This is a genomic window from Vibrio sp. Makdt (assembly GCF_027587015.1).
GTDB classification, from domain to species: domain Bacteria; phylum Pseudomonadota; class Gammaproteobacteria; order Enterobacterales; family Vibrionaceae; genus Vibrio; species Vibrio chagasii_B.
The window spans coordinates 288,357-346,027 of record NZ_JAPPTH010000003.1 but is presented as its reverse complement, the minus strand read 5'-3'; the positions used below and the strand labels follow the sequence as shown (position 1 = coordinate 346,027).

Below are 57,671 nucleotides of genomic sequence, written 5' to 3'. Positions count from 1 at the left end.
GCATGATGTACTTCGATTCTTTCGCTTGTTGAACACCCTGCATACGAGTCAGTAGTTTTTCAATCAATGCTGTTTTGTCTGCGTCGAATTCACCAGTACGTTGAATCAAGGTCGCTTTAGATTGGAAAATCACTTCCGCTTCTTTTAGGCCGTTTGCTTCTAGCGTCGCACCAGTAGAAACCAAGTCCGCGATTGCGTCAGCAAGGCCAGCGCGAGGAGCTACTTCAACCGAGCCTGTTAGCATACAAGTGCTGAAATCAACACCCTGCTCGTCCATGTAGGCTTTAAGTAGTTGTGGGTAGGTTGTTGCAATACGCTTGCCCGCTAGATCTTGTGGGCCGTTGTACTCTTCATCTTTGTTAATTGCGATAGATAAACGGCAGCCACCGAAATCTAGACGACGTAGTGTTTCGAACTCTGCAGGCTCTTTAAGAGCAAGGCGATCTAGACGAACTTCTTCAAGCTCATTTTCACCGATAAAACCAAGGTCAACCACACCGTCCATGATAAGACCTGGGATGTCGTCATCACGAACTAATAGCAGGTCAATTGGCATATTTAGTGAATGAACGACTAGGCGCTCACCCATGATGTTAAATTTAACACCACATTTTTTTAGTAGGTCTTGGCACTCTTTACTTAAGCGACCTTTCTTTTGAATTGCGATTCTTAGGCGTTGTGTCTGCATTGCTGTATCCCTGTGCAAATATTTGAATTTATTGATTATTTAAAAGCGCTAAAACTAAAAAACCCTCGGAAGACTCTGTCATCCCGAGGGTTTAAATCTAAATTCTTTTGACTTAACCTCCGGGAGTAATCTTGCTCCCGGGTATACGTAAATCTCCCCGAAAGACTAGATAGGGTGATGATGGTGATGAATGTTCATTACTAATTTACGCATACTTATCAGCTCTTAGGTTGTTTGCTGTCTTGTCTCCACACTAACTAAGGTAAGATCCTTTTTCAACCATTTATTCGAACTTTTTTCACGAAACTTAAAATTAAATTAACAGGCATAAAAAAGGGAGGCCAACGCCTCCCTGATAGTTTACTGATTAACTTTCGTTTTTAGCTTTTACATGTCGCCATTTTGCAACGAGAGAAATAAGCCAGAGCGAAACATACAGCTACGAACGTTAGTGCTGCAGCGCTGAATGCGATACCAATAGAAGCTGTCATACCTAAGGTAATAAAGCCAATACACGATACAAACGCAACTGAAAGCGCGTACGGAAGCTGTGTCGATACGTGGTCGATGTGGTTACAACGAGCACCAGTAGAAGACAGAATCGTCGTATCAGAGATTGGAGAACAGTGGTCACCAAATACTGCACCCGCTAGAACCGCACTTAACATAGGAAGAATCAGTGCGATATCCGATGCTGCTGCCATGTCACCTGCGATAGGTAGCATGATACCGAACGTACCCCAAGATGTACCTGTAGAGAACGCCATAACGCCCGCTAGAAGGAACAAGATAACTGGTAGCCAGTGGTAATCGATGCTACCCGTTACTAGAGATGATAGGTACGAACCTGTTTTCATGTCGCCGATTACAGAACCGATGGTCCAAGCGAACACAAGAATTAGGATAGCGCCAAACATAGAGCTTGCACCGATCCACATCGTTCTTGCGATGTCTGCCATAGACAGCTTCTGCTTGAATACTGTCGCTAGTGCTACTAGTAAGCCGATAACACCACCGTAAACAAGAGATTTACCAACATCTGTATTTTCGAATGCACCAAGTAGGTTAAACGCTTGACCATCAGCAGCTAACGCTTGACCGCCTGTGTAAAGCATCGCAGCTACAGTCGCTACGATCAATGAAACGATCGGCATGATTAGGTCAGAAACAGAACCGTTCTCGCTCTCTTCGATGTCTAGCTCTTCGTTTAGATCGTGAGCTTGCTGGCTATCGTTGTCGCCTTCAAAGCCACGACCTTGAGACGCTTCGATCTCGTGATCGCGCATCTTACCAACATCTAGACCGAACCACGCCACTGCGAACACCATCAATAGTGCAAATACCGCGTAGAAGTTCATTGGAATAAGACGAACATAAGCACCTAGAGCAGAATACTCTGTCACACCATGTGTTACTAAGATGCCACCAATAATAGTAATGATGTAAGCACCCCAACTAGAAGCTGGCATGATCACACACATAGGAGCCGCAGTAGAATCAAGAATATAAGCTAACTTAGCGCGAGATACGTAGAAACGGTCTGTAACAGGACGAGAGATTGCACCCACTGCCAAGCTGTTGAAGTAATCGTCAACAAAGATGAATACACCTAAGAATGCAGCAAGCAGTTTTGAACCACGCTTGCTCTTAACTCGAGACTGAGCCCACTCAGCGAATGCACGAGTACCACCAGAAAGCGTTAATAGCGCTGTTGTCATTCCAAGAATAATTAGGAAAGCAATGATGCTCATGTTCCAAGTATTGATACCACCATCTTCGATGAAAACACCAGATGCTTTAGTAAATACGTAGCTAGCGGCATTACCTACTGAATAGTCAGCTAGTAAGATGGCACCCATAACGATACCGACACCCAAAGAAACCAATACACGGCGGGTAACAATAGCAAGGCTTAAAGCCACAAGTGGCGGAAGCAAAGATAAAGGAGATGTTGCAAAATCTATTAAATTCATGATCTTCAAAAACCAGTTTTTTATTTGGCTAGAGATCTACTGCAGACAAACTTGATACGGCTGACCAAGTTCATGTTGAACTAAGCGAAAGGGAAGTGAACACTTCACCCAACCCTACAGTAGCGCTCCATAGTTTAAAATTAAGACTATGGCAGTGTTGTACCTATTGAGCACAACCCCAGCAAATTGCTTAGATATACAATTTACTTCGGCAATTACACCTTTCATTCCCGTTCATTGGCATCACCCCAACGAAAACTACTTTTTATAATTGCACCTCTACGTGCGACAACATTATTAACTAATCAAACAACAGTTTAACAAATGATTAACCAAAGCATCGCATCAGGTAGCCGCAATTGTACCCATCAAGAGCAACAATGCAACATATCATTCCGAGAAAAGCAGCTTTTTATTTATGAACTAATCAACCTAAGAGTAGTCAACATAAGGTAATTACTCCACCAGTCACATATCAGTTTTTAAGATAATCTTAATATCTATTATAAATTCAATAGAAAGGTACATGGAAATTTTCAACTATTCATCTCACTTTTATATTTAAATATGTAATAGAAGAAATACTATTTGTTTTATTCCTAAGCTCTGTTTATTATTAGGTGGATTATTTAGTTTACCTTGATGGAAAATATCATGTCTGAATTAACAAAAACTCTATTAAATATCCGTAGCCTTCGCGCATTCTCACGTGAATTAACTCTTGAGCAATTAGAAGAAGCGCTAGACAAGCTAACTATTGTTGTACAAGAGCGTCAAGAGTCTGAAGCTGAAGAACGTGCAGCAAAAGCAGCACAAGAAGCTAAACTTTCTGCTATTGCTGAGCAAATTGCAAAAGACGGAATTGATGTTGCTGATCTTATTGCTGCACTTTCTGGCGAAGCAAAATCTAAAACAACAAAAGCAAAACGCGCTCCTCGCCCAGCTAAATACAAATACGTAGACGCAAACGGTGACGAGAAAACTTGGACAGGCCAAGGTCGTACGCCTTCAGCTATCCAAGAACAACTAGATGCTGGTAAATCTCTGGAAGATTTCGCTATCTAAGCGTTTAGTTTGCAGAGTGAGTAATCCAATTACCTACTAAGCAATAGAATTAATATTTAAGTCGACCAAAGTATTATTTACGGCTTCAATATATTCAGAAACAAAAAAGGCTCCTTTCGGAGCCTTTTTTATATTTTGTTACTCTTCAATGTTTTTTATAAACATAGATGCGCATTTGATAAACTCATGCGCACCAGATAAACAAAATCTCTTATCTTTCCCAGTACGCTTCTTCTAGGCTGTCTTCTCTTTCAGGAAGGCCGCGAGATAAACGTGGAGAGTGCTGAACTAATACTTCGTAACTTGCACGGTTTGAGTATTTACAAACTTGTGAGAAAGAAGAATATGTCAGGAATGAATGTTGGTGCTTGCTTGAGTTTGGCACGTTTTCTTTGTGGTACTTATTCGCAGCCATATCATGCAATAAAGCCGATAAAGCAGCATCACCAGCACCATTAGTATTTTTGATCTTTTCTGGACCGCCCATATAAGGAGCAATATGTGAATAAACTTTCGTTGGGTTTTCACATAGATCTTTATGAGCCGGACGACTAAATTCGTAACGGTTGAATTCGGCAATTGAACCAGGAAGCAAAGGCAGTGATGTTTCACGCTTCGCTGCATCTTCTGTGTAACCCGCCATAAATAAGCCAACAGGACCTGCTGTACATAATACTAGGTCTACCCAGTCTAGCGCTTTATCAGAGGCAGCTAGTGGATCGCTTTCGCCAGTTAAAGCTTCAGCTTCGTCTTCATTCATTGCAACAACAGTTACGTGTTGCTCTAAGAAATCTTTCCAGAATTCAGGATCGTCTTGAATAACAAATTTCGTACCCAGTGTTAAAACAACAGGCACATCGTATTTCTTCGCGTATTCGATCGCTTTCATTGTTGCTTCAGGCATAGGGTCACCTGGTTTACAACGAACTAAATAAGCAGTTAATACTAAAGCAGAAGCACTTTTGAAAATCTTTTCAGGAATACTTTCTGGATTTAGTTGGTTCATTTGACCTTCGCTAATTGCGAAAGTACGTTCACCGTCTTCAGTAATTAATGCAAAGCAGCGACCAATTGCGCCATCTACCCCTTGTAAATGGTTCAAATCCATTCTGCTTGATGTATTACATAAATAGCGGTAACCATAACTACCGATTTTAATATCTTGGCTCATTACGCCCAGCAGTGTTGAGCGGTCATCCGCCAGTACTGAATAGTTGTGTAATGTATTACCAATAGTGCCACCAGCATATTCATTGGTAATTAAGCACTGTTCTTTGAGTTCTTGATATAAAGACTCAGCCGCTTCATCACCGATAACCAGTGAGTGTCCCTTACTTAAACCGTACTTCTCAATAAGTTCAGAACTCACTTTTGCTTCAATATCCACCAAAGTTTGGTCAATACCGATAATATGAGTACGTGACATTCTTTTACTGCTTTGAGCTTGGCTCACTAATGGATCACGAGCGTGAACCGGAAAATAGTGCTTTGATTTACGTTGTCCAGGGAATTTCATAGGGCTAGTCTAAGTCAAGGGGAAATAGGTGGCGGATTCTACCGCGCTATATTTAACGCGGCAATCATTCAAACTATAGCAAACGTTTGCTGAGCTATTTTTTTATTCGCCTTCCATAAAGCTTAAATCAGGCAGCATCTCTAAATGCTCGGCATAACGCTTTTGGTTAAACTCTGCGCCATTTTTCATTACGTCAAATACTTCAACGGCAAGTGCACATGCCATTGCTGCAATTGCATCTTCACGCGGTGTGCCTGTCATCATCAGACGCATTAACGTCTCTTTTACCTTAATTGGCTGGCCGTCTTCTAGCTGATTTTCAATAATTTCAATCAACTGCTCTTCTTGCATAAATTCGTTTTGTTCAGACATTTTTTTATCTCAGGTCTTGGATTTCGAGCGACTATGCCACATATACTTCTGACATCCTAGCGACTCACCTCGCTCTCATGCGATTCCTAACAAACTCAGCGCACTATTTGTGCAAATGAAACTGTGATTCCGGTCTCGGATCTGTCACGGCGTTTCTCTTTCTGTTAGAATCTGCGACCAAGTAATAGTAACGGTGTTTAGACATGTCAGATATCAGCTCTGGAAACAGCGAAAAGAAAGTAATTGTCGGTATGTCCGGCGGTGTAGATTCGTCAGTATCGGCGTATCTTCTTCAGCAACAAGGCTATCAGGTAGAAGGCCTTTTCATGAAAAACTGGGAAGAAGACGATAACGAAGAATACTGCACAGCAGCTGAAGATCTTGCTGATGCTCAAGCGGTATGTGACAAACTAGGTATCCACCTTCACACTATCAACTTTGCTGCAGAATACTGGGACAACGTATTTGAATACTTCCTTGCGGAATACAAAGCAGGCCGTACGCCTAACCCAGATATTCTTTGTAACAAAGAAATCAAATTCAAAGCATTCTTAGAGTTTGCCGATGAAGTACTAGACGCAGACTACATTGCGATGGGTCACTATGTTCGTCGTACTTTCCCGACTCAAGAAGAACTAGAGGCTGGCGTTAAACCAGAAATGCTACGCGGTCTAGACAGCAACAAAGACCAAAGCTACTTCCTTTACACACTAAGCTCAGATCAAGTTGCGCGCAGCCTATTCCCAGTTGGTGAACTAGAGAAGCCTGAAGTTCGACGCATTGCTGAAGAGCAAGACTTAATCACCGCGAAGAAGAAAGATTCGACAGGTATCTGTTTTATCGGTGAGCGTAAGTTCACAGAGTTCCTTGGCAAATACCTACCAGCACAACCAGGTGATATCGAAACACCAGAAGGTAAAGTGATTGGTAAGCACAACGGTCTGATGTACCACACATTGGGTCAGCGTAAAGGCCTTCACATTGGTGGTACCAAAGGCGGTGGCGGTAACGAAGACCCATGGTTTGTTGGCGAAAAAGACCTTAAACGTAATGTTCTGATTGCCGTACAAGGTAAGGATCACCCACTTCTAAAATCAGAAGGTTTGATCGCTTCTCAGCTTCATTGGGTAAATCGCACACCAATTACTGAAGTTATGACATGCACGGTAAAAACACGTTACCGTCAAACCGATATTCCTTGTACAATCATCCCAATTGATGACGAGAACATTAAGGTTATTTTTGACGAGCCACAAATCGCAGTGACCCCTGGTCAGTCTGCAGTATTCTACCAAGATGACGTATGTCTTGGCGGTGGTATCATCGAAAAACGCATCTAACTGATCGAACGACAAACGATAGAAGACAACTAGGAGTTACTACGTGGCTAATACACTTTATGACCGTACTATTGCTTTCGCCGGAATTTGCCAAGCTGTGGCTTTGGTTCAACAAGTAGCGAAAGACGGCCATTGTGATAAAGATGCCTTCGAAGCTTCACTCAGTGCTATTTTGAACACTAACCCAGCGAACACTGTGGGTGTTTTTGGGCGTGAAGCTAACCTAAAACTTGGGCTTGAGTGCCTAGTAAAAGGTATCGATAGTACTCCTGCTGGTAGCGATATTACTCGTTACATCATCAGCTTAATGGCGCTTGAACGTAAGCTATCATCTCGCAACGATTCTATGTCTCAGCTTGGTGACCGCATTCAAACAGCAGAGCGCCAGAGTGAACATTTCGACTTGTTTGATGAACAAATGATCAGCAACCTAGCGAGCATCTACCTTGATGTTGTAAGCCCAATCGGCCCTCGTATTCAGGTTTCTGGTACACCAGCGGTACTTCAACAAACCTCGAGCCAACACAAGGTTCGCGCCCTACTACTCTCAGGGATTCGAAGTGCTGTTCTATGGCGTCAAGTTGGCGGCAAACGTCGTCACCTTATCTTCGGTCGCAAGAAGATGATCGAGCAGGCTCAAATCCTATTAGCTCGAATGTAACTTATTAGCTCGCGCCTCGTCGCGAGCTTGTTTTTTGTATCAATACAACTCTCACGCAAACGTTTGCGCAATAAGCGTGACAATTGAGATTGTTACTGGTATAAACCTCTCAAAATTTAGAAAACTCAATTCAGGAGAACACCATGGAACTGTCAGCATTGACTGCTGTTTCACCAGTAGACGGCCGTTACGGAAGTAAGACTATTGCATTACGCAGCATCTTTAGTGAGTTTGGCCTACTAAAGTACCGCTCTATCGTTGAAATTCGTTGGTTACAAAAGCTTGCAGCTACTGATGCAATCAAAGAAGTACCAGCGTTCAGTGCAGAAGCTAACCAGTTTCTTGATGAACTAGCCGCTAACTTCAGCGAAGAAGACGCTCTACGTATCAAAGAGATCGAGCGCACAACAAACCACGACGTGAAAGCCGTAGAATACTTCTTGAAAGAGAAAGTAGCAGGCGTTCCTGAGCTTCACGCTGTAAACGAATTCATTCACTTTGCATGTACTTCTGAAGACATCAACAACACGTCTCACGCACTTATGCTTAAAGAAGCTCGTGACGAAGTTGTTCTTCCAGAGATCCGCAACGTAATCGACGCAATCAAGGCGCTTGCGAACGAATACCGCGACATTCCTCTTCTTTCTCGTACACACGGTCAGCCTGCTTCTCCTTCTACTATGGGTAAAGAGATGGCGAACGTTGCGTACCGTATGGAACGTCAATACAAGCAAATCGAAAACGTTGAAATCCTAGCGAAAATCAACGGCGCTGTTGGTAACTACAACGCACACCTTTCTGCATACCCAGAAGTAGATTGGCACCAGTTCTCAGAAGAGTTCATCACTGAATCTCTTGGCGTAACTTGGAACCCATACACAACTCAAATCGAACCTCACGATTACATCGCAGAGCTATTCGACGCGATTGCTCGTTTCAACACGATCCTTCTAGACTTCGACCGTGACGTTTGGGGCTACATTGCTCTTGGTCACTTCAAGCAGAAGACGATTGCTGGTGAAATCGGCTCATCTACCATGCCGCACAAAGTTAACCCAATTGACTTCGAAAACTCAGAAGGCAACCTTGGTCTAGCTAACGCTGTATTTGGCCACCTAGCACAGAAACTACCAGTTTCTCGCTGGCAACGTGACCTAACTGACTCTACGGTTCTTCGTAACCTAGGTGTTGGTGTTGGCTACGCAATCATTGCATACACTTCAACTCTGAAAGGTATTAGCAAGCTAGAAGTTAACCGCGAAGCACTACTTGCTGAATTAGACAAGAACTGGGAAGTTCTTGCTGAACCAGTACAAACAGTAATGCGTCGTTACGGCATCGAGAAGCCATACGAGAAGCTAAAAGAGCTAACTCGTGGTAAACGTGTAGATGGCGAAGGCATGCGCGCATTCATCGACGGCCTAGAGATCCCTGAAGACGAGAAAGTTCGTCTGAAAGAAATGACTCCAGCGAACTACATCGGTCAAGCTGTCGAGCTAACTGACAAGCTGTAATTTTCGAATTTCGAATTTCGAATTGCAGAATATACTAAGGCTTCCCATGTGGAAGCCTTTTTATTACGTGCAATAACATGCCCAGACACAGACTTACCAAACAAGAACACAAACCCTACCTGTCACCTCACTTTGATCGACCTAAGCTCTCAGAGTAGGCAAACCACATTCCTTCCTATCGCCACTTAAACCACGATCAAAAAAGGCTCCCCGTAGGAAGCCTTTAGCACTCTCTCAATATATTAGAGATTACATGTTACGTAGAGAAGCAATACGCTTATCAAGCGGTGGGTGGCTCATTAGAAGCTCTGTTAGAGAACGTTTACCGTTGATACCAAATGCCATCATAGAACCCTCTAGTTGTGGCTCGTGGCTCACCTTTAGACGCTCTAGTGCAGCAATCATCTTCTCTTTACCTACCAAGTGCGCTGCACCTGCATCAGCATGGAATTCACGATGACGGCTGTACCACATGGTGATGAAGCTCGCTAAGAAACCAAATACCAACTCCAACACCATAGACACACCGAAGTAGACCATCATGTTGCTACCACCCTCTTCTTCGTTGTCGTTCGACGCCACAATGTTAGCAATGAAACGAGAAAGGAAGATAACGAACGTGTTCACAACACCTTGCATTAGCGTCATTGTCACCATGTCGCCGTTTGCGATGTGGCTAACTTCGTGAGCCAATACCGCTTCAGCTTCATCACGCGTCATGTTGTGTAGCAGGCCTGTTGATACTGCGACCAATGAATCGTCGCGCTTAGCGCCAGTTGCAAATGCGTTGATGTCTGGCGAATCGTAGATCGCCACTGTCGGCATACCAATACCAACTTGTTGAGCTTGACGGCTTACCGTCTCCATCAACCAGTGTTCTGTTTCGTTGCGTGGGCTTTCAATCACCATACCGCCAACAGAACGAAGTGCCATTTTCTTTGACATCATTAGTGAGATGAATGAGCCGCCGAAACCGAATACCGCAGCCATCACCAACAAGCCTGAGAGGCTACCTGGTTGCATACCTGTGACTGCGTATACAATATTAAGAACAACACTTAGTACCAATACAACCGCAAGGTTGGTTGCAAGGAACAACATTACTCGCTTCATTACTTATCTCCGCATGAAAGCTGTTTTTATAAAACTTATTGTTATAGACAAGGCAGACAGCAATAGATTCCAACCTTGATACTTATACTTACTTATACATATAGTCTTAGATTAAGAAAACAAGGTTAAGCATTAAATTGCAACATTTGATTACGAGACCATATCCGAATTAAATCCACTCTATTAGACCTAAGTCGTATGGTGTCGATATAACAATCCGTTTACAGTGACTTCAGATGATTTATTGGCGAGTCCATGTACAAAAAGGGAAGGATCATGGTTGAAGGTACTAACACTCAAATGGCTATCGATTTACTGTGCTGTCACCTAGGGATTACTGAAGAAGAAGCGAAAAAGCAGATTGGAATCCTAACACCGCAAACGGCACAGACAAAAATCACAGAAACTCAGCAAGCTTTAATGGGACTGACGAAAGAACATTAATTCTAAGCTTGTTTATTAAAAGACCTGTTGTTTATCAACTCAAGGTCTAAAGGCTTAAAATAGCAAAAGGGCTGCAATCGCAGCCCTTTTCTTATTTAGTACATAACGTGATAATTAAAGCGCAAGCAAAGGCTGCACATCAATGTACTTACCAATGTTCTTAGACTTCGCTTTTGGTACGTAAGGGATTTCACCTAACTTGGGCGCACCTAGCTTATCCTCAAGCATCGCAATAATATCTGCGTAGTGCTCAGTACCTGGATTGATACGGTTTGCGACCCAACCTACTAGGTTTAGGCCATCAGCACGAATCGCTTCTGCCGTTAATAGAGCGTGACTCAAACAACCAAGTTTAATGCCCACAGTAAGTACTACTGGCAGCTGCTCTTTCTTAACCCAGCTAGACAGATATTCGTCATCTGAAACCGGCACACGCCAACCACCAGCACCTTCAACTAATACGATGTCAGAGTTTTGCTTATGCTCTTCCAGCTTTGCAGATAATACGGCTTCATCAATCACCACACCGTCATGCTTTGCAGCGATGTGAGGCGATGACGGTAACAATAGTGCATACGGGTTTACGTCTTCGTAAGCAATATCTTGCGTCGCCGCTTCTTGAAGATGCAGAGCATCACTATTACGTAAACCTTCAGGGTATTTCTCACACCCTGCAGCAACTGGCTTATAACCAATTGTCGATAAATCTTGTGCGGCCAAAGCTTGAAGAATCGCTTTTGAAACCACAGTTTTTCCCACTTCGGTATCCGTACCTGCAATAAATAATGCATCAATCATAATTGAATAACCCCTAAACAAACTTGATATGTTGCTGGCAAGAAACCTTGATGGTTTTTAAACTCTCGATATTCCCGTTCAACAAGCTGCAACATGCTGCGACTTGTTAAACCCTGTGAGCGACCACTTACGTGATTAGCGCCGATGCCTTTAAGGTCGCGCATCAGTTCAAACGCAGTGTCGTACCAAACGGTGATGGTGGGCAAGTCTAGTTGATGAACCGTACAGCTAGATTGCGCTAACGCAATTTTTACCTGATTGATTGTAATAAAATGGTTAACGTGTTGATGTGCGTCAATTTTGGACCATGACTTTTTCAACTCAAACAGTGACCCATCAAGCAAAGTTGAGAAAATAACACGCCCACCAACCGCTGTAACACGCTTCATCTCTCTCAAAGGCGACGACAAATCGTCACACCATTGCAACGCAAGGCTAGAGAAAACGATGTCAAAACACCCATCTTCAAACGGCAATTGTTCAGCATCGGCTTGTTGATATAAAGAGACAGATGCACCACAACGCTTCTCTGCTGTTGCTAACATTCCAACAGAAAGGTCAGCGCAAACCACTTCGGCGCCTCGTTTTATAAGTTGCTCTGAGAAATAGCCAGTACCACAACCTAGATCCAGCACCTTAAAGCCTGACAGATCGCTGGGTAATTTATCCAGTAATCGGTGGCCAACATCGCGTTGAAACTCAGCGTGTTTGTCATAGGTTGTTGCTGCTTTACCAAAGGCTTCGGCAATCGCACTCTTATCTTGGCCAACGTAATTATGCACTACTGCTTCTTGTGACATTTACTGAGCCTCTTTATTTGATTCAAAGCTTGGATGGATACCCGATTTAATGCCTGAGTCGATATTTCGCTCAATGGCTTGATGCAACGACCTGGTTAACTGGAGAATCTGTTCATGGCTATGATTTGCCGTTAACGTGATTCGTAATCGAGCGGTTCCAGCAGGAACAGTGGGCGGCCTTATTGCGGTCACCCAAACTTGGTTTTTCTTTAACTCTTCAGCTATTGATAATGCAGCTTGTGCTTCACCTATCACAAATGGCTTAATCGGAGTCTGAGTATCCACAAAGCCTTTCAAGCCTCTCATCTGCTCTGCATAGAGAGCCCCTAACTCAGTTAACTTCTCTCGACGCCACTCTTGCGTCTGAATCATCTTACAGGCATGAGACAAAGCCACCGCTTGTGAAGGTGGCATTGCCGTAGAGTAAACATGATGACGAGCAAACTGAGTTAAATAGTCACCGACTTCTGACGAACATAAAACAGCAGCGCCAGACAGGCCAAATGCTTTACCAAAAGTGACGACTAGAATATCGGGCGTTATTTGCGCCGCGTTGCAGCTCCCTGCCCCTTGCTCACCTAGCACTCCGATACCATGAGCATCATCAACCGCCAAACAACTGTCGAATTGATGAGTCAGGTTAGATATCTGACTGAGAGGCGCTTGGTCGCCATCCATGCTAAACACACCTTCAGTCACGACTAACGATTGTGGAGACCGACCTAATAACGACTCTAGGTGCTGCGTATCGTTGTGCTTAAAGCGTTTCATGGTTGCAGGACAAAGCATCCCCGCTTCCATCAAAGAGGCGTGGTTAAGTTTGTCTTGCAGCAGAGAGTCGTCTTTTTCGAGCAGAGAAAACAACAAGGCTTGGTTGGCGCTGAAACCAGAACTAAAGAGAATGGCACGTTCAAAGCCCAACCATTCACAGAGTTGAGCTTCTAAATTTCGATGAGCAGGACTAAAACCCGTGACCAATGGCGATGCCGCACTGCCAGCACCATAAAGGGAAAGCCCCGCTTGCCACGCCTCCACCAATTCAGGGTCGTTCGCCAAGCCTAGGTAATCATTACTCGAAAAATTAATAAAGCGAAAACCTTCGCAAGTAAGCAAAGGACCATTACTGTTTTCGAGTACCTTGAGTTGACGAGTTAGCCCCTGCTCACGGCGTTGAACAAGGGCATCTTTGATACGGGATTTAAACAGTGGCATCGTAGAACATGTCATCTTTCGTTGGGCGAGCAGCAACGCGCTCCACCACTTGATCTAACAGTTCGTTTTCTTGAATTTCATCAGGCTTCTGAGCCACTTGTTGGCTGTTGATACCTAACTTCTTAAACAGCTGCATATCCGTGTCTTCATCTGGGTTTGGCGTAGTCAGTAACTTACAACCGTAGAAGATAGAGTTCGCGCCAGCCATGAAGCACATCGCTTGCATCTGTTCATTCATATTCTCGCGACCTGCAGATAGACGAACCGCAGACATTGGCATCATTATACGAGCAATCGCAATCAATTTAATGAAGTCAAAAGATTCAACATCATCGACGTTTTCCATCGGTGTGCCTTTCACTTTCACGAGCATGTTGATTGGCACACTCTCAGGGTGTACCGGAAGGTTCGCTAGCTCTACCAGCAGGCCTGCACGGTCATTGGTACTTTCGCCCATACCAATAATGCCACCAGAACAGATTTTCATACCGGCATCACGCACGTGAGATAGCGTATCTAAACGGTCTTGGTAAGTACGAGTGGTGATGATGCTGCCGTAGAACTCAGGAGATGTATCAAGGTTATGGTTGTAGTAATCCAAACCTGCATCCGCTAGCTCGCCGGCTTGATCTGGGGTTAACATGCCTAGTGTCATACAAGTTTCTAGACCCATGCCTTTCACACCTTTGATCATATCAGTCAGGTGAGGCATATCGCGTTCTTTCGGGTTCTTCCACGCCGCGCCCATACAGAAACGAGTCGAGCCCGCGTTCTTGGCTTTTTGCGCCGCATCCAAAACACGCTCTACTTCCATTAGGCGTTCTTTGTCGACATCCGTTCGGTAGTGAGCACTTTGAGGGCAGTACTTACAGTCTTCAGGACAAGCACCGGTCTTAATCGATAGAAGCGTACTCACCTGCACGTGGTTGTGCTCTTGGTACTGTCTATGAACCACTTGAGCTTCAAACATTAAATCCATAAACGGTTTTTCAAGCAGCGCTGTTACTTCAGCAACTGTCCAGTCATGACGAACTTCCACGTGTCGATCCTTTTTTATTATTTGATGTTTCATCTCTATCAATAGAGATTGCATTTATGCTTGGCTAGTCTACCGACAAGCTTTAGACTGTCAACACATTGATAATATCAAAAGTTTACATCTGGTTATTTTTTAATCACACCAAGAATGGAAGTTACTATGGATCTCGCCTTTGATCGCCAGCATATCTGGCATCCCTACACATCAACGTTAACACCTCTGACCTGCTATCCAGTCACCAACGCAGACGGTGTTTACCTAGAATTAGAAGGCGGAAAACGAATTATTGATGGTATGTCATCTTGGTGGTCAACCATCCACGGCTACAATCACCCTGAGCTAAATGCTGCAGCTCACAGTCAAATTGATAAGGTTTCACACGTTATGTTTGGTGGCATCACCCACCAACCCGCTATCGATCTATGTAAGAAGCTTTTGAATCTCGCGCCAAGTAATCTTGAGCATGTATTTTTGGCCGATTCAGGTTCAGTGGCCGTAGAGGTTAGCCTTAAGATGGCGCTGCAATACTGGCACGCGAAAGGACAACCTCGTTCAAAGTTCCTCACACTAAGAGATGGTTACCACGGTGATACCTTTGCGGCGATGTCAGTGACCGACCCTGACAACTCGATGCACAGCCTCTACAAAGGCTTTTTACCGGAACATATTTTCGCTGATTCGCCAAAAACAGGCTTTTGGGATGAGTGGAACTCAAGTGACATCGATAGTTTTAGAGAAAAGCTGGCAACACACCATCAAGAAGTCGCAGCGGTGATCTTAGAGCCAATCGTTCAAGGGGCTGGCGGTATGCGTATCTACCACCCTGAGTTCCTAAAACAGGTTCGCTTACTGTGTGATGAATTCAACGTATTGCTGATCTTGGATGAGATTGCGACCGGGTTTGGCCGTACAGGGAAACTGTTCGCTTGTGAGCATGCCGATGTTCAACCGGACATCTTATGCGTAGGCAAGGCTTTAACTGGTGGCTATATGACATTGTCAGCGACGCTTGCGAGTAAAGAAGTCGCCGACACGGTATGTGGCGGTGAAGCGGGCTGCTTTATGCACGGGCCAACCTTTATGGGCAACCCATTGGCTTGCGCAGTCGGTGCGGCAAGTTTATCGATCATAGAGCAAGGTCATTGGCAGAGTCAGACTGAGCAGATAGAACAGCTTTTCTCTGAATTGCTGCCACCTTTACGTGAGCATGCGTTGGTTAAAAACGTTCGCTGGTTGGGCGCGATTGGCGTCGTTGAAACCCAAACACCTGTCGATATGGAAACCATTCAAGCTCACTTTGTTGAACAAGGTGTTTGGATACGCCCATTTGGCAAGTTGATCTATATGATGCCTCCATTTATCAGCGAACCTGCGCATATCGAGAAACTTATTTCAGCCATTGATAAAGCTCTACAACAATCAGCTTGCTTCAAGTCAAATTGATATAAATAAAGCCAAATAGAAATTCTGAAAATTTATAAGCATATAAGCCGAAACGCCGCCTTTAGAGTGCTAAAGGTGGCTACTCACAAGGCAAATAATCAGACAGCCAATAAAAACATCTCAATCTGATATTTTATCTATGATTCCACCCTGAAGAATCTCACAAATAAATTTAATCCTCTCCATAAAAACAATTAGCAAAAGAGTGTTACCTATCGGGTCAATAGCCGCTTAAAATACAAGCCATTTTTGTCGTATATTATGGTGAGCTTCCTCATTCGATTTCATTCTAGAATCCAATCAGCTAATTCAATTCGACTGTACTTAGATAATAAATAGTAACGAAAGCTTGTATCAACTTGGTAGAAACCGAGCTTTTCTGTTTTGTCGATCGAGCAAGACAGCAACGCAACCCGTAATCGCTGCAGAATTCACGTTAGTAAATAATTTAAAGTAAACATGAAATTAAACCAACTCAATGCACTTATCGTTGATGACTCATCGATCGTGCTATCAACCATCCGCAATATGTTGATCCATATCGGCTTTTCAGAGCGAATGATTTCAATTGCTAAGTCCCCTCGCATCGCTATGACGATAACAAGCGAGACGACGTTTGATGTGATTATCTGTGACTATAACTTTGGTAACACCATCAATGGCAAGCAGCTGTTTGAAGAGCTTAAACAATCGAATAGATTGAAAGACGATGGAATATTTATCCTAGTTACCGGTGAGAATTCCGCTTTATCGATCCGCCCTATTTTAGAGCTTCGACCAGATAATTATTTATTAAAACCGTTCAATCGTGAAACCTTAAAGCAACGAATTACAAGCTCTCTAAAAAAGAAGCTGGTGCTACAAAAAATCTATAAGGCCGAACGAGAAAATGACTATAAAGCCGGTCTTGAGTTCTGCGAAGAGCTACTCGCCTTTAACCCAGAATACTTCGCCACAATTCAGCAATTTCGCGGAAGCTTTTTGTCAAAGCTCAAGCTTTACGAAGAAGCAAAGAACGTATATGAGAAGGCGCTTGATGAAGGCAGTTTTGATTGGGCTCAAGCGGGTCTAGCAAACAGCCTTGCGAATTTGGGTCAGATCAATGAAGCACAACGAATGATCGAAAGCTTGATTGATTCAGCACCCACCAGCACCTTGTATCGAGATCAAGCAGCTCAAGTGAACCTTATCAGTAATAAAGTTCCTGCTGCGATTGCCCATTTTAAATTGGCAAGTGAACTCACACCGGGTAACTCAGAAAGGGAACTGGCAATCGCAAACCTGTGTCTCTCAGTGAATGATACTAAGGCAGCGTTAGCTCACTATCAGAACTATGTGCAGATCAATAGAGATACCTTTCGAGATAACCTCTATATGAAGCTCAACCATATTCGATTTTTGCTCTATTGCGCATCTGGTGAGAGCAACAATAAAGCGACACTCGATCAAGTAAACTATCTGATTTCGAAGATCCCTACAGAGGCAAGAGCAGGTCTTCAAACTGATTTGGCGCTTATCGCAGCACACATTGCAATGGAATCAAAACAGTACCAAAAAGCGGTGACTATTTTGACTGCACTGCATGAGAGAAATAGCTTTAATGCATTCCCGGTTATCTATCACCACACCTGGTTGTTAGACAGAATGAGTTGTGAGAATGAGTTTAAAGTCGCAGAGAGCCGCTGTGGCATGTTGATCATCCAAACGGCGAACGAAACCGTTGTTTCTAGCCAAATGACCATGTGCAGTGAGATGAAACGCCGTAACAAGGAAAAGATGGAATGGCTCAAACAGAGCAACATCAGCGTTAAGGAGGCTTCGTCGGATTATAAGCAGGTATTGGTCGCATACTTAGAGATTCACAAGCGATGCCCGATGATCAAAAACGTATGCATGAACATCGTCAAACTGCTCTCTGTTATTTGGCCTGACGCAATGGGCGCGAAACAGGTTTTAACGATTATTCAGAAGTGTGATGGCGTGGTCACTCAACTTTATACGCTTGATGAACTGACCAAAAACAATTATCAAAATTACTATCGAAAGGCGTTGCTAGCTTGTAAGCAAGCAGACGAAGCAACCAAAGCGAGCTTCTCTTTTATGTAGCTCGCTTTATACGACTTCTACTTGGGTAAGCTCCAGACACGAAAAAGGCTTTGCCATTACAGCAAAGCCTTTTAAATATTCTGGCAAGTCAGGTTAATCTAAATTTGATTAACCTAAATTGACATTAACCGATGTGCGTTACGCCGCCCATGTATGGCTGAAGTACTGCTGGGATAGCAATACGGCCATCAGCTTCTTGGTTGTTCTCAAGAATCGCAACCATAGTACGACCAACAGCAAGACCAGAACCGTTTAGTGTGTGCACAAGTTCAGGTTTCTTCTCGCCTTTACGACGGAAACGAGCTTGCATACGACGAGCTTGGAAATCCCACATGTTTGAACAAGAAGAGATTTCACGGTAAGTCTCTTGTGCTGGAACCCATACTTCTAAGTCGTAAGTTTTCGCAGCGCCGAAGCCCATGTCACCAGTACATAGAACCACTTTACGGTAAGGAAGCTCTAGAAGTTGAAGTACTTTCTCAGCGTGACCTGTTAGCTCTTCAAGAGCAGCCATAGAGTCTTCTGGCTTAGTAATTTGTACTAGTTCAACTTTGTCGAATTGGTGCATACGGATAAGACCACGAGTGTCACGACCGTAAGAACCTGCTTCAGAACGGAAACATGGTGTGTGAGCTGTCATCTTAAGTGGCAGTTCAGCTTCGTCTGTAATGGTATCGCGAACCATGTTCGTTACCGGTACTTCCGCAGTAGGGATAAGTGATAGCGTCTTAAGAGGAACATCACTTACTTGCTCAGTTAGCGGGCTTGTGTGGAACAAGTCTTCGCCAAACTTAGGAAGTTGACCCGTGCCGTATAGGCTATCGTGGTTCACTAGGTACGGTACGTACATTTCTGTGTAGCCGTGCTCATCAGTGTGAAGGTCCAACATGAACTGAGCAATTGCACGGTGTAGACGTGCAAATTTGCCTTTCATCACGATGAAACGAGAACCTGAGATTTTTACTGCGCTAGCAAAATCTAGACCGCCAGACATTTCGCCAAGATCAACGTGATCTTTCACTTCGAAGTCGTAAGTCTTAGGTTGACCCCAACGAGAAACTTCAACGTTATCATCTTCGTCTTTACCTTCTGGCACAGACTCGTCTGGCAGGTTTGGAATAGACATAGTGATCGTTTCTAGATCAGATTGAAGCTCAGCCAATGCTGCTTTAGCTTGGTCTAGTTCCGCGCCTAAGTTGCCTACTTCAGCAAGGATACGCTCAGCTTCTTCATGGTCGCCTTTTGCTTTCGCTTGACCAATGGACTTCGATCGAGAGTTACGTAACGCTTGTAGCTCTTCAGTTTTCATCTGAAGGGACTTACGCTTTTCTTCAAGTTCACGAATTGTCTCTACATCAAGGTCAAAGCCTCGACGTGCTAATTTTGCCGCTGTTTCATCCAGCTCAGCTCGAAGTAATTTAGAATCCAGCATTGCTAATCCTATGCTTTAGTTATTTGAATATTCAGTAGCTTGGCTACCGAATCACCACTAAACCCCTAAAACTGGTGCTATTTCAACCAATTTGTAACGATTTAATCTGAATTTTATGACTAGGTAAAGATATCCAAAAAAGACTACTTTTCATAGCGTTTTTGTGGGCTTTTTGCGTCCAAATCCGCCAGATAATCTAGCTTCTCGCCAATTTTGGTCTCTAAGCCTCGTTTTGTTGGGAAATAGTATTGTTTCTCGCCCATTTCAGGAGGCAGATACTTTTCACCCGCCGCGTAGGCACCTGGTTCGTCGTGAGCATAACGGTATTCTTGTCCATAGCCCATGTCCTTCATCAAAGTTGTCGGTGCATTTCGTAAATGATGAGGCACTTCATACTCAGGAAGATTATGAGCATCGGTTAAGGCTTGCTTCCAAGCTGTATAAACCGCATTGCTCTTTGGTGCACACGCTAAATAGACAACCGCCTGTGCGATCGCGCGTTCACCTTCTGCAGGGCCAATGCGTGTAAAGCAATCCCAAGCAGACATAGCAACCTGCATAGCACGAGGGTCCGCGTTACCAATATCTTCAGAAGCTATCGCCAATAAGCGCCTAACGATATAAAGCGGATCACAGCCTGCTGCAATCATTCGAGCCGACCAGTACAAAGCGGCATCAGGTTTTGAACCACGAATCGATTTATGAACAGCTGATATTAGGTCGTACCAAATATCACCCTTGTTATCAAAGCGAGCCACTTTCTCACCCGCCACTTCAGCAAGCAGTTGTAAGGTGATCGCTTTCTCGCCTTTGTCGGTGTCTTCTGCCATGTCGTACAGCAGCTCAAGGTAGTTGAGCGACATACGTGCATCACCGTTCACTAACTCAGCTAAGCGATCCAAAACATCATCAGCAAAGTGTGCAGGTACATCACCAAGGCCACGCTGCTTATCTTCAATCGCTTGACGTATTACCGTCGCAATATCATCGGTATTGAGAGATGTCAGCTTGTACACTCGCGCACGAGATAACAGAGCGTTGTTTAACTCGAAGGAAGGGTTTTCTGTGGTTGCACCAATGAAGGTAACCGTGCCGTCCTCTATATGAGGCAGAAAAGCATCTTGCTGGCTTTTATTAAAGCGATGGACCTCATCCACAAACAAGATGGTTCTGCGCCCTGCATGCTTGTTTTCACGCGCTTTTTCAATAGCGATGCGAATGTCTTTCACACCCGATGTCACGGCGGACACACGCTCCACTTCTGCATTGGCATAATTGGCGGCCACTTCTGCGAGCGTGGTTTTACCAGTACCAGGAGGCCCCCACAAAATCATCGAGTGGATATGCCCCGCTTCCAGAGCTCTACGAAGAGGTTTACCTGGACCTAATATGTGCTGCTGACCAATATACTGCTCTACAGTTTCTGGTCTCATACGAGCAGCAAGGGGACGAAAATCTTCGTCCCCTGCAAAATCTAAGCTGTAATTACTCAATTGCAATCTCTTGATTCGTTGATGGCATTAATGCCTATCGACGTACTACCAAACGATCGACTTGATTCGATCAGTTTCTTTGGTCGTCGACCTCGACACCTTCCGGTGCCACAAAAGTAAAGCGGTCTGCCGCTGGTTTACCCAAATTCACATTACTGAAAGTAAACTCGCCTTTTTGACCGTCTTGTTCAATCACATTAAAGCCCTGAACAATGCCTTTTTCATTGATATTAATCTGGAAGTCACCCTGATTAGAGTCAACTGCCGTTGGTGTTAGTGTAAATTGGTTACCCGATTGCGCTACATTGTAGTTATCCCAATCGCTCTCTTGGTTGCGTGTCAGCAGTACAAAAGGCGTTTGCGATGTCGCTTGTTCTTGCCAGTAAATACTGACTTGCTCAATGAACGGGCTGTAATACCACAAACTCTGACCATCAGAGACTAATAGGTTCTCATCCGGGAACGTGGTTTCCCAGCGGAATAAGCTTGGGCGCGCAATTTCAACCGTGCCTTCACCTTCCATTACAACATCGCCGTCAGGGCTTGTTACCACTTGTTTAAAGTCAGCGCTAAACCCTGCGTTCAATGCCAAGCGGCTACTCAACTCTTCTTTCGGAGAAGCAAACACTGAGAAGCTCATAAATAAAAGTGCGAATACTTTTTTCATTAATAATCCTGTTCCAAGGTAAATCGGTCATAAAGCTATGACCGATTATTAAGGGTTGAGTTCCTATCTACACAATTAAGCGATTACTCTTTCGGTGGCGCTGGTGCTAAGACTTCTCGGTTACCGTTATGGCCTGGAGCACTTACAATGCCTTGCGCCTCAAGCTGTTCCACAATTCGTGCCGCTCGGTTGTAACCGATCTTGAATCGGCGCTGTACGCCAGAAACTGAACCACGGCGTGAATGAACAACATGCTCGACTACTTGATCAAACAGAGGATCAACCTCTTCATCACCTTCCATTTTCTCACCCGGAAGCAAGGTTTCTGGTGTTTGCTCGCCATTAGTGATTTCATCAATGTAATTTGGCTTGCCGCGTGCTTTCCAGTTGTTTACCACCGCGTGTACATCATCATCTGACGCAAACGCACCGTGAACACGGATCGTATGGCTAGAACCTGGCGGTAAATAAAGCATATCACCCATACCAAGCAGCGATTCTGCGCCACCTTGGTCAAGAATGGTTCGAGAGTCGGTCTTAGTTGATACCGTAAAGGCAACACGCGTCGGAATGTTGGCTTTAATCAGGCCTGTAATAACGTCAACTGATGGACGCTGAGTTGCAAGAATCAAGTGAACACCAGCTGCACGCGCTTTTTGTGCCAAGCGTGCAATCAGTTCTTCAACCTTCTTACCTACCACCATGATTAAGTCGGCAAATTCATCGACGATAACCACAATGTATGGCAGCTTCTCTAGCAATGGCGCTTCTTGGTCCATGCTATCGCCCGGTTTCCACAATGGATCGTGGATTGGGTGACCTGCATCGGCAGCCATCTTAAGCTTGTCGTTGTAGCCTTTGATATTACGAACACCGAGTGCTGACATCAGCTTGTAACGACGTTCCATTTCGCCAACACACCAACGAAGTGCATTCGACGCATCTTTCATGTCGGTAACGACTTCAGATAGTAGATGAGGAATGCCCTCATATACTGAAAGCTCTAGCATTTTCGGGTCGATCATAATGAAACGAACGTCCTCAGGCGATGCTTTATACAGCATACTCAAGATCATTACGTTCACACCAACCGACTTACCAGAACCAGTAGTACCCGCAACGAGAACGTGTGGCATCTTAGCTAGGTCAGCAATCACAGCTTCACCTGCAATATCTTGTCCTAACACCACCGTTGTTGGTGATTTCGCTTCTTGGAACTGCTCGCTGCCCACTACGTCTGAGAAGAATACGGTTTGACGGCTCATGTTTGGCAACTCCAAACCAACATAAGGTTTGCCCGGAATTACTTCAACAACACGTACCGCCAACGCAGACAATGAGCGAGCCAAGTCCATAGATAGGCCAGAAATACGGCTTACTTTCACACCAGGTGCCAAATCCAACTCAAATCGAGTGATAACTGGACCAGGGAAAATATCAACAACGTCCGCTTTAATCTTGTAGTCCGCTAGCTTGGATTCAACCAGACGAGCGATCGCTTCTAGTGCATCACGGTCGATAAATGTTTCACGTTTCTCAGGGTGGAACAAAAGCTCAAGTGTCGGTAGTGGCTCCGCCGGTTTCGGCAAATTAACTTCCTGCTGAACCAAGAATGGGTTTTGTGCAGCTGCCATATTCGCTTGAGCTTCAGAAACAATATTCTGGAAGGCCGCAACGTCTTTATCCTGATTCAGGTCTTCATCTTCCGAAACCTCTTCCCAAGGCAGATCAATCGCAGGCTCTTCATCCACAACGGCAGGTTGTGCAGCTTGCTCTTGCTGATATGAGAATGGTTCGGGTTGTTCTTCGATATCACTCTCTACTGTTTCAGAATCAAACTCAGAAGGCTGCTCGTAGCCTTGCTCTTCAGGCGCATCAAATGGTGCACTGTGCGCTGAGAAATCATCTTGAGTATCAGCATCTGGCTCACCCATAGGTGAGGCATACAAAGATTCAGGCTGAACATCATCAGCATCAAACCCTATAGACTCGTGAGCTTCACTATCAACCTCTGGTTGTGCATATTGATCATCAAGAGCTGTTTCTGTGGTCGCATCCACAATAGGTTCAGTAGGACGAACAGGCTCCTGTTCTTGCTGCATGTATTGCTGATAAGCAGCTTGAGATTCATGTGTATCTGTCTGATCTTGCTCAGCAAGATCATCTTCATACATTGCAGCACTTTCTAGCTGCTCTATGGTCGCATTTAACTGCTTAGAACGCTCAACGCCCTCTTCCAATGGCTCTTGTGGCGCTTGATAAACAGGAGGAACAGCAATTGGCTGCTCTGGTTGAGGAGCAACAGGTGGTTGAGTCACTCGAGAAACTTGGTCTTGAGAAGCTAGCGCTTGCTGCTTAACCGGCGCTTCTGTTGGCATATGAATATTGTAATGACGCTTCTCTGCAACACCCTCTTTAGATGTGTTTGTTGCAATATCAGAAGGCTCATTGATCGCTGAAAAGCTCATTGCAGGATCGAGAGCTTCTTCTTGCTCAGCATATTGCTCTTTCACTTCGTCATCGCGGTATGTTGGCTGTTGACGTAGATCTTGCTGTGGAGCTCGGTCTGCTGACTCTTTCAGTTCTGGCTCAAGCAATTCTTGGTCTTGACCACGAGCTTTGTTAACCGTTGAAGTAAAGAGTTTGATTGCGCCTTCACCCAACCATTCAACAATTCTTAACCAAGAAATACCAGTGAGAAGGGTAAAACCTGCCCCCCAAAGGAAAAGAAGCACAAGCGTACTGCCCAAAATATTCAACGTTGGAAGTGCAAGGCTCGTTAACACGTCACCAACCACACCACCTGACGAGAAGTACCAAATATCATCAAAGTTAATGTCTGCCAAACCACAGCTGGTCAGAATGAGCACCGTCAAACCAAGTAAACGGGTTCCCCACAACATAAAGTCGATCTGCTCATCTTCATTACGCTTGCGGAATAAGACCCATGCGGCAACGGTCACTAAGATCGGCAGTGGATAAGCCAGAGAGCCAAACACAAAGAAAAGCGTATCTGCTAGCCATGCTCCTAGATAGCCACCCGCGTTTTGAATGTCACCACCCCACGCCGTTTGCGACCATGATGGATCGGCTGGGCTAAAGGTTAATAACGCAACGGCAAGTAGAATAGAGAAAAGAACGCCCAGTATCAGGCTGCACTCTTTAAGGCGTTGAGAACCATTTAAACGAGAAGACTGGGGCTCTTCACTCGTTTTAATGATTGTTTCTACTTTATTACTGCTCTGCTTGAACATAAACCAACTTAATAATTAAACGAGATAAAAACATAGCGAGCGGCACAGGCCGCCCGTTTCAATGAAACTACTGTTGATTTAACCATATCAAACCAAAAAACCCAATTCCAGAAAGCAAGAAAGCGGAACAAATGTCCGCTTTCTTTCATTTCACCAATTATGACTAACGAGTTTTAATCACAAGTTGATTGGTTTGTTTCACTTCTTCCATTACTACGTAAGTTCGAGTGTCGTTTACGCCCGGTAGACGAAGTAACGTATCACCCAGTAGCTTACGGTAAGCACCCATATCAGATACACGTGTTTTTAGAAGATAGTCAAAGTCACCCGACACTAAATGACACTCTTGGATGTCATCCAGTTTCTGCACAGCAGTGTTGAATTGTTCGAACACATCTGGCGCACCACGGTTCAACGTAATTTCAACAAACACTAAAAGTGAAGCATCAAGGTACTGTGGGTTCAGCAGCGCTGTGTACCCAGTAATGTAACCTTGACGTTCTAAACGACGAACACGCTCAAGACACGGAGTCGGAGAAAGTCCTACTCGTTTTGAGAGTTCAACGTTCGAGATACGACCGTCTTTTTGCAACTCATTAAGAATGTTGCGGTCAATACGATCTAGTTCCTTGGACGGCTTCTTATAATTGTCTGCCATTTTTTATTCCACCTTATTACTTCCTTGCAAAAAAATATACTACAACTTTTTAATATTCAGTATCAAATTTTATCTGAACATATCTATACTAGATATTAATTCGACAGAATTACCCTACACATAGATAAAACAACCAAAATAAAATGAGGAGTCAGGATGATCATTGGCGTACCTAAGGAAATCAAAAACCACGAATACCGCGTTGGTATGACCCCAGCTAGCGTGAGAGAACTAATCTCACACGGCCACCAAGTTTTTGTTGAAACCAATGCCGGTACTGGTATCGGTTTTTCAGACGATGATTACATCGCTGTAGGCGCATCCATTCTTCCTACTGCTGCTGACGTTTTCGCGAAAGCAGAGATGATTGTAAAGGTTAAAGAACCTCAAGCTGTCGAGCGAGCTATGCTTCGCGAAGGGCAAATATTATTTACTTATTTACACCTTGCACCAGATTTTCCACAAACTGAAGAGCTTATCAAGAGCAAAGCTGTCTGCGTAGCCTATGAGACTGTAACAGATAATATGGGTCGCTTGCCACTATTAGCACCAATGTCTGAAGTAGCTGGTCGCATGTCTATTCAAGCAGGTGCACAAACATTAGAGAAATCTAACGGTGGTTGTGGTCTTCTTCTAGGCGGCGTTCCTGGTGTTGAACCAGCGAAAGTTGTTGTTGTTGGCGGCGGTGTTGTAGGTGCTAACGCAGCACGTATGGCTGTTGGCCTTCGCGCTGATGTAACGATTCTTGACCGCAACGTAGATACGCTTCGTCGCCTTGATGAAGAGTTCCAAGGTCGCGCAAAAGTGGTTTATTCTACTGAAGACGCTATCGAGAAGCATGTTCTAGAAGCAGACCTAGTGATTGGTGCAGTACTGATCCCTGGTGCAGCAGCACCTAAACTGGTTACAAAAGAGCACATCGCTAAGATGAAACCAGGTTCAGCGGTTGTTGACGTTGCTATCGACCAAGGCGGTTGTTTCGAAACTTCGCACGCGACGACACACGCAGATCCAACTTACATCGTTGACGACGTAGTTCACTACTGTGTTGCAAACATGCCTGGTGCTGTTGCTCGCACTTCAACTTACGCACTAAACAATGCAACACTTCCTTACATTGTTAAGCTAGCGAACAAAGGTTACCGCGAAGCACTTCTATCAGACAAAGGCTTCCTAGAAGGTCTTAACGTGATTCACGGTAAAGTGACTTGTAAAGAAGTTGCAGAGAGCTTTGACCTAGAATACGTAGATCCAGCTGAAGCTATCGCGATGTTCAACTAATGATGTCATGACTCACTGAGCGTCAAATTTTCTCGTTGAGGCGCTCAGTTGAATCATACGCATGAAAAAAGCCAGTCCGATTATGTCGAACTGGCTTTTTTGTCTCTGTAACACTAACGTTCGAAAGCTGTAAGGAGCATGCTTTCTACTAGACTCATCGTCTATCGGTCGTTCTTAACACCATGAATCAACAGGTTTCTGGGTGTGATACTACGTCCACAAAACTCTTCGATGCTCGCCTCATAGCCTTGCTCTTGTAGGTAAATCGCTTTATCTAAAGCTAGCCATATCTCCAATGGTCGTCTGAAAACTTGTTGAACCAAACTCAGCTTCTCCATTTCCCAGAAAAGTTTCTCGCCTTGAGCAAAATAGGATACAAAATCGATATCCGAACCAAGTGTTATCTCTTTCACTTCAGAAGCCCACTGACAAAACGATTCAAACCCTTCAGATAATTCTGACTTTTTGATGCTCGGTACTGGGATGTATTCATCAATCCCCATTTCAGTCTTAAGTAACCGGCTGAAGCCTAGGCGATAGCTCATCTCCAATTGACGGTGTCGCCTTACTCTTTCACCACCAGTAACGGTTTCTTGAAGTGGGATTCGCAAATCACTCTTGCTCAATGTTAACGCTGAGGCTTTTGCCACTGATGACATTGTCTGGTAGTTGTCGTCTCGAATAAGGTGGTAACAACAAGGGGATATAGTCACCGCAGGAAGCCCATGCGATACGGACTTTTTAACTAACTCAACATGTAGATCGCCACAAGCATGCAGTGCTACCGCATGTTGATTTGGATTAAATACCTCATCTGCCCTTTCAGAAAACGCATCACCTTGCACAAAGGTCATTTCTAGACGTTGTGCATCCGCAATTTTTTGGCCACTTTCACACAATGATTGTTGCCATTCAAAACTGGTCACCTTTTGGCTCGATTGCTGAGACAAAATTCGTCCTAGGAATCCTTTACCAGAACACCACTCCAACCATTCCTCACCATGATGATGTTCAAGCGCCGCTTCACCCATCGATACGATTTGCTGCAACTTTCTTCCTGGAATACCGTCTTCAGTTCCTCTAGGAAGCTGCAAGCCTTTGAGATTTGTATTCGTAAATTGAGTGCTTTGGTGAGCGTCCGCAAGCTGAGGCATAAAATAGCTGAGTTCAGTAAGCAGCAGATCAGGCAGTTCTTTCAGCGTCTGAATATTTTCAATCGTTAAGCTATTTAACCAGTCCACAAGGGGTGGGTTAACTTCTTTCCATGGCTGCTGTTGTGTTTGGCATAGGTGAAAAGGCTCAGAGCGCCAATAAACTTGGTGCTCAAGCAAAAATGAGTCGAGTGTTTTAAATCGTGAATGCATGCTTCCCCCTATGATGCGTGGATTGTAGGGGTAACCGGCGTAAATGAAAAGGTGCGAGACAAAGAGAGCTTAGAGGTGAAAGTTAAAAAGCTGATAAAAAAACGGCCTGTCACTACAGGCCGATGAAGAATCTTGTTTTTCGAGATAGAATTAACGAACTGGCAGCTCGATATCTTTAAACATCTCTTCGATTTCTTCATTCGATTTCAAAGAGATAGCTTGCTCTACCACTGGGCGAGTTAAGTGAGGTGCAAAACGTTCCATGAAATCAAACATGTAAGAACGCAGGAACGTACCTTTTCTAAAACCAATACTGGTTGTGCTCGCACCAAATAGATGGCTCGCATCAATGGCAACCAAGTCTGTATCTTGTTCATGGTCAATCGCCATACTCGCAATCACACCAACACCGATACCCATACGAACGTAAGTTTTGATTACATCGGCATCCGTAGCAGTAAACACAACACGTGGTGTTAGACCTACTTTATTGAAGGCCGTATCCAATTCAGAGCGACCAGTAAAGCCAAAGACGTAAGTCACCAGAGAATAAGCAGCCAGATCTTCGATGGTGATATTTTGCTTTTGAGCCAGCGGGTGATCTTTTGTTACCACGATAGAACGGTTCCAGTGGTAACAAGGAAGCATTATCGCATCTTGGTAAAGGTGAAGTGCTTCTGTCGCAATCGCGAAGTTTGCTGTGCCCTTAGCTACTGCCTCAGACATTTGGCTCGGTGTACCTTGGTGCATGTGAAGCGACACTTTAGGGTAACGCGCGGTAAAGCCTTTGATGACATCTGGCAATGCATAACGAGCTTGCGTGTGAGTCGTTGAAATATTCAATGTACCCATCTCAGGGTGAGTATGTTCGCCAGCGACCGCTTTAATGCTTTCAACACGAGCAAGGATCTCTTGAGAGATACGAATAATATCTTCACCAGCTTGAGTAACTTGAGTCAAATGCTTGCCGCTTCGCTCAAAAATCTGAATACCCAATTCATCTTCAAGCAGTCTAACCTGTTTACTGATGCCTGGTTGAGATGTGTATAAACTCTCTGCTGTTGCAGAAACATTTAGGTTATGGTTTACAACCTCAACAATGTACTTCAGTTGCTGTAACTTCATATCTAACCTCGTAATCCTTTACTCATTTCTGTGCTAACTTATTTGCAAAGAGAGCATTCTAGTCTCGTGTAATATAATTATTAGTTATAACGCTTCAAGCGCTAAAAAGACAGAAAAATTGAGTTTTTCTCGATGAACAAATAAAAATGCCACGATGGCTTTGCAAGCTAGCCCTCATTCCCATAAATTAGTTGATAGTTTTGATTGCTGATTACGCTCAACAAGAGATAATCAGAAATTGCATTTTACGAGTGCCGATACACAATGGAATCGTGTATCCTCTCTAGTTAGCTCAAGAAAACATAAGCAGACATAAATATATGAATAACCCTGGTTTAATTATTGCCTTAGTTGCGATTCTTTTGGTGTTGGTATTAGGTTACAACATCATGCTTCAGTACAAAGTTAAGGTAGAAACAGCGAAGAAACAGGAAGCTTCTCGTTATTTGACCATTATTGATGGAACCGAAGAGCTTATTGGCAACGCGCACCACATGCCGTTTAGCCAAGATCTTCTTGTATGCTTAAATAATCGAATTCTTGATGCATTAGAAAACATGTATCAGCTCGACCCCAAAAATAAGCAACTTGCCCAGCGCATTGAAAGCGTAAAACAGCAAATCACCCAGCTTAAAGAGAACTACCAAGGTGGCGAAAGCACTGCCTTTAGAGTTCCAAGCAGCGATAAACAAGCAATCATGATGCTCAAACTGGTTAAGCGCCTGCGCGATACGGTTCGTAATGAGCACAACAAAGGCCGTTTTGAAACCCAAGCTTATGTGGTAGAAAACGCACGTTTAGAAACTATTCAGATTCGAATCAACATTGAGAACGTAATTAAACGTGCTAACGATTCAATTTCACGCGGCCAACCAGGTACCGCTATTCAATTGCTTCGTAAAGGTATTGATGCACTGGCAACCAAGAATGACGCATACTCAATGAGAGCAAAAGAGAAGCTTCAACAGATGCTGAACGAGCTTGACCAAAAACGCCAAGACAAAAACGCGCAAGATTTACAGCAAATGGAATCTAAAGAACGCGATGACGATATGGATGCCCTATTCGGTCAGAAAAAGAAGTGGTAACCACTTAATCAAGTCATCGAGAAGGCCACCTCAGTTCGCTGAAGTGGCCTTTTTTGTCACTAATGAATTTCCTTCCTCCGTATAGGGAGATCTCATTAGCTGTGATAAAATCCCGCATTATCAACAAACCTGCTCCGACCATGTATCAAGAATTACTCGCTCCAATCCACTCTTTTCTTAAAGCTGAAACGCCAGATTCATGGATCGATGAAGCCAAAAAGCCTGCAAACCTCCACATCATTTTGCGCGACCACATGCTGTGTGAACTCAAGGCTGCTCAAAGTGCTTTATTCCTTATCCGTAAATACGCGGTAGATAAAGAAAGTGCCAAGCAATTAAACGAATGGATCTTGCCATACGAGCAATTTGCTTACCGTCGCATTGGTGATTTAGAGTCACTTCGTTGCAAGAGCAACGTTTCAAAACAGATCACAGCAAAAGAAGGCTGTAATTACGGCGCTGACCTTATCGATAAGATGGTGCTGTTGATTAAAGAGGAACTCCACCACTTCTATCAAGTAATGGAATTAATGGAGAAGAAAGGCGTGACTTACCAACCGATCGAAGCCGGTCGTTACGCGAAAGGATTGATCAAACAAGTGAAGACATACGAGCCTGACGCTCTGGTCGACAAACTGATCATCGGCGCCTTTATTGAAGCACGCTCTTGTGAACGTTTTGCAAAACTGGCCCCTTTCTTAGAAGAAGACATGGAGAAGTTTTACGTATCCTTACTTCGTTCAGAAGCTCGTCACTACCAAGATTACCTTGAGTTAGCAGAGCAAATCGCTGGCAAAGATATCTCAGAGCGTATTGCTCATTTCGCTCAAGTGGAAGCAGACTTGATCACTTCAGACGACAGTGACTTTAAATTCCATAGTGGTGCTCCGGTATAATTCGCTAAGAAAGCACACTCCAATCCAAACAAAGAAGGCCAGCTATTTGCTGGCCTTCTTAATTTATATCGCACTAGCTATAAGAGAAAGTTAAGCTAGTGTGCCGTTGATTTCAGCAAGCACAGCTGCAGGGTCTACAGCTTGAGTAATTGGACGACCAATAACTAAGTAGTCAGAACCTGATTCAATCGCTTTAGAAGGCGTCATGATACGTTTCTGATCACCAACATCAGCACCTACAGGGCGAATGCCTGGAGTCACCAGTTTGAACTCTTGGCCAAGTGCACCTTTCAATAAAGAAGCCTCTTGTGCTGAACACACCACACCATCAAGACCAGAATTTTTTGTAAGAGAAGCTAAACGCATCACTTGTTGCTGTGGTTCTAAATCCAACCCGATACCCGCTAGATCCGATTGCTCCATGCTCGTCAGTACTGTTACGCCAATCAGCAATGGACGATCTTTACCGTAAGGCTCCAAAATTTCGCGAGAAGCCGTCATCATGCGCTCACCGCCACTTGCGTGTACGTTTACCATCCATACGCCTAGTTCAGCGGCTGCACGAACGGCTTTTGAACATGTGTTCGGGATATCGTGGAATTTAAGATCCAAGAATACTGAGAAACCACGTTTATGTAATTCACGAACAAATTCAGGACCAAACAGGGTAAACATCTCTTTACCCACTTTTAGGCGGCAAGATGCTGGATCAATACGGTCAACAAAGGCTAACGCATCCGCTTGGTTGTCATAATCCAAAGCTACAATGATTTTTTGGTCGTTCATTTCATCTCCTAACGCAGTTAACTTTCTTAAAAAATATTTTTCCACCTATGCAGGTGGTATATAACAGTCATAAAAATGCAGCCCGAAAGCTGCAATTAATAATTTGGTCTTAAATGACCACAAATCTATTCACCATCTAGACCACGAATAGGCTTGATCGTCCCCCAACCTTTACATGAAGGGCAGTGCCAATACATTGAGTGTGTTGAGAACCCACACTGACGACAACGGTAATGAGGCTTAACCTTAAGCTGTTCACCAACCATAGATTGAAGCGTGGTTAAGCTTTCTTTTGCTCGGCCTTCTTCTGCTTCTGCTAGATGGTAATCGATCAATCGATAGAAACCTTTCATAGTTGGGTTTTTCACGAGTTGCTTGGTCAGTAACTCTTGAGCAGAACCAATATCTTCATGATGCGCGACCAACTGAGCCAGCATCAATTCAGCCGACACGCCTGCTTTCTTCTGGATACAAGCTTTAAGGAACTCAACCAACTGAGCTTCGTGCCCAAGTTTGTGGTAGCACTCAGAAAGGGTCGGTAACACCTCACTGATAAAATCAATATCTTGTTCAAGAACAGCCTCAAGACAATCAATCGTCTTTTGGTAATCTTCATTTGCTAAATGGAATTTACCCAAAGCGATGCTGGCACGCACACACTTAGGGTCTTCAGATAACGCTTTCTTAAAATGCGCTAATGCTTTAGAGCGATTACCATCAGCTTGTTCTTGCATAGCGAGCTCACACCAAAAATGCGCGACCGTAGCACGCATCTTCATCTTCTTCTTGCCAAGCTTTACTAGAATATTGCCGTAATGAATCGCCTTGTTCCATTCTCGAGTCTGCTGATAAATTGCAACTAACTGCTGCAGAGCACCCTCTTTGTGGTCAGGTTCATCAACCAGCTGTTCAAAGATTTTTTCAGCGCGATCAAGAAAGCCAGAGACCATATAGTCTTTCGCTAGTTGTTGCAGTGCGAGGTTTTTCTGATCGAGAGTCAGCCCAGAACGGGAGATAAGATTTTGGTGAATGCGAATAGCGCGGTCGACTTCGCCTCTTGAGCGGAATAGGTTACCCAAGGCCAAGTGAGTATCGATGGTTTCATTGTCTACTTGAAGCAGCTCAATGAAGTGATCAACCGCTTTGTCAGATTGGTCTGACAGTAATAGGTTCAAACCCGTCACGTATTGACGGGAGATCTGGTGTGATTGCTTTTGTTTTTCTTGCTGAGCATTACGATTACCCATATACCAACCATAAGCGGCTGCAATCGGCAAAAGTAAGAACAGTAACTCTAACATCAAATATAGCCTTTAAGCTTTAGTATCAGCAGCTACCTGCTTTGATTGCTTATTGAGTTGCTTCTTCAAGCGATGAATTTTCAGCTGAGATCGCATATGCATGTTACCAAAGACTAACCAAGCAAGAGCAAAGCCTGAAATGAAGACAATACCTAATAGGCTGGAAAGGTGGAAATCACCTTGTGCTAGCAGGTAATTAAAATTCACGATAGTTTGGTTTTGAGAGCCTAAAGCCAGTGCAATTAGGAAAAGTGCGATAACGGCGACTATTTTTATAATTTTCATAGTTCATCACTCATTGGTTGGTTAGCTGTACGATTATGCAGGAAAATTACTAATCAGACCACCATATTATGGTCATAAAAAAGCGGCATACATTATAGTATGCCGCTTTTCATAATTCCGATAAGTAGACTACATTCCTGTGTTTACTCGTTCACGTAGCTCTTTGCCTGGTTTGAAGTGAGGAACGTATTTACCTTCTAACTCTACCTTGTCACCAGTCTTTGGGTTACGTCCAACACGAGGCTCACGATAATGCAGAGAAAAGCTGCCAAAACCGCGAATTTCGATTCGATCACCACTTTCTAGTGTTGAAGCCATATGCTCTAAAATGTCTTTTACAGCGTCTTCAATTTCTTTTGCAGAAAGATGCGTTTGCTCAGCGCACAGTCTTTCAATCAATTCAGACTTAGTCATAGTTACCCTCGTTGGTTTTCTTTTTAGAAATTATAGACCTATCGGAAAAATAAGCAAAAAAAAAGGAGCCTTACGGCTCCTTTCTTGGCTATATAGCTATATTTCTCTTAATGAGAAGCTATTATTCGCCTTTAGCAGCTTTGAATGCGTCTGCCATTGCGTTACCGAACGCGCCTTCTTCAGACTTGTTCAGTGAAGCCATTGCTTCTTGCTCATCAGCTTCATCTTTAGCTTTGATAGATAGGTTGATTACGCGGTTCTTACGGTCTACACCTGTGAACTTAGCTTCAACGCTGTCACCAACGCTTAGGATTAGAGATGCATCTTCGATACGATCGCGAGATACTTCAGAAGCGCGGATGTAGCCTTCAACGCCTTCGATTAGCTCGATAGTAGCGCCTTTCGCGTCAACTGCAGTAACAGTACCGTTTACAAGAACACCTTTCTTGTTGTCAGCAACGTATGCGTTGAACGGGTCGTTTTCCATTTGCTTAACGCCAAGAGAAATACGCTCACGCTCTGCATCTACTGCTAGAACAACTGCTGAGATTTCGTCGCCTTTCTTGTACTCACGTACAGCGTCTTCGCCAGCAACATTCCAAGAAATGTCAGATAGGTGTACTAGACCGTCGATACCGCCTTCTAGACCGATGAAGATACCAAAGTCAGTGATAGACTTGATCTTACCAGTAACTTTGTCGCCCTTAGCTTGCATTTCTGCAAATGACTGCCACGGGTTAGCTTTACACTGTTTCAGACCTAGAGAGATACGACGACGTTCTTCGTCGATATCAAGAACCATAACCTCAACTTCGTCGCCAACATTAACAACTTTAGAAGGGTGGATGTTCTTGTTAGTCCAATCCATTTCAGAAACGTGTACTAGACCTTCAACGCCTTCTTCGATTTCAACGAAGCAGCCGTAGTCAGTTAGGTTAGTAACACGACCAGAAAGCTTGTGACCTTCTGGGTAACGCTTAGCGATTGCTACCCATGGATCTTCGCCTAGTTGCTTAAGACCTAGTGAAACACGAGTGCGCTCACGGTCGAACTTAAGAACTTTAACTAGGATTTCGTCACCAACGTTAACGATCTCTGATGGGTGCTTAACGCGCTTCCAAGCCATATCTGTGATATGTAGAAGACCGTCAACACCGCCAAGGTCAACGAATGCACCGTAGTCAGTAAGGTTCTTAACGATACCTTTAACTTCAGTACCTTCTTGTAGAGTTTCAAGAAGTTCGTCACGCTCAACGCTGTTTTCAGATTCGATAACAGCACGACGAGAAACAACAACGTTGTTACGCTTCTGGTCTAGCTTGATTACTTTGAACTCTAGCTCTTTGTTTTCTAGGTGAGCAGTGTCACGGATAGGACGTACGTCTACTAGAGAACCTGGAAGGAAAGCACGGATACCGTTTAGTTCAACAGTGAAACCGCCTTTAACTTTACCGTTGATGATACCAACAACAGTTTCAGCTTCTTCGCAAGCTTTCTCAAGAACGATCCAAGCTTCGTGACGCTTAGCTTTCTCACGAGAAAGTTGAGTCTCACCGAAACCATCTTCAACAGCGTCTAGAGCTACGTCTACTTCAGCGCCAACTTCAACCTCAAGTTCGCCAGCAGCGTTCTTGAACTGTTCAGCAGGGATAGCAGATTCAGACTTAAGACCAGCGTCAACAAGAACGAAACCGTTCTCGATAGCTACTACAGTACCTTTAACGATGCTGCCTTGTTGGAATTCTGTTTCGTTTAGAAACTCTTCAAAGAGTTGAGCAAAAGATTCAGTCATTATTTAATCTTCAATAATTAAACGTCCATGGGTATCCTACCGCATGGGGTTGATAAATTCGCCGGTCATCATCCTTGCGACCAACGTTCTTGCCAGCCGGGCAGAATTACCCAGCTAGTTTCGATTCAATATAGTGTAGTGCTTTTTCTACTACCTGCTCAATATTCATTGAGGTGGAATCAAGCACTAGAGCATCCTCTGCAGGGCGAAGTGGCGCCACTGGGCGATTACGATCTCGGTCGTCTCGCTCTTGGATCTCGCTCAAAAGGTCGTCAAATTTAACATCTAACCCCTTCTGTTGCAACTGTTTAAGGCGGCGAGTCGCACGCTCTTCTGCACTTGCATCTAAAAATATTTTTGCTTCTGCTTCAGGGAAGACAACGGTTCCCATATCGCGCCCATCAGCAACCAAACCTGGCGCTGCGCTGAATGCGCGCTGACGACGAAGTAATGCTTCACGTACGCGAGGTAATGCAGCAACTTTTGAAGCCGCCATGCCGGTCTCTTCTTTACGAAGCTCACCCGACACATCTTCACCTTCTAGGATAACCTTAACTAGGTCGCCTTCAGCAATAAACTGAACGTCTAAGTGAGTTGCAAGAGGAACTAAAGCGTCTTCCGATTCAGTATCTACACCGTGATGAATTGCTGCTAAAGCCAGTACGCGATAGATCGCACCTGAGTCTAGAAGATGAAAGCCTAGCTTATCTGCTAGTAACATACACAGGGTACCTTTACCTGCACCACTTGGTCCATCAACCGTAATCACTGGGCTTTGAGAAGGCATCTTTTACTCCACGTTTAGTCGTAAGTTTTATTCTGTACTAGCGAGTCGCCACTACTTTATAGGCGGCATATTATAGAGAAAAATTAGAAGTCGAGCGAGGTAAATCTCAGATAATTCCAAGATGATGATGCATTCGATAATGCAACAGGCCTAATATCAATCACCTGATGCTAATAAGGCTTTCTACTGGCAGTAAATTGGCATAAAAAAGCCTCGCACGAGCGAGGCTAAGTATATTTGTTGCTTCAAGTAAATCTAACCGATGATGGCGCGTACCGCTTCCAAGTCTTCTGGAGTATCAACCCCCGCAGCGGGCGCTTCAACGGCAACATCTACGTGAATCTTCTCACCGTACCAAAGTACACGAAGTTGCTCTAGGCACTCGATACGCTCTAAGGTGCTTGGTTCCCAGTTGATGTAGGTATTGATGAAACCCGCTCGGTAAGCGTAAATACCAATATGACGAAGCAACGGAGATTCTGCAGCAGTACCGTTGTTAGCGTAAGCATCACGATCCCAAGGAATCGTCGCACGGCTAAAGTACAGCGCATAGCCGTCTTTATCCGTCACTACTTTTACAGCATTAGGGTTAAAAACTTCATCAACATGAGAGATTTCAACACCAAGTGTTGCCATTGGCGCAGTGCTGTTTGCTAAGTTGTTCGCCACCTGATTAATAATCGCCGGTGGTATAAGTGGCTCATCCCCTTGTACGTTCACAATAATGTGGTCGTCAGGGATGTTCATCACTTCAATCACTTCTGCTAGGCGTTCAGTACCTGACTCGTGATTCGGTGACGTCATACACACAGTCGCACCAAATGCTTTCGCAGCCTTCTCAACGCGAGCATCATCGGTAGCAATAATTACGTTATCAGCCCCTGCTTTCATTGACTGTTCGTATACCCATTGAATCATCGGCTTGCCGCCAATGTCAGCCAGAGGCTTACCTGGCAAACGGCTCGATTGGTATCTTGCTGGTATAACTACCGTGTAAGACATTACTTGCCCTCGTCCACTGAAAGAGTACGAGCTTCAGGTTCAAGAAGAACAGGAATACCCTCTTTAATTGGGTAAGCTAGGCGATCGATTTTACAAACAAGCTCTTGCTTATCCTTGTCAAAAGTTAGTTTACCTTTACATACAGGGCAAGCAACGATCTCAAGCAGACGGTGATCCATAGTATTCCATAACCTCTTTTATTCTTTTTAAAATTTGCTGTTGCGCTTCTTCTTCGAACTGCGCAGAAACTGGAAGATACCACCAGTTGTCTTGAGCATATTCTTCGCATTTTACAGCGTCTTTTTCTGTCATAATCATATTCATACCTTTCTTTGCTAAGGCATGAAGTTCATCTTTATCAAAATCCTGATGATCGGCGAAGCCTTGTGTGTAAACCACATCACCATCAAGATCGTCTAATGTTTTAAAAAAGCGTGGCGGGTGCCCTATTCCAGCAAAAGCCACCAGCTTTGGTAATTCTGCAACTGGCTTTTTTTGACCTGTCTTTAGGTTAACCGCTTCACTTGGTGCCAAAGACATTGAGAACTCTCGCCCTTGTGCCTCTCCACCATTGTTAATCAAGAAATCTACATCAACTAAACGCGATACAGGCTCTCGCAACGGGCCTAGTGGAATCAGACTCTCGTTACCAAAACGCCTTACACCGTCGATAACTGAAAACTCAATGTCGCGTTCAAGTGCATAATGCTGCAGGCCGTCATCAGTAATAATGACATCCACGCCTTGATTCAATAAAGCCTTTACCGCATTCGCTCTTACTGGGTCAACCGCTACCGGCGCGCCCGTTCGCTTTCGAATCAAGCGGGGTTCATCCCCCGAGTGTTCAGCGGGCGTGCTCTCTTCTAAAACCAGTGGATAACTCGGCGCTTTCGCACCGTAACCACGAGAAACCACACCTGGTTTAAAGCCGTTGGCTTGAAGCATTTCAACCAACCAAATCACAACAGGGGTTTTACCGTTTCCACCAGCGGTAATGTTACCAACAACGATTACAGGCAGAGGTGGTCGATAGGTTTCTTTCTTTCCAGAGAGATAAGCATTACGACGTTGCCCACTGATCACTTTGAACAGCAGGCTCAATGGCCACAATAGTGGCCAAAGAAGATATTTTAACGGGTGATTGTTAAACCAAATCTTTTCGATCACAACAAAGACCTAATCTTATCCGCTGAACTGAATTCGATGCAGTTGAGCATAGGCACCATCATGAGCAATTAGCTCTGCGTGTGGGCCTCGCTCTACAATCTGACCATCATCAACAACCAAAATTTCATCAGCTTGTTCAATCGTCGATAGCCTGTGAGCAATCACCAACACAGTTTTATCTTTTTGTAACTCTTCTAGTGCTGATTGAATCGCTCTTTCTGACTCTGTGTCTAGTGCAGACGTCGCCTCATCAAGAATCAGAACTGGCGCGTCTCTCAATAGTGCTCGTGCGATCGCAATACGTTGTCTTTGACCGCCAGACAAGCTCGCACCGTTTTCACCCACGACAGTATCAATACCATTTTCCATACCTTCAATAAACTCAGTCGCATGAGCAAGTTTAGCGGCATGTTCGATCTGTTCGCGTGAATACTGTTCTTCTGCTGCGTAAGCGATGTTGTTAGCCACCGTATCGTTAAACAGGTGCACATTTTGAGAAACCAGAGCAAAGTGCTCACGCAGATTTCTCAATTCGTAATCACGAATATCGTGACCATCCAGTTCAATAGAGCCAGAGTCTACGTCATAGAAACGAGTAAATAGGTTGGCAATGGTACTCTTACCTGAGCCCGATCGCCCAACAAGCGCAACCGTCTTACCTTTCGGTATATTAAAACTCACATTATCCAATGCAGGCTTCTCGGCACCTTCGTAAGTAAAGGTCACATCTTTTACCGCAACATCACCACTTACCGTTTCAGGTTTCAAGGTACCAGTGTTCTGCTCTGTGTCTAAGTCCATCAAACCAAACAGTGTCGTACTTGCAGCCATACCACGTTGGAATTCAGAGGTTACGTTAGTTAGTGCTTTTAGTGGACGCATTAGACCAAACATTGCTGAGAACACTACCGTAAACGTACCCGGAGTTAGTTCAGCCTTAATTGAATCAACGCTCGCCAAGACAAGTACAACAACAATAGCAACCGATGCAATCATCTGAATGATTGGGTTAGCGGCCGCTTGTGCTGTTACTAGCTTCATGCTCTGTTGACGCATCTGGTTACTTACTTTATCAAAGCGATGTTTTTCTAAATCCTGACCGCCATAAGTGAGCACCACTTTGTGCCCTTTCAGCATTTGTTCTGCTGACGAAGCAACGTGACCCATGCTGGTTTGCATGTTTTTAGAAATCTTTCTGAATCGCTTCGATACTATGCTGATTGCCCAAGCTACCAGTGGAGCAACCGCAAATAGGACCAAAGACAACTGCCAGCTGTTCCAAAACATCAAGGTCAATAAGCCAATGATGCTTGCGCCTTCACGAACAATACTCACCAGCGCTTTACTGGTTGCCGCAGAAACTTGCTCCGAATCGTAGGTAATACGAGACAGCAGCGCACCCGTCTGCTCTTTATCAAAGAAAGAGACTGGCATGTGCATAAAGTGACTGAATATTTTACGGCGGATTTCCATCACCACATTGCCAGAAACCCAGCTTAAGCAATAGGTGGATACGAAACCGCTGACACCACGAATGAACATCATGGCAAAGATAATAAGAGGAAGTGTGCGTAGGAAATCTGATTCCGCACTACCAAAGCCTTCATCTAGCAACGGCTTTAGCAAAGAAATCATGTAAGTATCAGAGACGGCATTAATAATAAGCGCAATAACCGCAACACCAAGGCCAGCCTTATATAGTCGAATATAAGTCCAAAGTCGTTTAAATGTGACCCAGGTAGTTTCATCTGTTTGTGTTGACATAAAATCGCTTAATTTTCTCACAATAATCTATCTATTCTACTCCCTTACGAAGCATCTGCCTATACCACTGCCGACCTTGTTCCTCTCTAATCGTATGATAATGCCAACCTTCTTGGTTGGTAGTGATGGTTATTTGTCCACTTTCACCTGTATCAAGCCAAGCACTTCCACTTTGTAAGTAACGTTGAACGACTGATTCGCTTGGCATCCCCCATTGATTTCCCTTTGCCAACGAAGCAATCGCTAACTTTGGTGAAACCGCTTCTATGAAAGGGGCGATAGATGAGCTGTCACTACCATGATGAGGTACTAGCATGGCATCGCTTTGAAGCTGTTCAAGTTCCCGAGCAAGTAACCACTCACTTACGAGTTCAATATCACCCGTGAGCAACATCGAAAAGCCCGATTCTGGTTCAATTATCCGTATGACACAAGAGTGTGGGTTATACGCCCTATTCACTAGTTTTGGCGGCCACAACACCTCGAACTGCACGTTCTGCCATTCCCACACCTCACCTAACGTACATGCTTGAACAACTGAGCTCATTTGATGATTCAAACTTTGGCTAGCTCTTATCCATTCAGGCTGATAGTTCTCAAGCAATGCAGGGTAACCACCAGCGTGATCAGAATCGAAATGGCTAATGATCACTCCTTGAATTTCATCTATACCTCTTTGAGATAAAGTAGGAACCAATAGTGACTCGACCATCGACCCTCCCGGCCACGCGTTACCTAAATCGTACACCACCACGTGATTGTTCTTTTCAAAGATGAGAGACAAGCCATGCCCTACGTCCAAGACATCAATAGTTAACCTGTCCTGTTTCACTTTGCCAAATTCCCACCACAACAGGAATACAGAAATGATGACAGCGGCTACCCCATGTTTAAGGTATCGACCAATAAAACCGAAGAATAAGATAAGAAAAACGAACAACACGGTTACGTGATTATCTACCTGAATCCAAAACGGTTCAGAGAAAGGCAAGCTAAACACCAACGGTTCAAGTGACAAATCAACCAGTTTCCATAACTCAGCAGAAAAACGAGCCATTGAGTCACTTCCCCAAAATAAAGACTCAGTGACCAAACTTAGAAACATCGAAAAAAACAGCAAAGGTATCGTCACCATTGACACCCAAGGCAATAGCAACAAATTGTAGACGACCGAGATCAAGCTAACGCCTTTGAAAAACAACATCGAAAAGGGAGCAATTAACAAGGTCAGCATGACCTGTATTTTGATGAGCTTTAGCACTCGTTCAATAAAGGTAGAATTTGAAGAAGAAGCATCACTATTGAACGCAATGTAGAGAACCGCACCCAATGTACCAAAAGATAACCAGAAGCTACTGGATAACGCAGAAAAAGGCCAAATAACGAGAACGATACACAAGCTGACTAGAACATAGCGAACCACACCGATACTTTGTCCACGCCACAGAAAGTAACTCGCCACAACACACATCACTAGCGCTCTTAGGGTCGGTAGGGTGAACCCAGCAAACCAGCTATAGAAATAAGCGAAACCTAAACCAAATAGTGTCGGAAGCCATAACAACTGAGGAGACAACAAACGCGCCAACTTCCCCAGCTGATAACCGATACCAAAGGCAATACCAATGTGAAGCCCAGAAATCGCCATCAAATGAATCAAGCCACTGCTCTTTAGTAAATCCCAACGCAAAGAAGGAATGAGATCGCGATAACCGAAACTCAAAGCGACTATTAAATCGTTATTTTTTAGCTGGCTAAGATTATCAAGACTGCGCTCGAACCACCGAGCACGTAGATGGTTGCTAGAGTGGATTCTATATTTAGCATTCGTTCGGTAATTCGCATTTGCTGTAACCCCAGTGCTAAACAGGTGCTTTTCCAAATCAAAGCCCGCTTCATTAAGCTTCCCAAAAACAGGCTTGATACTGACCGACAAATGAACTTCATCACCCAAAGTGAGCTTGAAAGGCGTAAACAATCGCAATTTTATCAATTGAGGAAAGATTAATTTTTCACCGTCAATTGATCTAACTACTACTACGCTTTCAAAACCATGGCTATTTTCACTAAAAAGACTAACTACTGAGGCATTTATGGTAGTATTCTGCCCTGATTGAAATAAGCGACTTGTTTGGATTTCAATCGTATTCCCTAGGCATGCAACGAGTGTCAACGCAGTAGCTAGACCTCTTGTACGTCGGAAAACGCTATACTTTATTGATGCGATTAGTAATAACAGCATCAATGGTGCCAAGACCCAATGTGGCATCACAGGCCAGAAGCTGGCAGACACAACTGTCGCAGCAAATGAAATCAAGAACCAAGTGTTAAACAAGAGAGTAGCTTCCTCCTATGCCAAGAAAGTTTATCAAACGATTTATGCCTGACCATGAGCTCATCAAGCGTCAGAAAGCATTAAAAGTTTTTGGCAATGTTTTGTACAACCCCAACTTATGGTGCCTTAATCGTCGCTCCGCGGCCGGCGCGTTCGCTGTTGGGTTATTCATGGCGTTTGTCCCTCTACCAAGCCAAATGATTATGTCTGCAGGCCTAGCCGTTGTATGTGGTGTTAACTTACCGCTGGCTGTCGCTCTCGTTTGGATCAGTAACCCCGTAACCATGCCAGTCTTGTTCTACTTTGCCTATAAAGTAGGTGCATTCGTTATGCATGTTCCGCCGCAAGCCTTTCACTTCGAACTGTCTTGGGACTTTATCTTGGCGCAAATGAGCACCATCGGGCCTCCATTCCTGCTGGGCTGTATGATTTGTGGTGTGATTTCAGCAATGATTGGTTATTTCGGTATTCGTGGCTTATGGCGCTACTCAGTAGTAAGAAGCTGGAAGAAACGACAAGCAAGATAGTGAATCTATACTGACGCGCTCTCCACTTTTAAGAAATATCTGTGAAAATAAGACGAGTTATAAGCCCTTAGATGATAGTCATGTAATGAAAGTCTTAGATAATACAGTTTGAATTCAATAAAAAAGGATCCCACAAAGGATCCTTTTTTGTATCTGTCGAAACAGTCGGTTGGTTATTTGGAGCTCAGCACAGAAGCTGGATTTAACTTCGCTGCTCGAGATGCTGGGTACCATGTCGCCAACAGACTTAAAGCGATTGCAGTACCTGATACTACAACGACATCCATCATATTCAGCTGTGATGGCAAGAAGTCGACAAAGTAGATATCACCAGATAGGAATTGGTGATCGATCAGCTTCTCAAGACCCTTAATAAGAGTGGTCAGATTGAGTGCAACCAAAACACCTATCGCACTGCCGACTAAGCTACCTAATACGCCTGAGAACACGCCCTGCCAAACAAAGATACGTTTAACTAAGCCGTCGGAAGCGCCCATGGTTCTTAAGATTGCGATCTCCGAAGCCCTATCTTTTACTGCCATCATCAAGGTAGAGACAATATTGAAACACGCAACACCAATCACTAGCACCATGACTAAGTACATAATGGTACGAACCAATTGAATATCTCGATATAGGAAGCCGAATTTCTGTTGCCAACTGCGCAGGTAAACATACACATCAAGCTGGTTGCCAACCTCACGTACAATCTCGTTCGCGTTCAGTACATCGGTCACTTTCAAAGAGACACCTGTCACAGCCTCCCCCAAGTTCGCATAAACCTGAGCATCTCCAATCGGAATGAGCGCTAAGCTATGGTCAATTTGTCCATTAAGCGTCAGTAAGCCGGCAACTTTTACTCGTACCCGCTTTGGCGCCTGGACCTTAACCGAGCCGTTCACTGTTGGGATCATCAAAGTCAAGTAATCCCCCACTTGCGCACCAAGCACATTGGCGACACCAGAGCCTAAGATAATCTGCTGCTGCCCTGCTTTCAAATCACCCCAAACTTGCTTATCAATAAAGCTTGATAAACTCGATACCTGTTGCTCAAGCTGTGGGTCAACACCACGCACTTCAATCGCTTTAAGTTCTTTGCCCTTTTCAGCGAGCGCTGTGATTTTCACATAAGGCGCAGCGGCAACGACTTTGTCATTTTTTTCGGACTGCTCTACCACATGCTCCCATCGAGTTACAGGTTCATTGACCCCTTCAAACTCACCATGTGGAATCACAGACAGCACGCGAGATTCTAGCTCACGCTCAAAACCATTCATCGCTGACAGACCGATAATGATCACCGCCACACCAACCGCAATACCGATCGTCGAAGACAAGGAGATAAAAGACACCATCTTGTCTCGCTGCTTAGCACGGCTAAAGCGGCCGCCTATCAATAGGGATAAAGAAGAAAACACTTAGCTCTCCTCTTTTTCTACGTTAACCAGCAAACCATCTTGCATGTGCAGTTGACGATCCATTTTGCCAGCGAGTTCGCCATCATGGGTCACCACTAAAAAGGCGGTATCGTATTCGCGATTCAACTCTCGCATTAAGTCATAAATGGAAAGCGCAGTATTGTGGTCGAGGTTACCCGTCGGCTCATCAGCCAGAACTAGAGCTGGCTTGTTTACTAATGCACGAGCGATCGCCACACGTTGCCTTTCACCACCAGAAAGCTCTGAAGGACGGTGATCAACTCGATGACTTAGTCCCACTTTATCAAGTAACAACTGTGCTTCTTGTTTGGCTTTCGCAGGCTTTTCACCACCTATCAGCAGCGGCATAGCGACGTTTTCTAATGCTGAAAAGTCAGACAATAGATGGTGGAATTGATAAACAAAACCAAGGTGCTGGTTGCGAAGCTTAGCCTGCTTGTTCGAGCTCAGTTTAGCTAAGTCTTGACCAAGAAAGCTCACGCTCCCCGCAGAAGCATCATCAAGCGCTCCTAAAATATGCAGTAACGTACTCTTACCTGAACCAGAAGTACCTATGATAGAAACCAATTCACCTTTTTCGATCTCAAAGCTCACCCCTTTAAGGACCTCAGTATCCAACGAGCCTTCACGGTACGTTTTACGGATATCATTACATTGAAGAAAATTACTCATAACGAAGGGCCTCAGCAGGTTTCACAGAAGATGCACGGTAAGAAGGGAAAATAGTAGCAATCAAGCTAAGTGCAATAGCAAGCACCACCACAACGGCGATTTGAATTGGGTTAATCAAAATAGGTAACTGACCACCAAACGAGAATAGAGCAACACCCATCGCTTCTAAAATCGGGTTAAGGTTCATTGCCAGAACAACGCCTAATGCGCCGCCGGATAGTGCGCCAATAACGCCGCTACTTGCACCTTGAACCATAAAGATGCCCATCACTTGACCATCGGTCATGCCTTGGGTTTTAAGTATCGCGACCTCAGATTGCTTCTCCATCACCACCATAATCAGCGCAGAGATAATATTAAATGCGGCAACCCCGATGATCAGCCCAAGCATTAGGCCCATCATGTTTTTCTCCATACGAACTGCTTGGAACAGCTCGCCACGTTGGTCACGCCAATCGCTCCACAACCATCCATCTGGTAAGGGTTGACTCGATAGCTCCGCGACTTCAAATGGGTCTTCAAAAAACAGTCGCCAACCTGAAATAGTGTCCGACTTGTAGCGCATCAAACGCCCTGCATCTTGGATATCCGTCACCATAAGTTGAGCATCAATGTCCGAGCCCGTATTAAAGATACCGGCTACGGTGAAATTACGTTGGCTAGGAATACGGCCAAGTGGTGTGTATTGGCTTGCGCTAGTCACCATTAGACGAACCTTGTCGCCCATCGATACCTTTAGGTTTCTCGCCAGTGTATGACCAAGGAACAGCTGATATTGCCCAGCTTTCAGTGAAGACAGTCTGCCCGCAATTAAGTGGTCTTGAAGTGGATCATCAGAATTGGGTTGGATGCCAATTAAAAGGCCAGCAGACAGCTGAGCTGGGCTCTGAATCACCGCCTCACTGCGAACAATAGGTTCAACATGGCCATTAAGCGAAATTTGCTTAGCAAAATCCGGAGCCTGTTCAGAGAGTAGCGTCTTACCACCTTGCTCATAAACCACTGCCTGAGGAAGAACGCCGAGAATTCGGTCTTTTAATTGCGCTTCGAATCCATTCATTACCGACAAAACAGTAATCAAAGACAGCACACCAATGGTGATACCCGCTGTCGACATATAAGAAACAAAACGGCTAAAGCGATCACCTGAACGGCCTTTCAAATAACGCAGGCCAACAAACATTGAAATAGGATGAAACATACTTTGAACCATCAAAAAGGGATGCGGGTTAATGTAACGGGTATTGCTGTTACTGTGTAGGGGTTAATTGAAAATATAGAGTGAATTAACTCAATTAGTTAGGCCTGAAAAACAGAACCCTGTCAAAACACCAAATTTCAAACAACTATTTGATACTTTCAATTAACTGACCTTGATTACTGCCGCCACATAGCGATAATCAATAGATCACTTCAAGGAACTAACGCATGACAGAACAAGAGTTTTTCACTGTTCACCACAGTCTTACCGCTAATATAGAACCGATGGAAAGTAACTTCACTTTGCCCTCTCAGATTCAGTTCGAATCCGAGATCCCTGCCCCTTTTGTTGTGGCGAGTGAATTTAGCCAGTTGGACCTTTTAGCCGACAGTGCTCGCGCTGAACTGAAAAACAGCGACTTGAAGAATGTCACCAGTTTATTGGATGCACAGAACTCTAAATTAAACCTGCTGTTGAGCTTTATGTTATCGCAGCAAGATGATGAGAAGTTTCGAACTCACACCTACTCCTTCGGTGCGAGCCAATTTTCCTGCTTTTCGAAGACAGACATCGAACCGGGCCGCTTAGTAAAAGCTAAGCTATTCTTGGAACACCCTGCAGCAGCGATTTACTGCTACGCGGAAGTGTTTGCAAGCCAACCTAAAGATTCAGGTTTCGAAATTAACTTCAAATACGCTCATCTTCGCGATACTGACCAAGACCTGCTGATCAAAGCGGCACTTCATCAACAACAGAAACTTTTGCGTCAACGCTCTCTAGACCGAGATAACAAGTAAATTAACATGACCAAACAATCTATTTTTACCCTACCTACCCTCAAAGGAGCTGGTGACAAAAAGCACATTGGTAACCTAGTGGGTTCATCTCTCGCTCTGGCCATTGCTAAACTCGCAGAGCAACACAACAGTCATACTGTACTTGCTGTGCCAGATCCACAAATCGCACTCAAGCTGCAATCTGAAATTGAACAGTTTACGGCGAGCGAAGTAGCGCTATTCCCAGACTGGGAAACCCTGCCTTACGACAGTTTCTCACCGCACCAAGAGATCATATCAGATCGTATCGCGCGCCTTTATGCCTTGCCGACATTAAAAGACGGCATCACGATCGTACCGATTAGCACCCTACTTCAGCGCCAATCACCGCGTGACTTCTTGCTACAGCACACTCTAATGGTGAAAACTGGTGATCTTTATTCACTAGAGAAGCTGCGTTTGCAGCTTGAAAAGTCTGGCTATCGTTACGTTGATCAAGTATTTGGCCCAGGTGAGTACGCGAGCCGTGGCTCTATTCTTGACCTGTTCCCGATGGGCAGCAAAGACCCTTACCGTATCGACTTCTTCGATGATGAGATCGACACCATCCGAACCTTCGATCCAGAGAACCAACGTTCTATCGAAGACATCTCTGAAATTCGACTCTTACCAGCTCACGAGTTTCCAACCTCGGAAACAGCGATCGAAGATTTCCGTATTCGTTGGCGCCAACAGTTTGATGCCCGCCGTGAACCAGAATCGGTTTACATGCAGGTATCTAAAGGGACGTGGCCCGCTGGTATTGAGTACTGGCAACCTCTATTCTTCGATCATACAGAAACACTGTTTGACTATGTTGCCGATGAAACGCAACTCTTGGTTCTTGGTGATGTAGAAACCGCTGTTGATTCTTTCCTTGCTGATGTCGCTCATCGATACGACCAACGTGGGGTCGATCCATTACGTCCTCTATTAGCACCAGAACAGCTTTGGCTGAAAAAAGACGAACTGTTCGCACACTTCAAGCAAAAGCCACAGGTCAATCTGAGCTTAGAGTCTATTGAAGAGAAAGCTGGACGCATCAACCTTCCGGTTACGTCACTGCCTGACCTAAGTGTTCAACACCAAAACAAAGAGCCTTTGGCAAACCTAAGAAAATTCACTGAAGCCTTCGATGGCAAAGTTGTTTTTTCGGTTGAGTCAGAGGGTCGCCGTGAAGCATTGAGCGAACTACTTCGCGGTATAAAAGTACGACCAAACGAAGTTGAAAACCTCAATGCAGCCGTTAAGGCCAAAGACAAGTTCAGCTTGATCCTAGGTTCAGCTGAGCACGGTTTTGTTCACGAAGAGAAGAACATCGCGCTTATCTGTGAAAGCGACTTGCTTGGCGATCGAGTTGTTCAACGTCGTAAGAAAGATAAGAAAAGCGTTAATAGCGACACCGTTATCCGCCACCTTGCGGAGCTAAAACCAGGTCAACCTGTTGTGCACATTGACCACGGTATTGGTCGCTACATCGGCTTGCAAACCCTCGAAGCCGGTGGCATGAAAACCGAATACGTGACACTTGAGTACCAAAACGACGCCAAGCTGTACGTGCCCGTTGCGTCTTTGAACCTTATTGGACGTTACTCTGGTGGCGCCGAAGAGTCTGCACCGCTACACAAACTAGGTGGTGAGGCGTGGCAAAAAGCGCGTAAGCGTGCCGCTGAAAAAGTACGTGACGTTGCTGCAGAGCTGCTGGATGTTTACGCCAAGCGTGAGCTTAAACCTGGCTATAAATTTGTTTTAGATCGCGGGCAATACGCAACCTTCAAATCTGGCTTCCCATTTGAAGAAACCGATGACCAAGCGATGGCAATCAATGCAGTGATGTCTGACATGTGCCAAGCAAAAGCCATGGACCGCCTAGTGTGTGGTGATGTTGGTTTTGGTAAAACAGAAGTCGCAATGCGCGCGGCATTCGTGTGTACCGATAACAGCAAACAAGTAGCGGTTCTGGTTCCGACTACCTTACTTGCTCAACAACACTTCGAAAACTTCCGAGACCGTTTCGCCAATTTACCGATCCGTGTTGAAGTGCTTTCTCGATTCAAGTCAGCGAAAGAGCAAAAAGCGATCATGCAAGATGTCGCGGACGGCAAGGTTGATATCCTAGTCGGTACTCACAAACTGCTCTCTAGTGATATCCAGTTCAAAGACCTTGGTTTACTGATCGTTGATGAAGAACACCGCTTTGGTGTACGTCAGAAAGAGAAAGTAAAAGCAATGCGTGCCGATGTCGACATCCTAACGCTGACTGCGACCCCAATCCCAAGAACACTCAACATGGCGATGAGTGGGATGCGTGACCTATCGATCATTGCAACGCCACCAGCACGACGCTTAGCTATCAAAACCTTTGTTCGTCAAAGTGACGATGCGGTGGTAAGAGAAGCAGTACTTCGTGAAATCATGCGTGGTGGTCAGGTTTACTTCCTGCACAATCAAGTCGATACCATTGAGAAAACCGCAGAGTCATTACAAAAGCTGATTCCGGAAGCGCGGGTAACGGTCGCTCACGGTCAAATGCGAGAGCGCGAACTAGAACGCATCATGAACGACTTCTACCACCAACGCTTTAACTTGTTGGTGTGTACCACCATCATCGAAACCGGTATCGATGTTCCGACAGCCAATACCATCTTGATGGACCGAGCCGACAACCTTGGTCTAGCTCAGCTTCACCAATTGCGTGGTCGTGTGGGTCGTTCTCACCACCAAGCTTATGCGTACCTACTGACGCCACATCCGAAGGCGATGACCAAAGACGCAATTAAACGCTTAGACGCGATTGCCTCTCTGGAAGACTTGGGCGCAGGCTTCACTCTCGCAACACACGATTTAGAGATTCGTGGTGCCGGTGAGCTATTGGGTGATGAACAGAGTGGTCAAATCCAATCTGTCGGCTTCACGCTATACATGGAGATGCTAGAGCAAGCGGTTGAGGCCTTGAAAGAAGGTCGAGAGCCGTCACTTGATGATCTGCTACGTGAGCAAACTGAGATTGAGATGCGCATCCCAGCACTATTACCAGATGACTACATTCCAGACATCAACACACGCTTATCAACATACAAACGTATTGCGAGTGTGAGTGACACAGATGAACTTGCGGAGCTGAAAGTCGAGCTTATCGACCGCTTCGGTATTCTTCCTGATGCAACCAAGAACTTATTATCGGTTTCCGAGCTTAAGTTAGCGGCTGCATCTATCAAAGCGAAGAAAATTGAAGCGCACGATAAAGGCGGATTTATCGAATTCTACCCGGATGCTGACATAAACCCGAACTACCTTGTTAAACTGTTGCAATCTCAACCGCAAAAGTTTTCAATGGAAGGACCAACTAAGTTCAAGTTTACGATACCATTGGTCGACAGACGGAAACGAATTCAATTTGTTAGTGATTTATTGGGCGAATTCAGACAGAACTTGCTGCCTTCAGCTTAAAGCCCAACCCACTTGCACATATAATTTATCCAGCCGGTAGTGCGGCTGGAAAACGGAGTAAAAATGAAAAGACTGATCCCACTGCTACTATTGTTCGTCTCACTGCCAAGTTTGGCGCAGAGACAATTTGATATAGAAGTGATCATTTTCAAACGCGCAGTTGATGCAGAGAAGGTGAACGAGTCTTGGCCTAACACCCAGCCAAAGATTTCACTTGAGCGCGTTGGCTCATTTCAAGATACCCAATACCGAGCAAATAAAGGTGTGCAAATGCTTCCTTACTCGGAATACAAATTAACACCTCAGAAAGATAAGCTACGTAAACATGCAGGCTTTGAAGTTCTGATGCACACGGCTTGGCGTCAAGGCGATCAAGGCAAGAGCTCAGCACCTGTTTTCCACATTCAAGCAGGTAAAGACTTCTCTAAACAGTTCAATGCTGACGGCTCTGAAAAAGGCGCGGTTACCGCAAGTGCTGATGGCTTCCAAGAAGAGACCATCGACAAGCCGCTTTATGAACTAGACGGCAAGCTACAAATCTATGTTCAGCACTACCTATACGCTGAAACCACTCTAGATTTGAAAGCACCAAGCGTTCGTGAAGTCACGCTGCAAGAACAGCAAATTGAACTCGACTCTCCAGTAAGCGGTGCAGAAAGCAATGTTCAGGTGGGCAACCTAACCGAGATTTCACCGACCGTTCAAGTAGAAGAGTTCCTTAAGAGCTACCGTATGGACCAAAAACGTCGTATGCGTAGTACAGAAACTCACTACCTTGACCACCCGCTTCTTGGCATAGTGATTCAAGTCCGTCGTGTTGCTCAATAAGCGGTTCTAGTGATATAGCGACTAAGCTGGTTACTCTACTCGCGATCTCGCTATACTCATATTAATCACTCAAAACGCCCTCCATTGTGAGGGCGTTTTATTAAGTGCTGGCTACTTTCAGCAGGTACTTACAAATTTAATTGGTACGCCCTATGAGCCCCGACTTCCAGATCAATACTCAAAACCTTAGCCTAAGAATTATTGAGCCTTCTGACGCTCACGAGTTTTCTCAACTGATCAAGTCTTCCCCTAGCTTACTGCCGTGGGTCGATTGGTGTCATGATCGGTTCTCTATTGCAGAAGCTGAGAAGTTCATTCTGGCAACTCGCCTAAACTGGGTGAAAGCCGATGCGTTTGGCTTTGGTATTTTTGAGCGAAAAAGCGATAAGCTGGTCGGCATGGTAGCCATCAATGAGCTTTACCACACCTTTAACATGGCGAGTTTAGGGTATTGGGTTGGCGACCAATTTCAGAGAAAAGGCATTGCAAAAGAAGCGATGTTGGCTCTGTTTGAATTTTGCTTTGCGCAGCTCAAGCTAACGCGTTTAGAGATAGTCTGTGATACCGAAAACCTACCGAGCCAAAAGCTCATAGAGAAGTGCGGCGCAGAGCGAGAAACCATTGCCAAAAATCGATTCATCTTCAACGGTAAACCAAAAGATGGGGTCGTTTACTCAGTACTGCCACCGGTGGCTTAGCAATCATCAACAAGGCAGCCACTTAACTGACACGATCAAAAAAGAGCTCCGAAGAGCTCTTTTTTACTATCAGCGTTAAGCATTTTGAAAGCTTAACTCTTCTTCGAAAAGCTAGCTAATTAGTGAAGCTTTAGATTTGGACGTAGAACACGGTTGATACGGCCAACCAACATCATTAGTGACGTCTTGATGATTCCGTGAAGCGCCATCTGGTGCATGCGGTACAAAGAGATGTAAACCACGCGAGCAATACGACCTTCAACCATCATCGAACCTTTAGTCAGGTTACCCATCAAGCTACCTACCGTAGAGAAACGGCTTAGTGATACTAGTGAGCCTTTATCTTTGTAGATGTAATCTTTCAGGTCACGACCGTTCAGCTTAGCAATGATATTGCTGAATGCGCAGCTTGCCATTTGGTGAGCCGCTTGAGCACGAGGTGGAACAAAAGAACCATCCGCTTGTGTACATTGCGCCAAGTCACCGATAGCAAAGATGTTGTCATCAAGCGTCGTTTGCAGCGTGTTTTTCACAACCAGTTGGTTGATACGGTTAGTTTCAAGACCACCAATATCTTTCATGAAGTCAGGCGCTTTAATACCTGCTGCCCATACCATGATTTGAGCAGGGATTTTGTCGCCATCTTTCGTTGTTAGGCCATCAGCATCGGCTTGCGTGACCATAGTATTGGTACGAACGTTCACACCAAGCTTAGTTAGCTCAGAGTGCGCAGCGCTTGAAATACGAGGAGGAAGAGCAGGAAGAATACGCTCGCCCGCTTCCACTAGGTTTACGTTTAGCTTGCTTGAATCTAGGTCACCAAAACCGTATGTACGAAGCTCTTTCACAGCGTTGTGGAGCTCAGCCGACAGCTCAACACCAGTAGCACCCGCACCAACAATCGCGATGTCTACCGTACCCTGACCATTCTTAGCGTGCAGCTTTAAGAACTGGTTGTTCATTTCAGTACGGAAGCGGTGAGCTTGTTCTGGGCTATCAAGGAAAATACAGTTATCACGAACGCCTGGAGTGTTGAAATCATTAGACGTTGAACCTAGTGCCATAACCAGAATATCGTATTCAAGCTCGCGGCTTGGCATTAACAGCTCACCGTGCTCATCTTTCAGTTCGCTAAGTGCAATCACTTTACGCTCACGATCGATGTCGTTCAGGCTGCCCATTTGGAAATCGAAGTAATGGTTTTTTGCGTGTGCGCGGTAGCTCAATGCATCAACGCCTTCATCTAGAGAACCAGTTGCTACTTCATGAAGCAATGGCTTCCATAGGTGGCTTGCTTTACGGTCTACCAGAGTGATCTGGGCACGCTTTTTACGACCTAAAGTGCGGCCTAGCTTAGTTGCTAGTTCTAAACCACCAGCACCGCCGCCTACTACGATAATTTTTGTCACAATGACAATCCTCTACAAAATGAATAAATAGGGTTCGGCTCGATTACTCCAACCGATAAATTCTATGTATCTACTCGGCCTTTAAATAAGGCTGTGACATATTGGATAACCGCGAAAAAGAAGAACGACAGCTCACCGAGTAGTTAGAGGGGCTACAAGCAACAAACATCCGTTTATCGCCTTACTCACATGGATAAAAAAGGTGACAACCTTAGAGGTAGTACACAAATAATGGGCAAGTTTTATCACTCGCTCTCAATTTTTTTTGATATTTATCAAAATATTTTGCTTTGGAACATTATATATAGCAAAAAGATGACCGCAACTAAAATCCTTACCCACAATGAGGATTCGAAGCTAAATAGTTAACGTTTGCGTAAACTTGTCAACATAGCCGCTACGACAGCATCATCAATAGTAACCTTTGCTATACAGATACAAAAAAGCAGCACTCAATGAGTACTGCTTTTATAAAAATAGTGGGATGATTAAGCGTTTTTAAATGCTTTCATCGCTTGGAGATGTTGAGAGATTTTTTTGAACTTGTGACTCTCTTTCTCATCCCAGATTACATCGTAGTAATCTTCAAGTGCTGCAGCTGTTTTGCTATTGTCGTGAATTTCATCTTCACGAGAAAGCACCACAAGACAACGACCTTTGTTTTTCATGCGGTACTGTTCAACACACTTAGTCGCAATATCTTCGTACTCTTCAGGACGATCAATTCGGCCTACCATGTTGTTCTCAGGTTGCAGGTTCGGGTTGAAAATTACCTGCTTAATACCACACAAGAAACCAATACGCTCAGACCAAAAACCACCTAAGCCAACACCACAAATAATTGGATGTGGATCATCTGATTGCTCTATCACTTTGTGCACCTCTTTTAGCAGGTGCTGCATATCGTGTTTTGGATGCAAAGTACTGTAGTTGATGAAACGAACGTCATCATCAATGAATTGCAACTGCAGTATCTTTTCGTGATTGCCCGGGCTTGTTGAGTCGAAGCCGTGAAGATAGATAATCATTGTACCTCCCCCATTGAATATTGGTACGTTTTGATCAATCTAACACGAAAAACAAGGTTTTAAAGGGAAGACCATCGAAATTATATTTTTCACTTCCTAAACGTGATCCTAGCTACAGAAAGTGTGACTCAGAGCCTCTGCTTCACGCAGATAACTTTCATCTCCCCACAGTTGATGAGCGAGCAAATACCACAACATTGCCATCATTCGACTTCGTGGTAACCACGCTTCTACACCATCCAGCCAAGGCTGAACATCGTGAATGCCGCGCAGCTGACAATACTTTTCAACCGTTTCTTGCACCGGGGCATCTGCGACTGAAATGGTTAAGGTTAGATCTAATCTAGGGTCAGCAATTGCCGCGTATTCCCAATCAATGATTTTAATCCCACCGCTGTTCTTCACTAGGTTGTAACCGCCCAGATCAAAGTGACATAAGGAAAGCTCAACACTCGGAATACTCGGTGTTGTCCGCCACTCTTTATAAATGGAACTGTAGGCTTCGGTCTTATGAACCGCATCAAGCTGAAGCCAATAATGGTCTACTCGCGCTGTAAAGCTGAACGGCTTAAGTGGTAACCGTGCGGTGTTAACCAAATGCACAGAGATAAGCGTTTTCAATAGGTCATCAATATCTAAACCTTCATAGAGCGTATCCCCGGCAACCCATTCAACCAATAAGCCCTGCTCATTCACCACTACCGGGCTTGGTCCAATACCAAGACGCTCGATGGCAGACAACACTTGGTACTCTTCATAACGAGAAATAAAGAAGGCGTTGGTAATCGGTGTAATCGGACGCCACACGTATTCAGCGCCATCAGCAGAAACCAGCTTCCAACATCGGTTAGTCAGACCACCGGTAAGTGTCTGCGCCTTCACTGGCGGCGGCGAAAAATAGCCATCAAGCGAAATCAAACTGGTATCAAGAAGCTTCGCCTCAGACCAAGAAAAAATTGCCATTGCTCATTCCCTATAAACGTCTTCGTTTCCCTACAAAAAAAAGACACTGACCAAAGCCAGTGCCTTCAAATATCAGCACATCATGTACTGAATTGGCGTGTGACCAAGCTATTCACTTTCAATAGTAAGTGTCATAGTTGGCAGTTAAGCGAAATTAAAGACCTAGTAGGCTCTTAGATTGCTGCTTACGGATTTCAGTCTCGTCAGCCCACTCGATCAAGCCAGACTCAAGGTCCATCAGACGCATGGTCATTTTGTAGTACACGTCTTCGTCGCTACCCGCTTTCTTAACGATGCTTGATAGGTTGCCGTACAGCATGTACTGAGCACCAACCATCTTACCGAACTGAATCGCAGAGCTTTGGTTCACTAGCTCATCGTTGTTTTGGAAGTTTAGTTGGTCACGAACAGACTCTACACGGTCCATATCAACGAAACGGAACTTACCAGAGTTCAGCATTTTAGTACTGATTGTGTCAGTGATTGACTCAGTATCGATGTGCTCACTTGTTTTGTTCTTGATTCGCTCTACGAACACGATTGGACGCTGATCACGAGTAATGTAAGACACTGAACCAGAAGCCATCATGCTATCAACCATCTCACCAGCAATAGTTTGAAGGTCAGTTGAACCGAAATCGATTGTCGTGGTTTCTACTGCTTGTGCATCACCGTAGCTTACCTTGTTCGAACAACCGCCTAAAATAACCGCTAAGCCTATTAGCGCAATGACACTCTTTTTCATGATGTTTCCTCAACTTATCATTGAGTGGGGTTACCCACACTCTTAAATTTTATCTGTGCGAATCAATTCGCTTTTCAGCGCTAGTCGATATTAACCGCGCCAGTTCTAACTGAATCTGTTACTACTGCTCTCGGAACTGAACTCGGAACTGAGTTGCTTTCGGGTTTACCGATACTTCCGACAACGAAATGCTTTCAAAGCCACGTACAATCGCTTGCTTCCAAGGTCCTTGTTTCAAGTTGACCTCAAGTCCAGCATCGTCGTACCAATAGAAACGATAAAGGATGTGTTGGTCACCTTTATAGTTACTGTTTAAGCGGACAATACCTCGAGTGTGACCATCAATCTGATCGGTACGGATATCTTCAACTTGTAAACGGCTGCCCAATACATTGTCGCCAAAGAATACGTTCTGAGTCAGACTATCAACCCTTACGCCAGCTGTATTATCAGCACAACCAGCCAGAGCCATAACCGCTGCTAAGCTCACTAACCACTTTTTCATTACAGCCTCCCTAGCTGTTTATGCCACATTGTTGCGTTGTTTCCTTGTCGAGAAATCCATACCAGAGTGGTCTGCCCTTCTCGAATATCAAAATCGTAGGTTTTAGCACCCGCTTCCAAAGTATATTGACCGCTGTTTGCTACAAACGTACTGCTCTTAATCTCAGCTGGTAATGATTGCCAACTGCGAGTGTCTGGTTGCTCTGTCAGCGTGTTCCACACATTGAACAAAATGTTTCCAACATCATCACCCTTTGTTGCCTCTTTACGAATGCGGTCTTTTGCGACCACACGTAGCGCTTGGCGAATAACAATGCTCGTCATACGCTCAGACAGATCGTTCTGAGCCATGGCGTTGACGTCAGTGATCAAATGCTCTTGTAGCGGTTGCCCACTGATTCGTAACGGAGAAAAACG

At 44.6% G+C, this 57,671-nt stretch carries 51 protein-coding genes, 1 riboswitch and 1 other annotated feature (2 of these 53 cut by a window edge); of the genes, 15 read left to right on the top strand and 36 right to left on the bottom strand.

Annotated features, from left to right (window positions below; translation table 11 throughout):
• Both hisG and OH460_RS05720 read right to left on the bottom strand, forming a co-directional pair.
• Positions 1–688, bottom strand: partial view of an ATP phosphoribosyltransferase gene (hisG, locus tag OH460_RS05725; RefSeq protein ID WP_061031761.1) — the 5' portion only. 209 nt of this gene lie to the left of the window's left edge; only the first 688 of its 897 coding nucleotides appear in the window; it begins with the start codon at positions 686–688; the stop codon falls past the left edge of the window.
• Positions 689–741: 53 nt separating this feature from the next.
• Positions 742–878: a sequence feature (His leader region), on the bottom strand.
• A 190-nt stretch (positions 879–1,068) separates the two neighbouring features.
• Positions 1,069–2,661 carry a Na+/H+ antiporter NhaC family protein gene (locus OH460_RS05720; RefSeq protein WP_061031762.1) on the bottom strand — a complete coding sequence of 531 codons (1,593 nt, stop codon included), beginning with the start codon at positions 2,659–2,661 and terminating at the stop codon, positions 1,069–1,071.
• A gap of 112 nt (positions 2,662–2,773) precedes the next feature.
• Positions 2,774–2,951: riboswitch (Lysine riboswitch) on the bottom strand.
• A 364-nt stretch (positions 2,952–3,315) separates the two neighbouring features.
• On the opposite strand from OH460_RS05720, the gene OH460_RS05715 reads away from it, so the two are divergent.
• A complete protein-coding gene (locus tag OH460_RS05715) occupies positions 3,316–3,726 on the top strand; it encodes an H-NS family histone-like protein (RefSeq protein ID WP_061031763.1) in 411 nt (136 codons plus the stop codon).
• Positions 3,727–3,937: 211 nt separating this feature from the next.
• Here OH460_RS05715 and OH460_RS05710 read toward each other — a convergent pair whose 3' ends face one another.
• Together OH460_RS05710 and OH460_RS05705 are read right to left on the bottom strand one after the other, a co-directional pair.
• Complete coding sequence (locus OH460_RS05710; RefSeq protein WP_061031764.1) at positions 3,938–5,242, bottom strand: inosine/guanosine kinase; 1,305 nt, start codon at positions 5,240–5,242, stop codon at positions 3,938–3,940.
• 102 nt (positions 5,243–5,344) lie between these two features.
• On the bottom strand, positions 5,345–5,614 hold the full coding sequence (locus OH460_RS05705) for a hypothetical protein (RefSeq protein ID WP_008223525.1): 270 nt from the start codon (positions 5,612–5,614) through the stop codon (positions 5,345–5,347).
• A gap of 203 nt (positions 5,615–5,817) precedes the next feature.
• Here OH460_RS05705 and mnmA point away from each other — a divergent pair, with 203 nt between their 5' ends.
• From mnmA to purB, 3 genes are all read left to right on the top strand, one after another.
• Positions 5,818–6,954, top strand: coding sequence for a tRNA 2-thiouridine(34) synthase MnmA (gene mnmA, locus OH460_RS05700; RefSeq protein WP_061031765.1), 1,137 nt, complete (start codon positions 5,818–5,820; stop codon positions 6,952–6,954).
• A 43-nt stretch (positions 6,955–6,997) separates the two neighbouring features.
• Entirely contained in the window at positions 6,998–7,615 is a 618-nt protein-coding gene (gene hflD / locus OH460_RS05695; protein ID WP_061031766.1) for a high frequency lysogenization protein HflD, read from the top strand.
• Between the two features lie 143 nt (positions 7,616–7,758).
• Positions 7,759–9,129 carry an adenylosuccinate lyase gene (purB, locus tag OH460_RS05690; RefSeq protein ID WP_061031767.1) on the top strand — a complete coding sequence of 457 codons (1,371 nt, stop codon included), beginning with the start codon at positions 7,759–7,761 and terminating at the stop codon, positions 9,127–9,129.
• A 249-nt stretch (positions 9,130–9,378) separates the two neighbouring features.
• On the opposite strand, the gene htpX is transcribed toward purB, so the two are convergent.
• Positions 9,379–10,242 (bottom strand): protease HtpX, encoded by an 864-nt coding sequence (htpX, locus tag OH460_RS05685; protein WP_061031768.1) that lies wholly within the window; start codon positions 10,240–10,242, stop codon positions 9,379–9,381.
• Positions 10,243–10,518: 276 nt separating this feature from the next.
• On the opposite strand from htpX, the gene OH460_RS05680 reads away from it, so the two are divergent.
• The gene (locus OH460_RS05680; protein WP_017078977.1) at positions 10,519–10,686 is read left to right on the top strand and encodes a hypothetical protein; all 168 of its coding nucleotides are present in this window, start codon (positions 10,519–10,521) and stop codon (positions 10,684–10,686) included.
• A gap of 114 nt (positions 10,687–10,800) precedes the next feature.
• Here the strand turns inward: OH460_RS05680 and bioD are convergent, their stop codons facing one another.
• The 4 genes from bioD to bioB are packed head-to-tail and all read right to left on the bottom strand — an operon-like array spanning position 10,801 to position 14,535.
• Positions 10,801–11,484, bottom strand: a complete 684-nt coding sequence (gene bioD / locus OH460_RS05675) for a dethiobiotin synthase (protein ID WP_048617718.1) — start codon at positions 11,482–11,484, stop codon at positions 10,801–10,803.
• Complete coding sequence (gene bioC / locus OH460_RS05670; protein ID WP_269995875.1) at positions 11,481–12,284, bottom strand: malonyl-ACP O-methyltransferase BioC; 804 nt, start codon at positions 12,282–12,284, stop codon at positions 11,481–11,483. The genes bioD and bioC overlap by 4 nt, the downstream gene beginning before the upstream one ends.
• On the bottom strand, positions 12,285–13,496 hold the full coding sequence (bioF, locus tag OH460_RS05665; protein ID WP_269995873.1) for an 8-amino-7-oxononanoate synthase: 1,212 nt from the start codon (positions 13,494–13,496) through the stop codon (positions 12,285–12,287). It abuts the gene before it with no gap.
• On the bottom strand, positions 13,483–14,535 hold the full coding sequence (gene bioB, locus OH460_RS05660) for a biotin synthase BioB (RefSeq protein ID WP_016792500.1): 1,053 nt from the start codon (positions 14,533–14,535) through the stop codon (positions 13,483–13,485). The genes bioF and bioB overlap by 14 nt, the downstream gene beginning before the upstream one ends.
• A 159-nt stretch (positions 14,536–14,694) precedes the next feature.
• Between bioB and bioA the strand changes: the two genes are divergently transcribed.
• Together bioA and OH460_RS05650 are read left to right on the top strand one after the other, a co-directional pair.
• Positions 14,695–15,978: an adenosylmethionine--8-amino-7-oxononanoate transaminase gene (bioA, locus tag OH460_RS05655; RefSeq protein WP_269995868.1), complete on the top strand. Its 1,284-nt coding sequence runs from the start codon at positions 14,695–14,697 to the stop codon at positions 15,976–15,978.
• A gap of 459 nt (positions 15,979–16,437) precedes the next feature.
• Positions 16,438–18,084: a response regulator gene (locus OH460_RS05650; RefSeq protein WP_269995866.1), complete on the top strand. Its 1,647-nt coding sequence runs from the start codon at positions 16,438–16,440 to the stop codon at positions 18,082–18,084.
• A gap of 124 nt (positions 18,085–18,208) precedes the next feature.
• Here OH460_RS05650 and serS read toward each other — a convergent pair whose 3' ends face one another.
• From serS to lrp, 5 genes are all read right to left on the bottom strand, one after another.
• On the bottom strand, positions 18,209–19,516 hold the full coding sequence (gene serS, locus OH460_RS05645) for a serine--tRNA ligase (protein ID WP_137409009.1): 1,308 nt from the start codon (positions 19,514–19,516) through the stop codon (positions 18,209–18,211).
• Positions 19,517–19,659: 143 nt separating this feature from the next.
• Positions 19,660–21,009, bottom strand: coding sequence for a replication-associated recombination protein A (locus OH460_RS05640; RefSeq protein WP_269995861.1), 1,350 nt, complete (start codon positions 21,007–21,009; stop codon positions 19,660–19,662).
• Positions 21,010–21,079: 70 nt separating this feature from the next.
• Positions 21,080–21,676, bottom strand: a complete 597-nt coding sequence (gene lolA, locus OH460_RS05635) for an outer membrane lipoprotein chaperone LolA (protein ID WP_004741992.1) — start codon at positions 21,674–21,676, stop codon at positions 21,080–21,082.
• 83 nt (positions 21,677–21,759) lie between these two features.
• Positions 21,760–24,930, bottom strand: coding sequence for a DNA translocase FtsK 4TM domain-containing protein (locus OH460_RS05630; protein ID WP_269995857.1), 3,171 nt, complete (start codon positions 24,928–24,930; stop codon positions 21,760–21,762).
• Positions 24,931–25,093: 163 nt separating this feature from the next.
• Complete coding sequence (gene lrp, locus OH460_RS05625) at positions 25,094–25,588, bottom strand: leucine-responsive transcriptional regulator Lrp (protein WP_004734558.1); 495 nt, start codon at positions 25,586–25,588, stop codon at positions 25,094–25,096.
• A 156-nt stretch (positions 25,589–25,744) separates the two neighbouring features.
• On the opposite strand from lrp, the gene ald reads away from it, so the two are divergent.
• Complete coding sequence (ald, locus tag OH460_RS05620) at positions 25,745–26,869, top strand: alanine dehydrogenase (protein WP_008224299.1); 1,125 nt, start codon at positions 25,745–25,747, stop codon at positions 26,867–26,869.
• A 161-nt stretch (positions 26,870–27,030) separates the two neighbouring features.
• On the opposite strand, the gene OH460_RS05615 is transcribed toward ald, so the two are convergent.
• Together OH460_RS05615 and cysB are read right to left on the bottom strand one after the other, a co-directional pair.
• Positions 27,031–28,233, bottom strand: coding sequence for a methyltransferase (locus OH460_RS05615; RefSeq protein ID WP_269995846.1), 1,203 nt, complete (start codon positions 28,231–28,233; stop codon positions 27,031–27,033).
• A 150-nt stretch (positions 28,234–28,383) separates the two neighbouring features.
• The gene (cysB, locus tag OH460_RS05610) at positions 28,384–29,358 is read right to left on the bottom strand and encodes an HTH-type transcriptional regulator CysB (protein WP_004741986.1); all 975 of its coding nucleotides are present in this window, start codon (positions 29,356–29,358) and stop codon (positions 28,384–28,386) included.
• Positions 29,359–29,678: 320 nt separating this feature from the next.
• On the opposite strand from cysB, the gene OH460_RS05605 reads away from it, so the two are divergent.
• Together OH460_RS05605 and miaE are read left to right on the top strand one after the other, a co-directional pair.
• The gene (locus OH460_RS05605) at positions 29,679–30,446 is read left to right on the top strand and encodes a hypothetical protein (protein WP_008224295.1); all 768 of its coding nucleotides are present in this window, start codon (positions 29,679–29,681) and stop codon (positions 30,444–30,446) included.
• A 101-nt stretch (positions 30,447–30,547) separates the two neighbouring features.
• Positions 30,548–31,342 carry a tRNA isopentenyl-2-thiomethyl-A-37 hydroxylase MiaE gene (gene miaE, locus OH460_RS05600; protein WP_269995840.1) on the top strand — a complete coding sequence of 265 codons (795 nt, stop codon included), beginning with the start codon at positions 30,548–30,550 and terminating at the stop codon, positions 31,340–31,342.
• 90 nt (positions 31,343–31,432) lie between these two features.
• Here the strand turns inward: miaE and pyrF are convergent, their stop codons facing one another.
• The 11 genes from pyrF to OH460_RS05545 form a co-directional block, all read right to left on the bottom strand.
• Positions 31,433–32,128 (bottom strand): orotidine-5'-phosphate decarboxylase, encoded by a 696-nt coding sequence (gene pyrF / locus OH460_RS05595; protein ID WP_061031782.1) that lies wholly within the window; start codon positions 32,126–32,128, stop codon positions 31,433–31,435.
• Between the two features lie 125 nt (positions 32,129–32,253).
• Positions 32,254–33,429: a lipopolysaccharide assembly protein LapB gene (gene lapB, locus OH460_RS05590; protein ID WP_004741982.1), complete on the bottom strand. Its 1,176-nt coding sequence runs from the start codon at positions 33,427–33,429 to the stop codon at positions 32,254–32,256.
• Between the two features lie 12 nt (positions 33,430–33,441).
• Complete coding sequence (locus tag OH460_RS05585) at positions 33,442–33,714, bottom strand: LapA family protein (RefSeq protein WP_004741981.1); 273 nt, start codon at positions 33,712–33,714, stop codon at positions 33,442–33,444.
• Positions 33,715–33,843: 129 nt separating this feature from the next.
• Positions 33,844–34,128, bottom strand: a complete 285-nt coding sequence (gene ihfB / locus OH460_RS05580; protein ID WP_004741980.1) for an integration host factor subunit beta — start codon at positions 34,126–34,128, stop codon at positions 33,844–33,846.
• A 121-nt stretch (positions 34,129–34,249) separates the two neighbouring features.
• Positions 34,250–35,920, bottom strand: coding sequence for a 30S ribosomal protein S1 (gene rpsA / locus OH460_RS05575; RefSeq protein WP_061031784.1), 1,671 nt, complete (start codon positions 35,918–35,920; stop codon positions 34,250–34,252).
• A 106-nt stretch (positions 35,921–36,026) separates the two neighbouring features.
• Positions 36,027–36,707, bottom strand: a complete 681-nt coding sequence (gene cmk, locus OH460_RS05570) for a (d)CMP kinase (RefSeq protein WP_004741977.1) — start codon at positions 36,705–36,707, stop codon at positions 36,027–36,029.
• Between the two features lie 255 nt (positions 36,708–36,962).
• The gene (gene kdsB, locus OH460_RS05565; RefSeq protein WP_105059260.1) at positions 36,963–37,709 is read right to left on the bottom strand and encodes a 3-deoxy-manno-octulosonate cytidylyltransferase; all 747 of its coding nucleotides are present in this window, start codon (positions 37,707–37,709) and stop codon (positions 36,963–36,965) included.
• Positions 37,709–37,888, bottom strand: coding sequence for a Trm112 family protein (locus tag OH460_RS05560; protein ID WP_269995829.1), 180 nt, complete (start codon positions 37,886–37,888; stop codon positions 37,709–37,711). The genes kdsB and OH460_RS05560 overlap by 1 nt, the downstream gene beginning before the upstream one ends.
• Complete coding sequence (gene lpxK, locus OH460_RS05555; protein ID WP_105059259.1) at positions 37,869–38,876, bottom strand: tetraacyldisaccharide 4'-kinase; 1,008 nt, start codon at positions 38,874–38,876, stop codon at positions 37,869–37,871. Before lpxK ends, OH460_RS05560 begins: the two co-directional genes overlap by 20 nt.
• A 15-nt stretch (positions 38,877–38,891) precedes the next feature.
• Positions 38,892–40,640, bottom strand: a complete 1,749-nt coding sequence (gene msbA / locus OH460_RS05550) for a lipid A ABC transporter ATP-binding protein/permease MsbA (RefSeq protein ID WP_061031786.1) — start codon at positions 40,638–40,640, stop codon at positions 38,892–38,894.
• Between the two features lie 31 nt (positions 40,641–40,671).
• Entirely contained in the window at positions 40,672–42,975 is a 2,304-nt protein-coding gene (locus OH460_RS05545) for a DNA internalization-related competence protein ComEC/Rec2 (RefSeq protein WP_269995825.1), read from the bottom strand.
• Positions 42,976–42,992: 17 nt separating this feature from the next.
• Here OH460_RS05545 and OH460_RS05540 point away from each other — a divergent pair, with 17 nt between their 5' ends.
• The gene (locus OH460_RS05540; protein WP_008223866.1) at positions 42,993–43,502 is read left to right on the top strand and encodes a DUF2062 domain-containing protein; all 510 of its coding nucleotides are present in this window, start codon (positions 42,993–42,995) and stop codon (positions 43,500–43,502) included.
• Between the two features lie 173 nt (positions 43,503–43,675).
• Here the strand turns inward: OH460_RS05540 and lolE are convergent, their stop codons facing one another.
• From lolE to lolC, 3 genes are read right to left on the bottom strand one after another with little or no spacing between them, the layout of a single operon-like run.
• Positions 43,676–44,920 (bottom strand): lipoprotein-releasing ABC transporter permease subunit LolE, encoded by a 1,245-nt coding sequence (lolE, locus tag OH460_RS05535; RefSeq protein ID WP_269995822.1) that lies wholly within the window; start codon positions 44,918–44,920, stop codon positions 43,676–43,678.
• Positions 44,921–45,613 (bottom strand): lipoprotein-releasing ABC transporter ATP-binding protein LolD, encoded by a 693-nt coding sequence (lolD, locus tag OH460_RS05530; protein ID WP_061031789.1) that lies wholly within the window; start codon positions 45,611–45,613, stop codon positions 44,921–44,923.
• Complete coding sequence (gene lolC, locus OH460_RS05525) at positions 45,606–46,814, bottom strand: lipoprotein-releasing ABC transporter permease subunit LolC (protein WP_162884287.1); 1,209 nt, start codon at positions 46,812–46,814, stop codon at positions 45,606–45,608. The genes lolD and lolC overlap by 8 nt, the downstream gene beginning before the upstream one ends.
• 227 nt (positions 46,815–47,041) lie before the next feature.
• On the opposite strand from lolC, the gene OH460_RS05520 reads away from it, so the two are divergent.
• From OH460_RS05520 to OH460_RS05505, 4 genes are all read left to right on the top strand, one after another.
• Complete coding sequence (locus tag OH460_RS05520; RefSeq protein WP_008223874.1) at positions 47,042–47,611, top strand: hypothetical protein; 570 nt, start codon at positions 47,042–47,044, stop codon at positions 47,609–47,611.
• A 6-nt stretch (positions 47,612–47,617) separates the two neighbouring features.
• On the top strand, positions 47,618–51,079 hold the full coding sequence (mfd, locus tag OH460_RS05515; protein ID WP_269995816.1) for a transcription-repair coupling factor: 3,462 nt from the start codon (positions 47,618–47,620) through the stop codon (positions 51,077–51,079).
• Between the two features lie 63 nt (positions 51,080–51,142).
• Entirely contained in the window at positions 51,143–51,907 is a 765-nt protein-coding gene (locus tag OH460_RS05510; protein WP_269995813.1) for a peptidoglycan binding protein CsiV, read from the top strand.
• Positions 51,908–52,059: 152 nt separating this feature from the next.
• Positions 52,060–52,605, top strand: a complete 546-nt coding sequence (locus OH460_RS05505) for a GNAT family N-acetyltransferase (protein ID WP_269995811.1) — start codon at positions 52,060–52,062, stop codon at positions 52,603–52,605.
• Positions 52,606–52,724: 119 nt separating this feature from the next.
• Here OH460_RS05505 and OH460_RS05500 read toward each other — a convergent pair whose 3' ends face one another.
• The 6 genes from OH460_RS05500 to OH460_RS05475 all read right to left on the bottom strand — a co-directional run.
• The gene (locus OH460_RS05500; RefSeq protein WP_061031794.1) at positions 52,725–54,014 is read right to left on the bottom strand and encodes an NAD(P)/FAD-dependent oxidoreductase; all 1,290 of its coding nucleotides are present in this window, start codon (positions 54,012–54,014) and stop codon (positions 52,725–52,727) included.
• A 488-nt stretch (positions 54,015–54,502) separates the two neighbouring features.
• A complete protein-coding gene (gene ycfP / locus OH460_RS05495; RefSeq protein WP_048658279.1) occupies positions 54,503–55,042 on the bottom strand; it encodes an alpha/beta hydrolase YcfP in 540 nt (179 codons plus the stop codon).
• A 108-nt stretch (positions 55,043–55,150) separates the two neighbouring features.
• Positions 55,151–56,005 (bottom strand): phosphotransferase, encoded by an 855-nt coding sequence (locus OH460_RS05490; protein WP_269995804.1) that lies wholly within the window; start codon positions 56,003–56,005, stop codon positions 55,151–55,153.
• A gap of 154 nt (positions 56,006–56,159) precedes the next feature.
• The gene (gene lpoB, locus OH460_RS05485) at positions 56,160–56,750 is read right to left on the bottom strand and encodes a penicillin-binding protein activator LpoB (protein ID WP_269995802.1); all 591 of its coding nucleotides are present in this window, start codon (positions 56,748–56,750) and stop codon (positions 56,160–56,162) included.
• 121 nt (positions 56,751–56,871) lie between these two features.
• Positions 56,872–57,255 carry a YcfL family protein gene (locus OH460_RS05480; protein WP_004741950.1) on the bottom strand — a complete coding sequence of 128 codons (384 nt, stop codon included), beginning with the start codon at positions 57,253–57,255 and terminating at the stop codon, positions 56,872–56,874.
• Positions 57,255–57,671: the end of a COG3014 family protein gene (locus OH460_RS05475; protein WP_269995799.1), read on the bottom strand. It continues 975 nt past the right edge of the window; only the last 417 of its 1,392 coding nucleotides appear in the window; its start codon lies beyond the right edge, outside the window; its stop codon occupies positions 57,255–57,257. The genes OH460_RS05480 and OH460_RS05475 overlap by 1 nt, the downstream gene beginning before the upstream one ends.

Excerpts from the sequence above, each read along its gene's own strand:
- OH460_RS05510 (WP_269995813.1), top strand. The coding sequence starts at position 51,143 with ATGAAAAGACTGATCCCACTGCTACTATTGTTCGTCTCACTGCCAAGT.
- OH460_RS05715 (WP_061031763.1), top strand. The coding sequence starts at position 3,316 with ATGTCTGAATTAACAAAAACTCTATTAAATATCCGTAGCCTTCGCGCA.
- mfd (WP_269995816.1), top strand. The coding sequence starts at position 47,618 with ATGACCAAACAATCTATTTTTACCCTACCTACCCTCAAAGGAGCTGGT.
- OH460_RS05605 (WP_008224295.1), top strand. The coding sequence starts at position 29,679 with ATGAATAACCCTGGTTTAATTATTGCCTTAGTTGCGATTCTTTTGGTG.
- OH460_RS05680 (WP_017078977.1), top strand. The coding sequence starts at position 10,519 with ATGGTTGAAGGTACTAACACTCAAATGGCTATCGATTTACTGTGCTGT.
- pyrF (WP_061031782.1), bottom strand. The coding sequence starts at position 32,128 with ATGAACGACCAAAAAATCATTGTAGCTTTGGATTATGACAACCAAGCG.
- OH460_RS05560 (WP_269995829.1), bottom strand. The coding sequence starts at position 37,888 with ATGGATCACCGTCTGCTTGAGATCGTTGCTTGCCCTGTATGTAAAGGT.
- OH460_RS05540 (WP_008223866.1), top strand. The coding sequence starts at position 42,993 with ATGCCAAGAAAGTTTATCAAACGATTTATGCCTGACCATGAGCTCATC.
- OH460_RS05710 (WP_061031764.1), bottom strand. The coding sequence starts at position 5,242 with ATGAAATTCCCTGGACAACGTAAATCAAAGCACTATTTTCCGGTTCAC.
- htpX (WP_061031768.1), bottom strand. The coding sequence starts at position 10,242 with ATGAAGCGAGTAATGTTGTTCCTTGCAACCAACCTTGCGGTTGTATTG.
- ihfB (WP_004741980.1), bottom strand. The coding sequence starts at position 34,128 with ATGACTAAGTCTGAATTGATTGAAAGACTGTGCGCTGAGCAAACGCAT.
- OH460_RS05585 (WP_004741981.1), bottom strand. The coding sequence starts at position 33,714 with ATGAAAATTATAAAAATAGTCGCCGTTATCGCACTTTTCCTAATTGCA.
- OH460_RS05505 (WP_269995811.1), top strand. The coding sequence starts at position 52,060 with ATGAGCCCCGACTTCCAGATCAATACTCAAAACCTTAGCCTAAGAATT.
- OH460_RS05520 (WP_008223874.1), top strand. The coding sequence starts at position 47,042 with ATGACAGAACAAGAGTTTTTCACTGTTCACCACAGTCTTACCGCTAAT.
- cysB (WP_004741986.1), bottom strand. The coding sequence starts at position 29,358 with ATGAAGTTACAGCAACTGAAGTACATTGTTGAGGTTGTAAACCATAAC.
- OH460_RS05650 (WP_269995866.1), top strand. The coding sequence starts at position 16,438 with ATGAAATTAAACCAACTCAATGCACTTATCGTTGATGACTCATCGATC.
- OH460_RS05720 (WP_061031762.1), bottom strand. The coding sequence starts at position 2,661 with ATGAATTTAATAGATTTTGCAACATCTCCTTTATCTTTGCTTCCGCCA.
- serS (WP_137409009.1), bottom strand. The coding sequence starts at position 19,516 with ATGCTGGATTCTAAATTACTTCGAGCTGAGCTGGATGAAACAGCGGCA.
- OH460_RS05630 (WP_269995857.1), bottom strand. The coding sequence starts at position 24,930 with ATGTTCAAGCAGAGCAGTAATAAAGTAGAAACAATCATTAAAACGAGT.
- OH460_RS05480 (WP_004741950.1), bottom strand. The coding sequence starts at position 57,255 with ATGAAAAAGTGGTTAGTGAGCTTAGCAGCGGTTATGGCTCTGGCTGGT.
- lapB (WP_004741982.1), bottom strand. The coding sequence starts at position 33,429 with ATGTTAGAGTTACTGTTCTTACTTTTGCCGATTGCAGCCGCTTATGGT.
- lpoB (WP_269995802.1), bottom strand. The coding sequence starts at position 56,750 with ATGAAAAAGAGTGTCATTGCGCTAATAGGCTTAGCGGTTATTTTAGGC.
- cmk (WP_004741977.1), bottom strand. The coding sequence starts at position 36,707 with ATGCCTTCTCAAAGCCCAGTGATTACGGTTGATGGACCAAGTGGTGCA.
- msbA (WP_061031786.1), bottom strand. The coding sequence starts at position 40,640 with ATGTCAACACAAACAGATGAAACTACCTGGGTCACATTTAAACGACTT.
- ald (WP_008224299.1), top strand. The coding sequence starts at position 25,745 with ATGATCATTGGCGTACCTAAGGAAATCAAAAACCACGAATACCGCGTT.
- ycfP (WP_048658279.1), bottom strand. The coding sequence starts at position 55,042 with ATGATTATCTATCTTCACGGCTTCGACTCAACAAGCCCGGGCAATCAC.
- lolC (WP_162884287.1), bottom strand. The coding sequence starts at position 46,814 with ATGTTTCATCCTATTTCAATGTTTGTTGGCCTGCGTTATTTGAAAGGC.
- rpsA (WP_061031784.1), bottom strand. The coding sequence starts at position 35,920 with ATGACTGAATCTTTTGCTCAACTCTTTGAAGAGTTTCTAAACGAAACA.
- lolD (WP_061031789.1), bottom strand. The coding sequence starts at position 45,613 with ATGAGTAATTTTCTTCAATGTAATGATATCCGTAAAACGTACCGTGAA.
- OH460_RS05490 (WP_269995804.1), bottom strand. The coding sequence starts at position 56,005 with ATGGCAATTTTTTCTTGGTCTGAGGCGAAGCTTCTTGATACCAGTTTG.
- OH460_RS05705 (WP_008223525.1), bottom strand. The coding sequence starts at position 5,614 with ATGTCTGAACAAAACGAATTTATGCAAGAAGAGCAGTTGATTGAAATT.
- lrp (WP_004734558.1), bottom strand. The coding sequence starts at position 25,588 with ATGGCAGACAATTATAAGAAGCCGTCCAAGGAACTAGATCGTATTGAC.
- OH460_RS05615 (WP_269995846.1), bottom strand. The coding sequence starts at position 28,233 with ATGCATTCACGATTTAAAACACTCGACTCATTTTTGCTTGAGCACCAA.
- bioC (WP_269995875.1), bottom strand. The coding sequence starts at position 12,284 with ATGTCACAAGAAGCAGTAGTGCATAATTACGTTGGCCAAGATAAGAGT.
- bioF (WP_269995873.1), bottom strand. The coding sequence starts at position 13,496 with ATGCCACTGTTTAAATCCCGTATCAAAGATGCCCTTGTTCAACGCCGT.
- mnmA (WP_061031765.1), top strand. The coding sequence starts at position 5,818 with ATGTCAGATATCAGCTCTGGAAACAGCGAAAAGAAAGTAATTGTCGGT.
- bioD (WP_048617718.1), bottom strand. The coding sequence starts at position 11,484 with ATGATTGATGCATTATTTATTGCAGGTACGGATACCGAAGTGGGAAAA.
- purB (WP_061031767.1), top strand. The coding sequence starts at position 7,759 with ATGGAACTGTCAGCATTGACTGCTGTTTCACCAGTAGACGGCCGTTAC.
- lolA (WP_004741992.1), bottom strand. The coding sequence starts at position 21,676 with ATGAAAAAAGTATTCGCACTTTTATTTATGAGCTTCTCAGTGTTTGCT.
- kdsB (WP_105059260.1), bottom strand. The coding sequence starts at position 37,709 with ATGTCTTACACGGTAGTTATACCAGCAAGATACCAATCGAGCCGTTTG.
- bioA (WP_269995868.1), top strand. The coding sequence starts at position 14,695 with ATGGATCTCGCCTTTGATCGCCAGCATATCTGGCATCCCTACACATCA.